Below are 57,671 nucleotides of genomic sequence, written 5' to 3' on the forward strand. Positions count from 1 at the left end.
GGTTGGATATAGAGAAATGAAACCGATCAGCGATGAACAGAAAATGGAGAGTATGATTGCAACTTTAGAGAAAAATGATGCTAAAGTAGAGAAGTGGTCATGGTTAGCGCGAGAAACAAAAACAATTTCTAATATACATACGTTTCAAAAGTTGTTAAACGATGTGAAGGACAAGGCGAATATTCAAAAGTGGGAATTAGAACAATCTCCAGATGGATATAAAGCTACATCCTATAAAAAGTTTTCTTCTTATGAAGAACGAGTAGTAGTAACATGGAGTAAGGAAAATACTAAAGAAAACACTTTCATTATTTTTGAAGTAAGCGGGGCGAAATGGGACCCTAAGTACATTCAGAAAACAAATAAAATTTTTAGTGAAAAACCTATAATTTACACTTGTGTTCAAGGTGTACTGAATGATAAGATTGAAGGTGTTTTGCAAAATAAAACCAATCAGGTTTTGAAAGATCTTTCAGCAAGAGCGATCGAACAGATAGAAGAAAGAGCATTTGTGTCAGTCTCCGCATACAATAAAAAGTGGGATGACGCTCTTTCAACAAATAGAGAGAAAATAAATGTGCAAATAGCAATACGTTCTACAGACAACAAAGATACAATTGTGGTTGGCACACCGATCATAACTTCTGAGTATTGAGTGAATAGATACTGAAAAAAGGACACGGAGGGGAATAATTTGGAAAAGATCATCGTCCGTGGCGGAAAGCGGTTAAACGGCACAGTGCGTGTTGAGGGCGCAAAAAATGCTGTATTACCTATAATCGCTGCAGCCCTATTAGCGAGTGATGGAAAGAATGTACTATCTGAAGTACCAGTTTTGTCTGATGTATACACAATTAATGAGGTATTACGTCATTTAAATGCTGAAGTCGTATTTGAAAATAACCAAGTAACAATCGATGCTTCTAAAGAACTAAACATCGAAGCACCATTTGAATATGTACGTAAAATGCGTGCATCTGTTCAAGTAATGGGACCATTACTTGCGCGTAACGGTCGTGCTCGTATTGCACTTCCTGGTGGATGTGCAATTGGTTCACGTCCAATTGACCAACATTTAAAAGGCTTCGAAGCAATGGGAGCAAAAGTACAGGTTGGTAATGGCTTTGTTGAGGCATACGTTGAGGGAGAACTAAAAGGAGCTAAAATTTATTTAGACTTCCCAAGCGTGGGCGCGACAGAAAACATTATGTCTGCAGCTACATTAGCAAAAGGGACAACAATCCTTGAAAACGCAGCGAAAGAACCAGAAATCGTTGACTTAGCTAACTTCTTAAATGCGATGGGAGCGAAAGTACGCGGAGCTGGAACTGGAACGATTCGTATCGAAGGCGTTGATAAATTATATGGTGGAAACCACTCTATTATTCCTGACCGTATTGAAGCAGGAACATTCATGGTTGCAGCGGCAATTACTGGTGGAGACATCTTAATTGAAAATGCTGTACCTGAACATTTACGCTCAATTACAGCGAAAATGGAAGAAATGGGTGTTAAAGTTATTGAGGAAAATGAAGGTGTACGTGTTATCGGCCCGGATAAGTTAAAAGCGGTTGATATTAAAACTATGCCTCATCCAGGTTTCCCAACAGACATGCAATCACAAATGATGGCATTATTACTACAAGCTGATGGAACAAGTATGATTACAGAAACGGTATTCGAAAACCGCTTTATGCACGTTGAAGAATTCCGTCGTATGAATGCTGATATTAAAATCGAAGGTCGTTCTGTTATTATGAACGGTCCAAACAGCTTACAAGGTGCTGAAGTAGGCGCAACTGATTTACGTGCTGCTGCTGCATTAATCTTAGCTGGTTTAGTATCTGAAGGTTACACTCGTGTAACTGAATTAAAGCATCTTGACCGTGGTTATGTAGATTTCCATAAGAAATTAGCTGCATTAGGTGCAACTATTGAACGTGTAAACGAAAAAGTAGAAGAAGTGAAAGAACAAGAAGTTTCTGATCTTCACGCTTAATTGAAATAGTCTCTACGTCTTTTGACGTAGGGGCTATTTTTTTTTGGGTTATTACTGTTATAGTCAATAAATTCTATACTTATGCACGTACCAGTAAAAATATTTAGAAAATTTTCGTTTTAGCTGGTTCCCCTAAGTATGTTCTAAAAGAAAGAGTTGTTCCATAAGAATGAATGGAGTAAAGCTTTTTCATATTGGGGGAAATAAGATGAAATTTTCAAAGCCGCTTTTCATCACAGTAGCGCTTCTCATAGCGCTCGTTATCATTGTACCTGCTGCTCTTGTTATTCCATTTGCGAAAGCAAAGGTAGGGGAAGAAGCAGCTTCTAAAACTCCTCCAGCGATAGAAAGTATACCAGCTCCAGGGAAAGTGGATACAGCGGTGCAAGTTGCTGTATATCGTGAGAAACAGAAAAAGGTAGATACATTACCTATGGAGGAGTATGTGACCGGTGTAGTAGCTTCTGAGATGAATGCCAGTTTTGAAATAGAGGCGCTAAAGGCGCAGGCATTAGCAGCGAGAACATTTGTGGTGCAGCGTATGCTAAGCGGAGGAAAGAAAAACAATGCGGACGTGACCGATACGGTGAAAGATCAAGTGTACAAAAGTAAAGAGGAATTGAAGAAACAATGGGGTAATAACTACGAAAATAATTTGAAGAAAATCGAAGAAGCCGTTTCAAAAACCGCAGGACAAGTTTTAACGTATGATGGAAAACCGATCTCAGCATCCTTCTTCTCAACGAGTAATGGCCGGACAGAAAATGCGGCTGATTACTGGGGAAATGATTATCCGTACTTAAAGAGCGTAGATAGTCCGTGGGATCAAGCCTCTCCGAAATTTACGAGCGAGCAAACCTTTACAGTAGCTGACTTCCAAAAACGTCTCGGTGTGAAAGTGCTAGCAGATGGGAAAGTTGGTGATATTAAAGGGCGTACAGAAGGAAAACGTGTAAAAGACGTAGCGTTTCAAGGGAAAACATTAACCGGAAGAGATGTACGTGACAAATTAGATTTACGCTCTTCTGACTTCACGTGGAAACAAGATGGAGATAAAATCATTGTTACGACGAAAGGCTTCGGCCACGGCGTTGGCATGAGCCAATACGGAGCAAATGGCATGGCAGCGGAAGGTAAGAAATATACAGATATCGTTGCTCATTATTATAAGGGTGTCGAAATAAAGTCGATGAATGATTATGAAGGAAAGTTAATGGTGAAGAAGTAAGGTGTAGAATAGACCGTCCCAAGAGGTATGTTGGGACGGTCTTCTTTTGTTAGTAGATAGGTTATCCTTGTCGAATCGTTGATATATTAAAAAAATCATCAATGCCCAGCGATGATAGAACTCTGTTTAAGGGGCCCATGGATCGCTGGAAGCTATTATAAGGATGAGCGTACAGAATAATCAATGAAAGTTGGCTGGCTCCATACAGGAGACATCGTCACGGTTGATTCAGAAGGATGTATTAAGATCGCTGATCGTACGAAGGACTTAATTAAAAGTGGAGGCGAATGGATTTCTTCTGTAGATTTAGAAAATGCTTTAATGTTGCACGATAAAGTGTTAGAAGCATCTGTTGTAACGGTGCCGCATGAAAAGTGGCAAGAACGTCCCGTTGCTTGCGTTGTATTAAAAGAGGGACAAGTAGGCGAAAGAGAAGAGTTGTATGCTTTATTAGAAGCAGAATTCCCGAAATGGTGGATGCCAGATGCTATTTTATTTGTAAATGAAATTCCGAAAACATCTGTAGGGAGATTCTTAAAGAGAGCGTTGCGTGATCAGCTCAAGACGTATATGGTAGAGAAAAATTAGAGAAGGAGGCTATCCTTTCATTTGGATAGCCTTCTTTTTATGGCGCTTCATAAAATATCTAAATTTTCCATTAATTGTTTGGTATAATAGGATAAAAAGTATTTGGGGGAGACAGAATGGCGTTATTGGAGTTGAAACAGTTAGGCAAGACGAACCAGTTACCGGTAGTTGAACTGAAGGTTGAGAAGGGACAATGTGTTGTTTTGCAATGTAATAACCATACAGCGAAAATATTGCACCGCATTATTATTGGTGAGGAAGAAGCTTCAACTGGCAACGTGCTATTTGAGGGAGAATCGATTGGAAAGAAAAATTATTACCGCATCGGTTTTTGTTTTTTGAAAGATGAAGCATACGACCGTTTGAAGGTAAAGGAATACTTTAAGTTCTTAATAGGGCTGTATGGATCAAATATGAGCACGGAAGAAGTCGTACAACATGTCGGTCTCTTAGATAAGTTAAACGTTAAAATAGAAAAACTATCATTTTCAGAGAAACGTCGCCTTCATATCGGGCGAGTGATGATTCATAATCCGGATTTAGTTATTTTGGAAGAGCCAGAGCAAAATGTAGATACAGAGAGCACAATTATTATTCGAAAATCAATTATGGCAATGAAAGAGCAAGGAAAAGCGATTTTTATTACGTCATCCTTTCTATCGGACGCCCTTTCGTTAACAGAGGATGTATACATTTTAAATAACGATGGTGTGAAGAAAATAGAAATTGAACAAGAAGAAGTTGAAGAGGTTGATGGAGAAAAAGTTGTTCAAATGATTCCGCAGATGAAACTTGAAAGAATTCCAGCGAAAGTGAACGATAAAATCATTTTACTTGATCCGATGGAAATTCATTTCATTGAAACGCAAAACGGAGTGACACATATTCATGTGCGCGAAGGTGATTTCGTATGTGCATTAACATTAAGTGAACTAGAAGCGAGATTAACAGGATTCGGGTTCTTTAGATGTCATCGCTCGTACCTTGTGAATTTACAAAGAGTACGAGAAGTGATTACGTGGACTCGTAATAGTTTTAGTTTAATTTTGGATGATGAAAGAAAAAGTTCAATTCCACTTTCGAAAGGACGAATGGATGAATTAAAAGGTGTGATTGGGCTATAAAAATTGCTCCAATAAGCTCAAAATACGATTCATTCACCGGTGAAAATACTCCTTTTACCGGTATTTTACTGCGCCTACTCTTTGTTTTTCATATGATTGAGTCAAGAAAAGCGAAACAAACAAACGAAAAGCGCTAAAGCGACTTTCATCTATAAAAGAAAAAACAAAGGGGATGACGAGATGACATTGGCAATTGAAATGAAAGATGTAATGAAAAGTTTCAACGAAAAAACAGCACTCCGAAATGTAAATATTGAAGTGAAGCAAGGAGAAATTTTTGGATTCCTCGGACCGAGTGGATCTGGAAAAACGACAACAGTAAAGATTTTAACTTCTCAATTACTTCATAGTGTTGGAACGGTAAGAGTATTAGGGAAAGATATTACGGGGCCAAGCAGCATCGATTACAAACGAATTGGTATTTTAACAGACAATAGCGGTTTATATGAGAGACTTAGCATTTATGATAACTTACTATTATTTTGTGACTTATACGATTGTAAAAAAGAACGAATCGATGAAGTACTAGCACAAGTGAATCTATTAGATGATAAAAAAACATTAGTAAAGAAACTATCAAAAGGAATGAAGCAGCGCGTCACATTAGCTAGAGCGATTCTTCATAAACCGGATATCCTCTTCTTAGACGAACCAACATCTGCACTCGATCCAGTTAACGTACAAAACATTCATAAAGTCTTAAAAGATTTAAATAAAGAAGGAACGACAATTTTCTTAACGACGCACAACATGGAAGAAGCAGAGACTCTTTGTAACCGCATTGCCTTTCTATGCGGTGGAGAAATTGTAGCGCTTGATACACCGGAGAACCTTCGCTTGCAATACGCGAAAGATCAAATACAAGTCGTATTAAAAGATAAGCAAAAAGAAGTCGTACAAAAAGATGAATTAGGTGCAAAACGTATTTCAGAATGGATGAAAAAAGGCGAATTGCTATCGATTCACTCACATGAACCAACGCTAGGCGATATCTTTATTGAAGTTACTGGGAGGGGATTATAATGACATTTTCAATGAGACGTGTATCAGCTATTTTTAGAAAAGAAGTACAGGACTTTAAGACAAATTCACAAGTTTTGTTAATGGCATCTTTACCAATTATATTTGCATTTATATTTAGCCGATTTGGAGAAGGACAGGCAGGAGTTGGCATTATTACTTTAATGTCCTTTCTATTTGTAGCAGGATTTGTTCAATCAATGGTAATTGCAGAAGAGAAAGAAAAACATACGTTACGTGTGTTAATGCTATCACCGGCTTCTTCTGTTGAAGTTCTTCTTGGTAAAAGTATATTAACAGCATGTTTAACGTTAGGTATTTCCATTGTAAACTTATTCATTCTAGATCAATTAAGTGGAAATCTCTTATTGCTAGCATTTATTTTCTTATGTGGAACAATTCTATTCATTTTAATTGGAACAGTGATTGGATTATTAGCTGAGTCTGTCCCACAAACATCACTAATTGGAATGCCAATATTAATGACGATGTATTTAGCTGTACAATTTGAGCCAATGGTTGAAAATAAAGTAATTAAGACGATGATTAGTTATCTTCCAACATCTCATCTTGAAAAAGCGATTAAAAGCTTAGTGGAGGGTGCTGGGTTTAGTAGTATTAGTGGGCATATGCTAAATGTTGGAGTGTGGCTCGTTATTTCACTTATTGCATGTTTAATCGTATATAAAAAGAAACAATTAGACTAAAAACTGAGCCGAAAGTGCTCAGTTTTTTCTTTTTTCTATCATTTCCTCGGAAATTTTACAATTCTTATACATATTTTTACAGATTTTGTCGAAAAGTAATTAGTTATAGGTTGTATAGGATACGTGAATATTGTTCAAAATGATTGCTGAGGTGATGATGGAATGCGAGGAAGAAATAATAAAAAGTCGCAAAAGGTAGTACATTTATTTCAAAAAAGATGGGTGTTTCCGGCACTATACATTGCATGTGCAGCGGTAATTTTAATGGTTGCGCTATGGTTCCAAGGAGCTAATCCGAAGAAGACTCCGAACCAAGATCAAGCAACACCGTATACACAATCGGAAGATCCAGCAGTACCAGTAACGAAATCTTCAGAAGTAGTGAAAATGCCAGCAGCCGCGAGTGTGGAAGTAGTCGTACAGAAGAAGTTCTATGAAGATGCAGCAACTGAGGCGGAACAAGAAAAAGCACTTGTCTTTTATAACAACACATATTCCCCAAATAAAGGAATCGACATTGCTGCGAAGAATGGAAAAGAGTTCAATGTAGCTGCTGCTTTAAGTGGTACAGTAACGAAAGCTGAAAAAGATTCACTTCTTGGTTATGTTGTAACAGTTGATAGTGGAAATGGTGTAGCAGTTTCTTATCAAAGCTTAGGCAGTGTGAAAGTAGAAAAAGGTGCACGAGTTGCACAAGGTGAAGTATTAGGAAAATCCGGTCTAAGTGCAATGAATAAAGAAGCAGGTTCTCACGTTCACTTTGAAGTACGTAAAGACAATGTGGCTGTGAACCCTGAACGCTACTTAAATAAATCAGTAGCCGAAATTAAAGCTGATGCAGGTGCTGCAAAAGCAACGAATGCTTCTGGTAAAAAAGCTGATGACAAATCTCAAAAAGAAGAAAAGTCAACAAGCACGAAACCAGAAAATAAAACAGAAGACAAGTCTCAAAAAGAAGAAAAATCAACAAGCGGTTCGACTAGTGACAAAAAAGAAGAACCGAAGAAAGAAGAAAAATCAACAAATGGTTCTACAGAATCATCTAACAGTTCTTCTTCACAAGAATAAAAAAGTGGAAAAATCAGTTCTCGCTAGGAGAGCTGATTTTTTTACTTTCACCCCGCATTAACGGGCAGTAAGACCCCTACTTCAAATTTCAGTGAAAGCTAAGCAGTTAGGCCTGGGGTCAACTGCCCGTAAAAGCCCGATTGGTTCAACTAAGAATCAGTGGGAAATGGCGCCCACTGATTAAAGTTTCACTTTATATAAAAATACTCAATTTCGAGAAAAAAGTTGCAATAACAAGGAAAAATGACGAGATTCTCGAATATATATTACAAAAGGGAGGGGATACTGTGTCATTTTTGTTTGTTCTGTCGACTGCTATTATTTTATTGTTTGTTTTATTCACCTTATATTATTATATTGCTGGTAAGAAAGAGGTTCCCCACCATCAGTTATTAGAAGAAGATTTGGAACGAGAAGAATGACGCCTTATATATAAGGTGTCATTTTTTTTCGCCAAAATAGTCACTGTTAACGTATTTCTCACAAAAAAATGTAATTTTTCTTAACTTAGTCCGCAAAAATAGTGAACATGTAGCATATATCAGTAGTGCGGGCAATACAATGGTATAAACCAAAGCAAAGAGAGTGTTTGAGGTGAGAAATCGTGAATCATTTCATTATAAATCCAAGAATGTTTAACGCTTACAAACAGCACTCACACTTACTTCTTAGTCATATGCAGCGAGGCTCATTTCACCCTTCTCACATCCAATTTAGGGAGGCGAGTGGTGTGCACGATTACATCAAAGAGAGAACTATCAAGATTGGTAAGTATATCGTGGAGACAAGAAAGACAGTGCGTGTCATTGCAAAGGAATTTGGGGTATCAAAGAGTACAGTCCATAAAGATTTAACGGAACGTCTACCAGAAATTAATCCAGAGCTCGCAAATGAAGTGAAAGAAATTCTTGATTATCATAAGTCTATTCGTCATTTAAGAGGCGGAGAAGCAACAAAGCAAAAGTATAGAAAAGAAGATGTAGAAAAGCCGGTCCGTCAATAAATATGCGATCGCAAACATTCCGTGTCGATTCGGTAATATTTTTCAGAAGAATTCTTTTTGCGAATATTACGTTTCTGTTAAATTTATGATAAAATCAGAAATTAGGTGTAAAAGAATTCGGGTGTAACCTGATTTTGAATATCGAGGAGGAAAAAACGGGAATGTTTGCGCGAGATATCGGAATTGACCTAGGTACGGCTAACGTATTAATCCATGTTAAAGGTAAGGGTATTGTATTAAATGAGCCATCTGTTGTTGCAATTGATCGTAACACAGGTAAAGTATTAGCAGTAGGTGAAGAAGCAAGAAGTATGGTGGGACGTACGCCTGGTAATATTGTAGCAATTCGTCCACTTAAAGATGGTGTAATCGCAGATTTCGAAATTACAGAAGCAATGTTAAAGTATTTCATTAACAAATTGGACGTAAAGAGCTTCTTTTCAAAACCTCGCATTTTAATTTGTTGTCCAACAAATATCACATCAGTAGAACAAAAAGCAATTCGTGAGGCTGCTGAACGTTCAGGTGGTAAAACAGTATTTTTAGAAGAAGAACCAAAAGTAGCCGCAGTTGGTGCTGGTATGGAAATCTTCCAACCAAGCGGTAACATGGTTGTTGATATTGGTGGAGGTACAACAGATATCGCTGTACTATCTATGGGTGATATTGTTACCTCTTCCTCTATCAAAATGGCTGGCGATAAGTTTGATATGGAGATCTTAAACTACGTTAAACGTAAGTATAAGCTGTTAATTGGAGAACGTACTTCAGAAAATATTAAAATTAAAGTTGGTACAGTATTCCCAGGTGCACGTAGCGAAGAGCTTGAAATTCGCGGACGTGACATGGTAACAGGCTTACCACGTACAATTACAGTATGTTCTGAAGAAATTACAGAAGCACTAAAAGAAGACGCGGCTATCATTGTACAAGCTGCAAAAGGCGTATTAGAGCGCACACCACCAGAACTATCTGCGGACATCATCGACCGCGGTGTTATTCTAACGGGCGGTGGAGCTTTACTACACGGTATCGACATGCTTCTAGCAGAAGAACTAAAAGTACCAGTATTAATTGCTGAAAACCCAATGCACTGCGTTGCGGTTGGTACAGGTATTATGTTAGAGAATATTGATAAATTACCAAAGCGTGCTTTACGGTAAAGTGAAATTTTAATAAGTGGGGGCATCCCCCGCTTATTATTAGCTCGCAAAAGGCGTGGAAGATGAGAAGAACTACGGTTAACACCTTAGTTCTTTTTTGTTTTTGTATTCTTTTATTTTTTTATTTCATTTTGATTTATTGAGAAAATAGAAGAAAAATAAAGAAAAATGAAGAAAACAGGTAAAATATTCATATATATGGTTAAATTTAATATTTCCTTATTTGAAAACGTTTATAATATAATGAGTCGAATACGACATTAAGGCAAATAATGTTTCAATACATATTGCCTTTCCCTAATCTGGGCATACACTCTTTTCTACCTCCGTGTCAGTTGCAAGTATATGCAGCTATTGTAATGGAATAGAGTGTGTGCATTTTTTTTATAAATAGGAAGTGAAATTGCACTTTATAATGACAAACAATAAACAAAATGGGATAATAAACAATATGTCCAAGTGGTAAGACCAATATTACAAAAGGGGCGATTGTTACATGCTAAATATAGAACAAATTAAAGAAATCATTCCTCACCGTTATCCATTTCTACTTGTTGATAAAATATTAGAAGTAGATGAAGGAAAACGAGCGGTTGGAATTAAAAATGTATCCGCAAACGAAGAATTCTTTAACGGACACTTCCCTGACTATGCAGTTATGCCTGGTGTACTTATTGTAGAAGCATTGGCACAAGTTGGAGCAGTTGCGGTATTAAAGAAAGAAGAAAACCGCGGAAGACTTGCTTTCTTCGCAGGTATCGACAATTGTCGTTTCAAAAAACAAGTACGTCCAGGTGATCAACTTCGTCTAGAAGTAGAAATGACACGTGTACGTGGTCCAATCGGAAAAGGAAAAGCAATCGCAACAGTAGATGGTGAAGTTGCATGTGAAGCTGAAATTACATTTGCGATTGGTGATAAAAAAGAATAGATGTGAATTAAAAAAATTCTTCTGCAATAGGCGGAAGAATTTTTTTAATTTATGTATTTTTTGTTCGAAATATTAAAATGCAGATTAATCAGAATTTTTATTGTAAATGAATGGAAGTTCATATATAATGACGCTATAAATATCTTGAAATTAAGATAAATGATAGCGCGATAAAAATAGAGACGCGGTTGTCACATTATGAATGTTATGAGATAGGACAAAGCTTATGATGATTGGTTATGATGAATTGTAGAGGAAAGTGATGGGTAATTTTAACAGTATCAGTAAATGAAAAATGGGCGTAGCATATCGGACATAGAGAGATAAAGGGGAAAGTGTCGCATTTTGAAAAGAGGAGATCATACCATGTTCGGGAGAAAAAAAAGAAAACCATTACGACAATTAATTACACATAAAGAGCCTAAATCACGTGTTGCAGAACAATACCGTAACATTCGTACAAATATTGAATTTACATCTGTAGATAATCATGTTCGTTCTATTATTGTTACTTCGGCAAATCCAGGCGAGGGAAAAACAACGACAATTGCAAACTTAGCAGTTGTTTTTGGACAACAAGGAAAGAAAGTTTTAGTAATCGGAGCTGACTTGCGTAAGCCGACGATTCAAAACTTATTTGCCATCCACAGTTCAAATGGATTAACGAATCTATTATCAGGACAAGCAAAATTGATGCAATGCATTCAAAAAACAGATATAGAGAATGTATACTTAATGGCGTCAGGTCCAATCCCGCCAAACCCAGCTGAACTATTAGGTAGCCAGGGAATGGACGAGCTATTACTAGAAGCATATAACATGTTTGATATTATTTTAATCGACACACCACCCGTTCTTGCGGTTACCGATGCACAACTACTTGCGAACAAATGCGATGGAATCGTACTTGTCGTACGTAGTGAAAAAACAGAAAAAGATAAAATTGTAAAAGCGAAGCAAATATTAGACAAAGCGTCCGGTAAATTACTTGGTGTCGTTTTAAATGATAAAAGAGAAGAAAAGGAACAATATGGATATTATTAGAAAATAATGTATAGAATAATAAACTTTAAAGCTGATAAATAATTTTATCGGCTTTTTGAATTTTTATAAAATCACTTATTGATTTATATAAAAATCATGATATAATGGAAATTTTGGAAATTTGATGGAATGTGTTGTCATATTTAAGATTATTTTGTAAGATTATATATGTTTTTAAATAACAATCGTACATAGATATTACTAAAATAAAAAAATGTAAGATTTATATGTTATAATTTTTCTTATGTGCAAATTTTAGAAAGTTGGAGGAACTTATGGAAGAAACAATTAGTTTGAAAGAGTTATTTCATATTTTAAAAAAACGTTTAGCAATGATCCTCGTAATTGCCTTTGGTGCAGCTATTGTAAGTGCTATCATTAGCTTCTTCTTCATGACACCGATTTATCAATCTTCGACACAAATTCTTGTTAATCAGAAGAAGCAAGAAGGGGCAATGTTTCAAGCTGGAGAGGTTCAAACGAATATTCAATTGACGAATACATATAAAATTATTATGAAAAGCCCTGTCATTTTGGACCAAGTCAATGAAAAGTTAAACTTAAATATGTCAGCGCAGGCTTTAGCAAACCAAATCAATGTTACAAATGAAAAAGACTCACAAGTGATAGCTGTAACGGTGGAGGATAAAAATCCAAAAGTAGCTCGTAATATTGCAAATACGATAGCTGAAGTTTTTAAAGGCGAAGTCGCAAAAATTATGAATGTGGATAACGTAACGGTACTATCAAAGGCTGAAGTTGTCGAAAATCAGTCACCAATTAAACCTCGCCCGATGTCGAATGTAGTGATTGCTTTTGTGGTAGGTTTAATGATTTCAGTTTGTTTGGCATTCTTGCTAGAATATTTAGATAACACTTTGAAAAAAGAAGAAGACATAGAGGATTTATTAGGTTTACCAGTACTAGGTATTGTAGCTCGTATGGATGAAGAAACAACGAACGTGAAATCACATGCTCCATCATCAAGAAAAGTGAGGGGACAAACAATTGGCTCTTAATTTATTTAAAAAGAAAAAAAATCATCGTCAACGTCGTCAATTAATTGCTCATCAACAACCGAAAGCACCTATTTCAGAACAATATCGTAATATTCGAACGAATATCGAATTTGCAGCTGTTGATACGAATTTACATTCGTTAATGGTAACGTCTGCGAACCCAAGTGAAGGGAAAACAACAACAACAGCGAATATGGCTGTTGTGTTCGCCCAACAAGGAAAGAAAGTACTATTAATTGATGCAGATATGCGTAAACCAGCGATGCATCAAATGTTTCAAGTAGATAATATTTTCGGATTGACGAACGTATTAACACATAGTGAACGTTTAGAAAAATGTGTACAAACAACATCAGTTGATAATTTACACTTTTTAGCTTGTGGTCCAATCCCGCCAAATCCAGCGGAATTGTTAGGTTCAAAGTCAATGCAAGAGCTTCTTGCACAAGCATACAGTATGTACGATTTAGTTATTTTCGATTTACCACCAATTTTAGCTGTTACCGATGCGCAAATTATGGCAAATGTATGTGATGCTTCTATTCTTGTTGTTCGTAGTGAATCGACAGAGAAAGAAACAGCAGTAAAAGCAAAAGGGTTGTTAGAATCAGCTAAAGGTAAACTGTTAGGCGTCATTTTAAACGATCGTGAACGTGAACAAGGTCTATATTATTATTATGGCGCAAACTAATAAAGAGAGTGAGATATGAATAGAACATATCTCCTTTTTTCCCTTGAATATGAGATATCCCTCATGTTCAAGGGAAAAAAGATTACTAGAAAAGAGGGATGATGAAAGAATGATTGATTTACATTGTCACATTTTATTTGGTATCGATGACGGTGCACAAACAGTAACAGATAGTTTAGCGATGGCACAACAAGCCGTAGAAGAAGGAATACATACAATTGTCGCAACGCCACATCATCAAAATGGTAAATATGTAAACGAGCGTACTTCTATTATTCATCAAGTGAAGCAATTAAATGATGAATTGCAACAAAATGAAATCCCACTGAAAGTTTTACCAGGGCAAGAGGTCAGGTTATACGGTGATTTATTAGAAGACTATGAAGCTGGTAAAATCGTTACTTTAAATGAAACAAACAAATACATATTCATTGAATTTCCATCTAATCATGTACCTCGTTATGCAGAACAACTATTGTATGAATTACGTGTAAAAGGAATGATCCCAATTATCGTTCATCCCGAACGTAATGCCGAGTTAATCGAGCGGCCAGATAAGTTATATAATCTTGTCAATAAAGGTGCATTAACACAAGTGACGGCAGGAAGCCTTCTAGGTAAATTCGGGAAAAAGATTAAAAAATTCTCGCTACAACTAGTTGAACATAATTTAACGCATATGATTGCATCGGATGCACATAACACAACGTCAAGAGGATTTCATCTAGCAGAAAGCTATGAACTAATAGAGAAAGAATTTGGCGCAAGTGTTATGAATGATTTAAGAGAGAATCCATATTTAATCATTAGCGGGAAAGCAATTTATAAAGAAGATCCAGAACAAATTCGTCGTAAAAAGTTGTTTGGCATCTTTTAAATAAAGAACAGGTGATGTCTCCTAACCGTTATCAACGGAGGCACTCGGTCGTGCTGTGGGTAGAAATTATATTTCAACCTACCTTAGACGCTTGTCGTCGGGAGTATGACGTGAGGATGGGTTAGATGCCCATAATTTATTTGTAATAGAAACTCTACCTATAGGGTTATAAATATGACTCTATAGGTAGGGTTTTTGTTATTGTTACATATAAATAAAAGGATTTAGGGGGACTACAAGTGAAAAAAGTAAGAAAAGCGATTATCCCAGCGGCTGGTCTTGGAACAAGGTTTTTACCAGCGACGAAAGCGATGCCGAAAGAAATGTTGCCGATTGTCGATAAACCGACAATTCAATACATAATAGAAGAAGCGATAGAATCAGGAATTGAAGATATTATTATTGTTACTGGAAAAGGAAAGCGTGCAATTGAAGATCACTTTGATCATTCCTTTGAATTAGAACAAACTTTACTTGAAAAAGGAAAATTAGAAGTACTTGAAAAAGTACAAGCTTCTTCAAGAATTAATATTCATTACATAAGACAAAAAGAACCGAAAGGGCTTGGCCATGCAGTGTGGTGTGCGCGTAAATTTATTGGAAACGAGCCGTTTGCGGTATTACTTGGTGATGATATTGTACAAGCTGAAACACCATGTTTACGTCAATTAATGGATCAATATGAAGGTACACAGTCGTCAGTTATTGGTGTACAAACAGTACCTGAAAATGAAACACATCGTTACGGTATTATCGATCCAGTTGAACAAAATGACCGTCGTTATCAAGTACGTCAATTTGTTGAAAAGCCAGCACAAGGTACAGCACCATCAAATTTAGCAATTATGGGTCGTTACGTATTAACGCCGGAAATCTTTATGTTCCTTGAGAATCAACAGACAGGTGCTGGTGGAGAAATTCAATTAACAGATGCCATTCAACGGTTAAATGAAATTCAGCGTGTGTTCGCATATGATTTCGAAGGTACTCGTTATGATGTTGGAGAGAAGTTTGGGTTTATTAAGACGACGATTGAGATGGCGCTCCAGCATGAAGAATTAAAAGATGAATTGATGAAATATATGAACGAACTTGTTAGAAAAGAAAAAATACATGTATAAGGTGAGGTGAAAGGGCATTGGCCTTAACAAAAGTGTCAAGTGGAACTGCAAAAAAACAAGGATTACTTGCTGCTGAGGAGATAAATCAAAACGTATTATATTTATTTATAAAGCGTTTAATGGATATGTTTGGTGCATTATGCGGTATTGTTTTGCTATTACCTGTTTTTATTATTGTTATTATATTAATTAAGTTGGAAGATCCAAAAGGTCCTGTGTTTTTTAAGCAAATTCGTATTGGAAAAGATGGAGAGGAATTCGGAATGTATAAATTCCGTTCAATGGTAGCAGATGCGGAGGAGCGTTTAAAAGATTTATTGCAACATAATGAAGTAACGGGGGCCATGTTTAAAATGAAAGATGACCCACGCGTGACAAAAATCGGGAAGTTTATTCGTAAAACAAGTATTGATGAATTACCACAATTATTAAATGTATTAAAAGGGGATATGAGTCTAGTTGGGCCGCGTCCACCGCTTCCAAGAGAAGTAAAGGAATATACTCCCTATGATAAACAAAGATTACTGGTGACTCCAGGGTGTACAGGATTGTGGCAAGTGACGGAAAGAAATAGTGTTGGATTTTCTGAAATGGTAGAATTGGATTTAGAATATATACGAAATAGAAATGTTTTCTATGATATAAAGATTATATTAAAAACAGTAAAGGTATTATTAGGATCAAATAATGCATTTTAAAAAGGAGTTTAGAAAATCATGAAAAAAGATTCTAGAATTTATGTAGCAGGTCACCGTGGATTAGTTGGTTCGGCTATTTTACGTAAGTTAGAAGAACAAGGGTATACAAATTTAGTATATAAAACAAGTAAAGAATTAGATTTACGTGATCCAAAACAAGTAGAAGAGTTTTTCCAGGTAGAGAAGGTTGATTATGTATTTTTAGCAGCAGCTAAAGTAGGTGGGATTGTTGCAAATAATCAATATCCAGCGGACTTCATTCGTGATAATTTAATGATTCAAACGAATGTCATTGATTCAGCATATCGCTCTGGCGTAGAAAAATTACTATTTTTAGGTAGCACATGTATTTATCCGAAATTAGCTCCACAACCGTTAAAAGAAGAATATTTATTAACAGGTGAATTAGAACCAACAAATGAGCCGTATGCACTTGCAAAAATTGCGGGTATTAAAATGTGTGAATCATATAATCGCCAATACGGTACAAAGTATATTTCAGCAATGCCAACAAACTTATATGGTGAAAATGATAACTTTGACTTACATACATCACACGTATTACCAGCTTTAATTCGTAAGTTCCACGAGGCAAAAGAAAATAATGCTGAGTTTGTAGAGGTTTGGGGAACAGGTACTCCGTTACGTGAGTTCTTATACTCTGATGATTTAGCAGATGCTTGTGTATATTTAATGAATAACTACGAAGGTAATGAAATTGTAAATATCGGTGTAGGTGAAGATTTATCAATTAAAGAACTTGCTGAAAAAGTAAAAGCTACAGTAGGTTTTACTGGGGAGCTTCGTTTTGATACTTCTAAACCAGATGGTACTCCACGTAAGTTAGTAGATGTGACTAAGATTAATGCATTGGGATGGAAGGCAACAACTTCTTTAGATGAAGGTTTAAAGAAAGCATATGACTGGTTTCTACAGACAGAAAAAGAATTAGTAAGAAAATAATAATAAAAGATTAATAGAGATAACTGGAGGATATTATGAAAAAAGCACTTATTACAGGCGTAACAGGACAAGATGGATCATATTTAGCAGAGTTTTTATTAGAAAAAGGATATGAAGTACACGGTATTATTCGTCGTAGTTCTTCTTATAATCTAGATCGTATTGAGAGCCTAGTAAATGAAGAAATTGAAGGCTTAAATAATCAAGAAAATTTCCATCTACATTATGGTGATATTACAGATACATCTAATGTAATTCGCTTAATTAGTGAAATTCGTCCAGATGAAATTTATAATTTAGGTGCACAATCACATGTGAAAGTATCATTTGACGTACCTGAGTATACGGCAGATGTAGATGGAGTAGGAACACTACGTATTTTAGAAGCAGTTCGTATTTTAGGCCTAACTGAAACAACTCGTATTTATCAGGCATCAACATCTGAGTTATACGGTAAAGTACAAGAAGTACCACAAAAAGAAACAACGCCGTTTTATCCACGTTCTCCGTATGGTGTAGCAAAAATTTACGGTTTCTGGATTACAAAGAACTACCGTGAATCTTATAATATGTTCGCAGTAAATGGAATTTTATTTAACCATGAATCAGAACGTCGTGGTGAAACATTCGTAACACGTAAAATCACACTTGCAGCAGCACGTATTGCACAAGAAAAACAAGAAACATTATATTTAGGAAACTTAGATTCTCTTCGTGACTGGGGCTATGCGAAAGACTATGTAGAATGTATGTGGTTAATCCTTCAGCATGATAAGCCAGAAGACTTTGTTATCGCAACGGGTGAAATGCATACAGTGCGTGAATTCACTGCATTAGCATTCAAACATGTAGGCATTGAGCTTGAATGGGTAGGAGAAGGTGTAGAAGAAAAAGGTATCGATAAAGCAACAGGTAAAGTACTTGTAGCAGTAGATCCTAAATTCTTCCGTCCAGCTGAAGTTGAACAATTATTAGGAGACCCAACAAAAGCAAAAACATTATTAGGTTGGAATCCAACTAAGACTTCATTTGAAGAACTTGTTCGTATTATGGTAGAAGAGGATATGAAGAAAGTGAAGAAGGAAGATAAGTTGAAGAAGATGTTTGACTAATAATAAATTTAAAAGTAATTTTATGTGTGGAGCTTATAAGCACTGAATTATAATATGCTTTTACTAATAATATAATCTTATTGAGTGATCATTAAAGGCATTCTCAATAAAATCATATTAGTCTTTTTTGGTATACTTAGGGATTAGTAGCATCTAATCCTAACATACGTAGTGAAAAGATCGATGAAAATGCATTTCTTCAATTTGTATTGTTAATTAACATAAACCTACCTACTCTAGCAGATTGGTTAGTAATGGGTATTAACTTGTAAAAGGTTAGAGGAATTTCAAGAGGTGTATTATGGTATTTTGGTATAAATTTTTAGTTTTGATGCTAATAGCAATATTTATAGGATGTTTTATAAGGTTAAAAAATAATGGTTATGTGTATACTCCTATATTTGCTTTTGTTATTGGTATAGCTTATTTTATATTGTTTCCATTTTCTGTATTGACTTTTATTGAAAAATTTTCATTAAATCCCTTGTCAGGTGCAACGGGTTATTGGGCTTCTGTAGATTTAAATAATTCTTATTTTATGTATCCTTTTTTTATTATTTGGGTTTCGTTATTGTTATGCGGTGTATCTATTTTATTATTTACTCCAAAATTATCTTTAGATAAAAAGCAACATTTTGTAATAGATGAAAAATCGTATAAAAAAATCGTTTTTATAATAATAGCCTCTATGGCCTGGTTGACAATGGATTGGACTCTTAAGTTTATTCAGTTTGGTGGAATTTCTGAGTATTTAAATTTACATTGGTATATGAGAAATGATATTTTATTTAATGAGTATGGTTCGTTATTTGTGTATCTAACTAAATTCACTCAAGCAAATATGGTCATATTTACAGGTATGTCGGTTTTATATACATTAATATTATTTTCAAAAGAGATGAATAAAAGGGGAAAGGTATTTTTATCTATCGTCATTTTCTTGTTTCATATTTTAATAATATTCCTGACTGGAAATAGAATATATTTTGCTATATTTTTACTTTTAACTTTTTCTGGTTTTATTATTTTTAATTATAGAAAACAGATAGTTATAAGTGTTAGTTTATTACCAGTTTTGTTAATTATTTTTAGTGCTTGGTCATACACTAGGTCAATGTTACATGATTTAGATACTGCTCTTCAAAATTACTTTGCTAGTTTTAGTGATTTAAGTGATTCATTTGTTAGTATGCTTTTTGATATAACTGAGGGTGCGAATGTATTAGTTGCATTTCATATTATCAATGATTATGGAAATATATATGAATATCTACATGGTGCAACATATTCAAGGGTACTAACTTCATTTATTCCTGATTTATCTAATAAAATCGATTCTTTTACTGTAATAATAGGGAGTAATTATATGCCGGGAACAAATGTAAGTTTAAACTCAACTATTATTGGAGAATTATATGCTAACTTTGGCTTGTTATTAATATTAATACTACCAATATTAGCCGTATTTTTAATTTTGTTAAGTCAAAGACTTAACATGAGAGTAGCTCCCATAGTTACTTGTGTAATTGGAGTACTTATTTGTTGGCTTGTTCGTTCGGTCTTTTCAGATAATTTCTTACTGTCAATTATCACCGTATTTATTATAATCTTTGAACTGATGTTATATGATGCCCTTGTTAAAATATCTAATTCAGGAAAAACGAAGTGAATTTAATTCCACTAAAGATCCGTAAAAATCTTCAGTGGAATTAAATTTTTTTTATGCATAGAGTCCTCTGCTTTATATTAGTTCAATAATACAGGAGATTTAATCTATCTATTAAGGATGTAAGGATTCATGGAGAAAACAAAAATTATTTTACAAAATAAGAGCCACCCAGTATGGGTTTTTATACAACAATTTGCTGTTAGAGGTTTATTAGGAATTAAATTTTTATTAATTGCAAGATTATTGGAACCTAAAGAAATAGGTATTATTTCAATAGCTTTAATTAGTTTAACATTAGCTGAAGCTCTTACAGAAATAGGAATCATGCAAGCTGTTGTTCAAAGTAAAAATAAAATAGATCACCATTATGTAATTTGGACATTGCAATGTTCAAGAGGCTTTTTTATTACCTTAGTATTGCTTGTATGTAATAGTTTTTTAGTGAATTTATTTGGGGAGCCAGAAGCAAGAAATATTTTAATATTAGTTGCCTTTGTACCACTTGTGAAAAATTTAATGAGTGCAAAATATTATTCTGAAATTAGAGTGAAGAATTTCAGAGCAATATCTATTGTCTTTGGCCTCTCTAGTATTATTGATTTGACAATGTCTTTAGTGCTAGTATCTATGTTCAAAGATCCTATTTTTGCGATACTTTCTTTATTAGTGGCAGAGTTAATTAAGTCTATTTTGACTCATGTAATATTTGGGTGGACTATTAAATTTGATTTTAGATTTTATTTAATTAAAGATATTATGGCATATGGAAGATGGATTTGGGGAAATAGTATTTCATCTTTTGTTGTTAATCAATTTGATAAAATAGTAGCCTCAACTTTTTTAGGAACAAAGTTATTAGGGCTGTATCAAATGAGTCAAAAAATGACTCAGTTAGCGGTAGCTGATATTTCTTTTGCAGCTGGTCAGTACCTTTTCCCGCAATTTTCCTCGATTTATAGAGCTAATGGAAATAGCAAAGAATTAAAAAAATATTATTCAGATATGATGCTTTTAATGTTCAGTTTTGCTTTTATGTTATCGGGTTTTGTGATAATTTACGCTGAGCAAGTAATAAATATTGTATTTGGCGATGGATGGGAAGAAATGCTGAATTTAATCCAATTTATGATGGTAGGATCCAGTTTAGCAGCCATAATGAATATTTCTGTAGTATACAATAGAGCAATAGGGAAACCCAAAAAAGTCACCTTAGTTTCATATGTGCAGTTGGGTATCTTTGTGGTATCATGTTTGATTTTAGTCCGATTTTTGAGTGCGTTTGGTTTAGTTATTAGTAGCATTTTTTCTTATATAGTTGGTTTAATGTTATTAAATATGTCATTTAAAAATAAATTTGCATATATTTACAAAACGCTTCGAAGCAATCTATCGCTAATAGTGTTTGTTACTATTATTATATGCTTAATGTTAGCTTTAAAAGAAAGTATTTTGCCAAATTGGAGTTTTGCTATAAGTATAGCGTTATTTTTTATTGGATTACTCGTTATGGGATTAAAATTTAAAAAATTGGGGGATACGAAGTGAATATTGGTCTTCAAATTAAGAGTACTATAGTTAAAATGCGAAGAAGTTTTTATAAATATAATGGAGATAAATTGAATAAAGAGGAAGCTAACGCCTTCATATCTAAAGCATTGTTGCAAGATAATCCTAGCATGATTACAAGGTTAGGATCTGTTGAATTAGAATGCCTTAATGAGTACATTAAGGGTGGAAAATTTTCTGATTCAACACTGAAAAAAATGCGGAATAATGCAGGTTTTTTCCCAAGTCACCCCGATAACTTGAAGAAATTCGGGGAATTATATACGGAATGCCTTCAGGATTCTGACTTAATTGGTATTTGGTATAATAAGGGCGAAGATAAAATTATTAATAATTTTGGTAAAGAATCTAAGGTTTGTGAATTAAGAAATTTGGAACCATACTATCACTTAAACCCATGGTCTCAAAGCTTAAAGGGGAAGAATGTACTTGTAATAAATCCTTTTGTAAGTACTATAGCATATCAATATGAAAATAATAGGGGAAATATTTTTGAGAACCTTAGTACATTACCTGAATTTAATTTATTTACGCTGAAGGCAGTTCAAAGTATTTCAGGGAATACGGATGGATTTAAAGATTGGTTTGAAGCCCTAGAGTATATGAAAGCGGAGATTAGTTCATATAAATACGATGTTGCTATTATAGGGGCGGGCGCATACGGTTTACCTCTAGCAGCTCATGTGAAAAATGAGGGGAAGGTAGCTATTCATTTAGGTGGTGCTACTCAAATATTATTTGGAGTGAAGGGGAAAAGGTGGGATAATCATCCGGTTATCTCTGGATTGTATAATGAGTATTGGACTAGGCCTGAGGAAGGCGAAAGACCTAAGAATTTTAATAATGTTGAGAATGGGTGTTATTGGTAATAATTCGTATATAAGTAAAAGTTTTTTTGCCAAACATACATGTTTATCTAATAACTTTTGTTAGTCAATAGAAAGTAGTATTTAAGGAGTGTAGTTAATTTTGAATTCTTATGAATCAGCAATAGTTCTTTTTGTTTTTAATCGTCCAGAACATACGCGCGAGGTATTAGAGGGATTAAAAAGAAATAATATAAAAAAACTTTATGTTTTTTGTGATGGAGCAAGGAACCGAGAAGAATTTCAATATGTAGAGCAGGTACAAAATCTAATTAATGATATTGATTGGTGTGAAACTGAAGTAGATTTTAATGATGAGAATACGGGGCTTGCAAGGTCAGTAATAAAAGGTGTCAGTCGTGTTTTCTCAAAAGGATATGATAGTGTTATTGTATTAGAGGATGATTGTGTACCAAAGGAAAATTTTGTGGAATTTATGGAATATACCTTAAAAGCATATAAAGATAATGAAAAAGTAATGCATGTATCAGGTTTTGGTTTACCGATAAAACAATATACTGAGCCGGATGTGTTTTTAACACCATATCCATGTTCATGGGGATGGGGAACCTGGAAGACAGTTTGGGAAGAGTGTGATTTCGAATTATATGAAGAGTATGAAAACCTTCTTAATGATAAAGAATTAAAAAAGAAGTTTAATTATGCAGGTGAGGGATTTTCAAAATTCCTAAGCTATCATATGCAAGGGAAGGTAAATTCATGGTTGATACGATGGTATTATCACATTTTCTCTAGGGATGGATTATGCGTTTGGAATTATAAATCTCTAATTGAAAATAATGGATTTGATGGAAGTGGTGAACATCAGGTAAAGCGAGATAGATTTAATCAAAAGAATAATGATAAGGGAGATCAAAAAACATTTAAGTTAGAAGATGAATTAGTAGTGAACCAAGATTTAATTCGAGAATTTAGAAGGTTCTTTATAGGGAGTAGTTTGTTAGAGAAAATTAAAACACTTGTCTATATGAAAACAGGATTATTAATAGAGAGGAAGAGAAGGTGGTAGAATGGGGTTAATTTCCGCTATCTTAAATAAAAACAAGATTCCTAGTAAGAATAAGAAAATTTCTTTACTTGCCTTTATAGATAATAAATGTGAGATTTCATCAAATATAGCTATTACTAGACTTTGTAAATTGAGGAATGTAAAGTTGGATAGTTACTCCTACATGGGAACTAATTGTAATATATCTAATTGTTCAATTGGTAGGTACTGTTCTATTGGTCCTTCTGTCAAAATAGGATTAGGTAAACATCCTATTGATATGGTTTCAACATCGCCCATATTTTACAATCCGAATAATATTTTAAATATCAATATTTCAGGGGAATCTAGGTATATCGAGCATGAAGAGACAATTATAAAAAATGATGTTTGGATAGGAGCAAATTCTATTATATTAGATGGAATTACTATTGGAAATGGAGCTATTGTTGCAGCTGGAGCTGTTGTCACTAAAGACGTCCCTGATTATGCTATTGTTGCAGGGGTACCAGCTAGGGTTATAAAATATAGATTTAATGCAGAAACAATAAAAGAATTATTGTCTAGCTTATGGTGGGAAAAAAAACCAGAAGATTTGGAGAGCAATGTCTTATTGTTTAACAACGTATCGGAGTTTATAAAGAGGCTTAAAAATGAATAAAAATATAGTTCAATTAAATAAATATAATCAAGATTGGTATTCTAGGGGAAGAAATAGCTTTTTTGTTTTATTATGGTGGTTTGTCCAAGGGACAATATTTCGCTTTACACTACATAATATGTATGGTTGGCGTAATTTTTTATTGCGCCTATTTGGAGCAGACATTGGGAAGAATGTAAAGATTCGTAGTTCAGCAAAATTTACTTACCCATGGAAGGTGAAAATTGGTGATTATTCTTGGGTTGGCGATGATGTTAAATTTTATTCTTTAGATGAAATTAGTATAGGAGCGCACTGTGTTATTTCGCAAGGGGTATATTTGTGTACAGGTAGCCATAATATTAAGGATCCTTATTTTGGATTAGTTATAAAGCCTATTACTGTTCGAGATGGGGCTTGGATTGCAAGTGATGTGTTTGTATATCCGGGTATAAAAATAAATGAAATGGGTGTGGCGGCAGCAAGAAGTATTATTATTAAAGATATTCCAGCTAATGAAGTTCATGCTGGTTTTCCAGCTAAGTTTATAAAAAAAAGATTTGAGGAAGAGGAATTAATGTGAAGAAGAAAAAAATTGCCTTCGTAATAAATTATTTCTATCCAGATTTTGCATCCACGGGTCAATTGATGACAGAACTTTGTTTAGATTTGCAAAATGATTTTGACATAACAGTTATTGCCGCTCAGCCCAATTATGCTGGAGAAAAAGTTAGTTCAAAAAAAATATTTGAGGAAGACCGTCTAGAGAATATGAAAATCGTTCGAATCAGATTGCCAGAAGTTGATAAAACTTCTAAATTCAGTCGAATGAAATACATATTCTCTTATTTTGCATTAGCAAACATAGCCCTTTTAAAAGAAAAAGGTGTCGATATTATTTACACCATCTCACAGCCTCCAGTTTTAGGTGGGCTAATTGGGACAATTGGTAAATTTCTAAAAAGAGCAAAACATGTATATAATGTGCAGGATTTCAACCCAGAGCAAGCGGCGGCAGTGAGCTATACGAATAAGCAGTCAGTATTTAAAATCGCTAAAAAGATAGATATGCTAAATTGCAGATATTCAGATTGTGTTATTGTCGTTGGTAATGATATGAGTGAAACGCTAAAGCAACGTTTTAATGGAAAAAAAATACCGAAACACACAGTTATTAATAATTGGACGAATGAACAGGAAATTATTCCATTAGATAAATCAAATGAACATATTCAGCAGTTTTTAACAGACAATGGATTAGAAGATAAGTTTATTATTATGTATTCTGGAAATATAGGACTATATTATGATTTGGAAAATATTATCCATGTTACGAATCATTTTAAAGTATATAAGGATATTGCATTTGTATTTATTGGTGAGGGTGCTGTAAAAAAGGATATGAAAAGTTTTGTTGAGGATAGCGACATTCAGAATGTATTCTTCTTACCATATCAGCCTAAGGAGTTTATTAAGTATTCATTAAACGTTGCAGATGTTCATTTGGTTGTAAATCAAAAAGGAATTAAGGGTGTTTCAGTTCCAAGTAAAATTTACGGTGTTATGGCTGCAGGGAAACCTATATTAGGTGTGTTGGAACAAGGCAGTGAGGCACAAATGCTTATTGAAAAAAGTAAATCAGGGATTGTAGTAGAACCACAGGATTATAAAGGTATTATTCGTACAATAGAACAATTTTATCGTATGGAGGAGAGCAGCGTAAAAGAAATGGGATTAAACGGTCGCAAGTATTTGGATGAGAACTTAAAACGTGAAATTTCTATTAATAAATACCGAAATCTATTAAAACAGTTATGAAAATCTTAATAATAAATGGTGAAGGGAACGCTTAAATTATGAAAATTGCAGTAGTTGGTACAGGCTATGTTGGCTTAGTTACAGGAGTTGCATTATCTCATATAGGGCATGATGTTACATGTGTTGATATTGATGAAAAAAAGGTAAAACGTATGGGAGAAGGAATTTCCCCTATATATGAGCCAGGGTTAGAAGAGCTTATGCTTCAAAATATTGAAGAAAATAGGCTCTATTTTACGACAAGCCATCAAGAAGGATTCGAGAATGCGGAAGTAGTTTATATTGCGGTTGGTACACCAGAAAGAGAAGATGGATCAGCAAATTTATCCTATATTGAACAGGTTGCAAAAGATATTGCTAAAAATGCACAGCGTGACATCATTGTTGTAACTAAGAGTACAGTTCCTGTTGGAACGAATCATTATATAAAACAAATTATTTCAGAGAATCTTAATGAAAATATTAAAATTGAAGTTGTTTCTAATCCAGAATTTTTAAGAGAAGGTTCTTCTGTATACGATACATTTAATGGAGATCGTATTGTAGTTGGTTCTGATAGCATAGAAGCAGCAAACGTTATTGAAGAGATTAATAAGCCATTTGGAATTCCGGTTTATAAGACAGATATTCGTAGTGCAGAAATGATTAAATATGCGTCTAATGCATTTTTAGCAACTAAAATTAGCTTTATAAATGAAATTGCAAATATTTGTGAGAAAACTGGAGCGAATATTGAAGATGTTGCTTATGGAATGGGACTAGATCAACGTATTGGTTCGATGTTCTTAAAAGCTGGAATCGGTTACGGTGGCTCATGCTTCCCGAAAGATACGAAAGCCTTAACAAAAATTGCATCTAATGTAGATCTAGATTTCACACTTCTAAAAGCTGTTGTAGAAGTTAATAACAAACAACAACATAAGCTAGTTAAGGCCGCTCAATCAAAATTGGGAACATTACGTGATAAAAAAGTTGCCATACTTGGGTTAGCTTTTAAACCTAACACAGATGATATGCGTGAGGCTGCATCTGTAGCTATTATTAAGGAATTGCTTGGTGAGGGTGCACAAGTAACGGCATATGATCCCGTTGCAATTGAAAATGCTAAAAAATTACTTCCAGGAACGGTAGAATTCACCAATGATTTACAAAAATCATTACTAGATAAAGATTTAGCCTTTATTGTAACAGAGTGGCAACAAGTAAAAGAATTAGATCTGGGGTCATTTGCCAAACTTATGAGAAGACCAGTTGTATTAGATGGACGTAATTGCTTCGATTTAAAAGAAGTAGAAAAGTATGAAATAGATTATTATTCAATTGGACGTAATGGTGTAAAGAATATAGAGCAATTAGTGTGAGTGATGCTACCAGTATGAGATTTCTTTTAGGGAAGGGAGCAAGTCTATAGTGAAATTAATTCTTTTATCGGGTGGCTCTGGAAAACGCCTATGGCCACTATCAAATGACACTCGTTCGAAGCAATTTCTAAAAGTTTTAGAAAATGAAGAGGGTATGCGTCAATCAATGGTACAACGCGTCTGGGGACAATTAAAATCGGTTGGTTTAAATAAATCGGCAGTTATTGCTACATCAAAGACGCAAACAGAGATGATTCATAATCAGTTAGGAATGAACGTTCCGTTAATTGTTGAACCGGAGCGTAGAGACACATTTCCGGCAATTGCTCTTGCTAGTGCTTTTCTATTTTCTGAACAACATACTAATTTAGATGAAACGGTTATTGTATTACCAGTAGATCCATATGTTGAAGATAGTTTTTTTGAAAGAGTAAAAGATTTAGAGCTAGCGTTGCAAAATTCAGATGCTGATTTAGCGCTTATGGGAGTCGAGCCCACGTATCCATCTTCTAAGTATGGTTATATTGTACCAACTGAAGAAGTTACTGCATGTGAACATTTTAATGTATCGCGTTTTACAGAAAAACCTAGTGAAGAAAAGGCCATAACATTAATTGAACAAAAGGCTTTATGGAACTGTGGCGTATTTGCCTTCAAGCTACGTTATCTTATTAATATTTTGGAGGAAAAGAATCTTCCAATTTTATACCATGAGTTATCTAAGCATTATAGTGATTTACCCAAAATTAGTTTTGATTATGAAGTGGTAGAAAAGGCAAATCATATTGTTGCCTTACCTTACAGTGGGTATTGGAAAGACCTAGGAACATGGAACACATTAACGGAAGAAATGGCTACAACCCAAATTGGTAAAGGTGTAATTAGTGAGGACTCTCAAAATACACATGTAGTCAATGAATTAGAGGTTCCAGTAACAGTTGTCGGGCTTTCTGATGTTGTTGTTGCAGCGAGTCCAGATGGTATTTTAGTCTCGGATAAGGCTTCTAGTCCAAAAATTAAAGATTTAATTGGTTCATTTAATCAACCACCGATGTATGAAGAGCGCATTTGGGGATGGTCGAAAGTGCTAGATTACGCAAAATATGAAAATGAAGAAATGGTAACAAAAAGAATTTGTATAGAAGAAAATCAAAATTCTACTTATCATTACCATAATCTGCGGAATGAAGTATGGACAATTATTCGCGGTGAAGGAGAACTTATTTTAGAAGATTATATTCGCCGTGTAAAAGCCGGTGATATTGTACATATTCCAGCCGGTAAAAAGCATGCAATTCGTGCATTGAGTGAATTAGAATTTATTGAAGTACAAACGGGGAAAGAAGTAGTGGATACAGATTTCGTTCGCTTGTATACAAAATGGAACGATATTTTAAAACATTATTATCAATCACAAGCACAAGTAATTATGTAACAGCTAGTATATTCTAGCTGTTATTTTTTGAGGATAAATTTATGAAAACATTTGTTTTTTATGTTTCAGAATATGGATTTGGACACGCGACAAGGTGTGTTGCACTTATTAGAGAAATGTTGAGTGTAAGAAAAAATATACAGATTATTGTTTGTAACTCATTTGCTTTACAATTTCTTCGCATATCATTAACTGGGTATGGAGATAGAGTTATCTTTCATGATGTGGAGACTGATGTTGGCTTTATTCTAAAAGAGCATTCGTTAAATTTAGATAAAGAAAAATTGGAACAGTCGTATGAGGAGTTTTGTGCAAAGTTACCTAAGAAGATTAATAATGAAATTGATTTTTTAAGTACTTTTTCTGTGGATTGTATTATTTCTGATATTTCACCCATTGCTTTTGAAATAGCAGATAAGTTGGAAGTGCCATCTATAGGTATTTCTAATTTCACGTGGTATACAGCTTATAAAAATATTATTCCAGATAATTTGCTTCAAGTATTTAAAAATATGTATAAGAAAATGGATTATTTTTATACGTTAGCAGGAAGCAACGAAGAAAATTTAGCAAGGTTAAATACATCTTCATTTCATTTTTATAGTAGAATAATTAATCCCTTAGAAGTAAAGAAACTAAGGAAGAATTTAAATCCGACAGGTGAAAAACAAGTTATATTTATACCATTAGGAATGAAAATTGATATAGGAGATATAACTACATTTCCACTTTGGGATGATGAAAGATATGTTTTTATCGTGTCTCATAATATGAAAATTGAGCATAATAATGTGCACAAAATCCCAAGGAATTATACGGAATCTCAAAACCTTGTAGCAGCAGCTGATTGTATTATTTCAAAGGCAGGTTGGGGTACTGTTAGTGAAGCGATTCTTCAAAATAAACCGTTATTAATTATTGATAGAAAAGGCATGAGTGAGGACCAAAACACGATCCGATTTTTAAAAGATAATAACTTATGTAACTTAATTACTTGGGAAGAGTTGCAGAGTATAGATATTGGAAGATACATGGATACCAGGAATCCTATATATCAAAATGAGATTCATACTGTTGTATCTCATATTTTTGAATCTGTTATATCGTAATTTTTAGTAGGAAAGAAGGTTTTATACAAGAATGAAATCACCGTTATTTTTACAACCTATTCTTCAAGAGAGAATTTGGGGAGGTAAATCACTACAGAAATTTGGCTATGATTTATCCTGTGAATCAATTGGGGAATGCTGGGGGATTTCAGCTCATCCGAATGGAATGAGTGTTGTGAGAGAGGGACCATATGAAGGGAAAACTCTTGAACAATTATGGAGAGATGAGAAGAACTTGTTTGGATTATGCCCGTCAGATAAATTTCCATTATTAACAAAAATATTAGATGCTAATAAAGATTTATCTGTACAAGTACATCCAAATGATGAATTTGCAAAGGTATATGAAAATGGAGAGTTTGGAAAAACAGAATGTTGGTACATTATTGATTGTAAAGAAGATGCTCAATTAGTATATGGCCATAATGCTTATACAAAATCTGAATTTGAAGGGATGGTTAACGATGGGAACTGGGATGATTTACTTCGTAAAGTTTCTATTAAACCAGGCGATTTCTTTTATGTACCAAGTGGAACGATTCATGCTTTATGCGAGGGGACAGTAGTATTAGAAACACAACAAAGTTCGGATACTACGTATAGAGTATATGATTATGATCGAATAGGTGCGGATGGTAAGAAAAGAGAATTGCATTTAGATAAAGCTGTTCAGGTGGCAAGTATTCCACATAAAGATTATCAAATTCAGCCAGAAATTATTGAGAGAAATGGTGCGTTAATTACAACTTATGTGCACGAAGAATATTTTTCAGTATATAAATGGGCAATTGAAGAGGAAGCATCATTTCAAAAAAGGGGAATCTTTCAATTAGTGAGTCTAATTGAAGGAGAGGGTATATTGGTTACTATTGATGGTGAGTTTTCTATTAAAAAGGGTGATCACTTTATTTTACCAATAACAATTGAAAACTTTATTATAAAAGGAAACATTACTGCTATTGTATCTCATTTGTAGAATGATAAATTCTCTTTTATTTTTAGTCAGTCTTAAGGTAATATAATGAGGTAGTGAAAAATTATTGTGTTATTTATAAATATTGATAAAGAAGGTAAAAAATATGAAAAAGAAAATTTTATTTTGGATTTTAGGTATAATAGGTTTTCTGATAATTGCTGGAGGGGCATATGCATACTATGTCTATTCTAATGTTTCTAACACATTAAATGCCGTGCATAAACCATTAGATCGTGATAAGTCTGAAAAACGTGATAAGAAAGTAGATATTGCAGATAATAAGCCAATATCTATTTTATTAATGGGTGTGGATCAAAGAGCTGAGGAGACGGGGCGTTCTGATTCACTTATGTTATTTACGCTAAATCCAAAAACAAAATCTATGAAAATTACGAGTATCCCACGTGATTCCTACACAGAAATCATAGGAAAGGGTAAAAAAGATAAGATTAACCATGCGTATGCTTTCGGTGGTATTGACATGTCTGTTAAAACGGTAGAGAATTTTCTAAATGTACCAGTAGACCATTATATTGAAGTAAATATGGCTGGATTTAAAGACATTGTAGATGCTGTTGGTGGGGTAGATGTGAATAATGATTTAGACTTTACATCAGTAGGTGTGCATTTTGAAAAAGGAAATTTACATCTAGATGGTGAAAAGGCTTTAAAGTATACTCGTATGCGTTACGAAGACCCACGAGGTGACTTTGGCCGCCAAATGCGACAACGTCAAGTTATCCAAGCTGTAATTAAAAAGGGTGCAAGTGTATCTTCCCTTGCAAGTTATGGTGATGTATTAAAAGCAATTGAGAAAAATGTTAAAACAAGTTTAACGCAAGATCAAATGTTTGATATTCAAAAGAACTATAAAGATTGCATGCAGAACAGTGAAGAAATCCAAATCCCAGGTGACGGTCACAAAGCCGCTGATGGTATTTGGTACTACTATGTTCCAGATGCAGCGAAACAAGATATTACGAATAAGTTAAGAGCGCATCTTGAAGTGACTAAGTAATAGGTAATAACCCAACTCCTTTGGTAGGAGTTGGGTTTATTTTTGCGTGAATATATATTAGTATTATATATTGTGAGATTAATAGATGAGGTGAATCGATGAATAAGAAAGCAGTACTTGTCCTAGTTATTTTTGTATTGTTTGTCGCTTCGGTTGTGAGCGGTAAATTATACTGGAATAAGAAGGTTGCGAATGCAACAGGACAGACGAGTGAAGTAACGAAAACGAAGTCTGAAGTGAAAGATAGCGGAGCGAAGAAATCAGAGAAAAAACAAGATGCAAAGTCATCTTTTAATGAAGCATATGCGAAGAATTTACCAGATGCAGTGAAAGAGAAGTTAAAGAAAGCTGCTGAGGATAAAAAGGCAGTAAATCTTGTAGTTGTTGGTGATGAAGCTTCTTCATCTGAAAAAGATGCTTGGGCAGCTAAGTTAACGGCTAATTTAGAGACTGCTTATGGTAAAGGTTTATGGAATGTGACGGTAAAGGAATATAAGGGTGAAAGCACAGAAGAGTTAATCGCAAATAAGCGTGATAAAGAGATTGCGAAAGATAATCCAGATGTGATTTTATTCGAACCACCATTTATTACTGACAATGGTAAAACTGGTAATGGAAATTCTGTTGTGAGTACGCAGAAATTTGTTCAAGCACTTTCTACTAGTGCAAAGGGTGCTACGATTATGATTCAACCACCAAACCCAGTGTATGGTGCGAAGAATTATCCGAAGGCGATTGATGCATTAAAACAATTTGCGACGCAAAATGGTTATACATATGTAGATCATTGGGGAGCATGGCCTGATGCATCAACGAAGGCTATCCTGCCATACTTAACAGAAGAATTCGGTTTCCCAAGTGCTAAAGGGCATGAAGTTTGGGCACAATATGTAACGGATTATTTCGTTGCTAAGTAATAAAGGTACACAAAAGGTATACGAGCAATCGTATACCTTTTATAATAAGAGAGTGAGTAAGAAATCCTAATATATGTAGGAGGAAGACAATGAATTCAATTCTAATCTGCGGCGGAGCTGGTTATATCGGTTCTCACGCTGTGAAAAAATTAGTAGACGAAGGTTTATCTGTAGTAGTAGTAGATAACTTACAAACGGGTCATGAGGATGCAATTACGGAAGGTGCGAAGTTTTATAATGGAGACCTTCGTGATAAAGCATTTTTAAGAGATGTTTTTAAACAAGAGAGTATTGAGGCGGTTATGCATTTCGCAGCTGATTCTTTAGTTGGAGTTAGTATGGAGAAGCCTCTTCAATATTATAATAACAATGTGTATGGTGCACTTTGCTTATTAGAGGTAATGGATGAGTTTAAGGTAGATAAGTTTATTTTCTCTTCTACTGCGGCGACGTATGGTGAGGTGGATGTAGACCTTATTACTGAGGAAACGATGACAAATCCAACGAATACGTATGGAGAGACGAAGTTAGCAATCGAGAAGATGCTTCATTGGTATAGCCAAGCTTCTAATTTACGTTATAAGATTTTCAGATACTTTAACGTGGCTGGTGCAACTCCAAATGGTATTATTGGGGAAGATCACCGTCCAGAGACGCATTTAATTCCTCTTGTATTGCAAGTGGCGTTAGGTCAACGTGAGAAGATTATGATGTTTGGTGAGGATTATAATACACCAGATGGTACTTGTATCCGTGATTATATTCATGTTGAAGATTTAGTGGCAGCTCACTTCTTAGGGCTTAAAGACCTACAGAACGGCGGAGAGAGTGATTTCTATAACTTAGGAAATGGTAATGGTTTCAGTGTAAAAGAAATCGTTGATGCAGTTCGTGAAGTTACAAATCATGAAATTCCAGCTGAGGTAGCACCGCGCCGTGCGGGAGATCCAGCACGTTTAGTTGCTTCTTCTCAGAAAGCGAAAGAGAAGTTAGGATGGGATCCTAAGTATGTAAATGTGAAGACAATCATTGAGCATGCTTGGAATTGGCATCAGAAGCAACCTAATGGGTATGAAAAGTAATAATTTTTTAAACCTCAAAAAGTAGTTTCGACTACTTTTTGAGGTTTTTTGTTTATGTAAAAATGAATAAATTTCAAACAATAGAATCTTACAATTCATGAACCTGCCGATATGTTATGATAAATGCACGAAGTTAGTAACATATTGGGTACAAAGGATAGAAGAAACAGGTGAAGCAGATGAATAAAAGACAACAGGAAATTTTACAAGTTTTATTATCTGAGTCTAATGAGTATTTGTTAGTGCAGGAGCTTGCTGATAGGATAGGTTGTTCGGAGAAGACGATTCGTAATGACTTTAAGGTGATTGAGAGATATTTAGAGAAGTATTCAGATGCACTTCTTATTCGGAAACCGGGTTTAGGTGTCTGTTTAGAAATTAAGGATTATGATAAAGGGGTTCTGTTCAATAGGTTGTATGCTGTAAGGCAAGATATAAGCTATGCATCAGACGAGGAGAGAGTGTTGCAAATTGCGTATAGTTTGTTGATGAATGTTAAGCCGGTTACGGTGCAGGAACTTGCTGAGCAGTATTTCGTTAATAGAGCTATAGTTAAGAAAGATTTAGATAGAATTGAAAATTGGCTTGAGGATCTGGGATTAGAGTTAATTTTAAAGCAGAGGGTAGGCTTAACGGTAGAAGGCGATGAGAGAAATAAGAGGAAAGCATTAGCTAAACTATCAGATTTAATTCATAATCAGGAGTTAATGAATCAATTTATTAAAAAGCAGTTTTTGTATCATGAAATTGAATTTGTAATGGCTGAATTGAAAGCGTTACAAAAAAGATATGCGACATTTTTTACAGATGATACGTTAGAAAATCTTTTATTACATACGTTAATCATGGTGCGGAGGATGAAGTTAAAACAACCCATTTCGATGTCTACAGATGATTTGAACATTGTACGAGAGACGAGAGAATATGGGTGGACATTAGATTTTTTAACAAGGTTAGAGTTTGTATTTACGGTTCATTTTACGGAAGAAGAGATAGCTTATTTAGCTATTCATATTTTAGGTGGGAAAATTCGCTATCAAGATGAATGGGGAAGAAATAAGTTAAATGTGAGTAGTCCTGTGCTTTCACAAGTTGTATCGCATTTAATAGATCGTATGTCTAGGTTAAATGAAATCGATTTCGAGAAGGATCCATTTTTAGTAGAAGGATTACAGGTGCATTTGTACACGACGTTAAATCGTTTGCAATATAATCTTTCTGTCTCGAATCCGATGCTTCATGAAATTAAGCGAATGTATCCGTATATGTTTGATATGCTAATTCATGAGCTGGATGATATTAATAAATCGTTAAGTTTACAAATCCCTGAGGAAGAAGCGGCATATCTTACTCTACATTTTCAGGCGGCAATGGAGCGTTTGAATGATAAAAAGGTATCAAAAAATGTGATTATTGTTTGTCATATGGGGATAGGGATGTCGCAATTATTACGGACAAAAATTGAAAGGAAATTCCGGCATGTCCATGTAATGGATTGTATCGCAAAGTCCGATTTGGAAGAATACTTAATGAAAAATAAAAAGGTAGAGCTTATTATTTCTACGATAGATCTTCCACAGTTAAAGATTCCTCATTTTGTTGTATCTCCTTTATTAGAGCGGAGTGAAGAAAGTAAGTTAGAGGATTTTATGAAGAAATTAGATGAACTACCATCTAACGGAAATAAGGACTTTGTTTTATTGAATTATACAACTCCTTTTTTAGTTTTTTTACAACAGGAAATAGAGCATCGTTACGAGTTAATTGAAAGATTGGCGAGATCTCTTTATGAAAAGGGATATGTAGAGAAAGAGTATATTGAAAGTGCGATTGCTAGAGATAGAATGTCAGCAACGACAATTGGTGCAGGAGTCGCCATTCCGCACGGAAGTCCTAAGTTAATTAAACAATCCGCAATTGCAGTGGCTACGCTTAAGGAGCCGCTAGACTGGGGAGTAGAGAAAGTATCGCTTGTATTTATGTTAGCAGTTAAGAGTGATGGTAAGGAAGTTACGAAACAGTTATTTCATGAGTTGTCTTTTATAAGTGAACAGCCTGTTTTTGTTCAGAAGCTTATAAAGGAAAAGAATATAATGAAGTTTTTATCTTATTTAAGGTATGAATAGGTAAGGCGAGAAGCCTTACTTTTTTGTTTTTTCCGGAGGTTACGGTAAAAAAGAAAACTTTTATGAGGTGAATATTGATATATAGTATTTGTAGGCGCTTACATAAGGGTTGAGGAGGATTAAAATGAAGGTACTAGCGATTACATCGTGTCCGAATGGGATTGCCCATACGTATATGGCTGCAGAAAATTTACAAAAAGCAGCGGATAAATTAGGGATTCAAATGAAAGTTGAAACACAAGGTGGTATAGGTGTTGAAAATGAACTTACTGAGCAGGAGATTCGTGAAGCAGATGGCATTATTATAGCGGCAGATCGTGCTGTAAATAAAGATAGATTCATAGGTAAAAAGCTATTAGTTGTAGGAGTTAAAGATGGTATTCGTAAACCAGAGGAGCTAATTCAAAAAGTAGTAGATGGTAATGTTCCTGTTTATCATTCAGATGTGAAAAAAACGGGAAATGATTCGCAAGGAAAAAAACAAAATCCTATATACCGTCATTTAATGAATGGTGTATCATTCATGGTTCCTTTCATTGTTGTAGGGGGATTATTAATCGCAATTGCATTAACACTTGGCGGCGAAAAGACTCCTGGTGGTTTAGTAATACCAGAAGGTTCTTTTTGGAAAACAATTGAGCAAATAGGTGGAGCTTCATTTGCATTTATGGTTCCAATTTTAGCTGGTTATATTGCGTATAGTATAGCTGATAAACCTGGACTTGTTCCTGGTATGATCGGCGGATATATTGCAGCAACAGGAAGTTTTTATGGTAGTGAGAGTGGAGCAGGTTTCCTAGGCGGTATTATCGCAGGTTTCTTAGCTGGTTATGTAGCTTTAGGGATTAAAAAGTTAAAAGTGCCAAAAGCGCTTCAACCAATTATGCCGATTATTATTATACCGGTATTTACATCACTTATTGTTGGTTTAGCATTTGTATTTATTATCGGTGCTCCTGTAGCACAAGTATTTGAATCATTAACAGCTTGGTTAGCTGGTATGCAAGGTTCAAGTTCAATTCTTTTAGCGTTAATCTTAGGTGCAATGATTTCATTCGATATGGGTGGTCCAGTAAATAAAGTAGCATTCTTATTTGGTTCCGCAATGATTGGAGAAGGAAATTATGAAATTATGGGACCGATTGCAGCAGCAATTTGTATTCCGCCAATCGGGATGGGACTTGCTACGTTTATAGGAAAGAGAAAGTTTCAAGAAGCTGAAAAGGAAATGGGGAAAGCCTCATTTACGATGGGCTTATTCGGTATTACAGAAGGAGCTATTCCTTTTGCAGCGCAGGATCCATTACGTGTTATTCCAAGTATTATGGCTGGTTCTATGACAGGTGCAGTTATTGCAATGATTGGTAACGTAGGAGATAGAGTAGCACATGGTGGACCGATTGTTGCGGTACTAGGAGCGATAGATAACGTATTTATGTTCTTTGTTGCCATTATTGTAGGTTCTCTTGTTACAGCAGTTATTGTAAATGTATTAAAGAAAGATATTTCAAAAGTTGAAGAAGTACAGGAATTAAAAGAAATGAAAGAAGTGTCAGCAACAAAGGAAGTAACGGAAGTTCAAGAGCAAGTAATAGAAAAGAAAGATGAAAAGATTGAAATTCAGAAATTAACAGATATAACGAGCCTGGAGTTAATAGATATTAATTTAGCAGGAGAGACACGTGACGATATTATTGATGAAATGATCGGGAAATTAAATGCTGTCGGTGCTTTACATTCTGATTCGGAGTTTAAGCAAGCTATTATGAGTCGCGAAGCAGAGAGTAGTACAGGTATTGGAATGAATATTGCGATTCCTCATGGGAAGTCGGATGCAGTAAAAAAACCGAGTGTTGTATTTGGGATTAAACAATCGGGTGTAGATTGGAAAAGTTTAGACGGAACGGATGCAAAGTTAGTATTTATGATTGCAGTTCCAAAAGAGAGTGAAGGAAATGAACACTTGAAGATTCTTCAAATGCTTTCACGAAAACTTATGGATGATAGTTATAGAGAGAGATTAATATCTGTCCAAACGAAAGAGGAAGCACATAAATTATTAGGTGAAATCGTATAAAATGGAGGATTTTAATCATGACAGAGCCGTTATTTTTTGCACCCATTTTTAAAGAAAGAATTTGGGGTGGTACGAAATTAACTTCTTTCGGATATGAAATACCATCAGAACAAACGGGAGAATGTTGGGCTTTTGCTGCACATCAGAACGGACAAAGTGTAGTTAAGAGCGGAAAGTATGAAGGATTATCTTTAGGACAATTGTGGAATAATCATCGAGAGTTATTTGGAAATATGGAGGGGGATTGCTTCCCTCTTCTTACAAAAATTTTAGATGCAAATCGTGACTTATCTGTTCAAGTGCATCCGAATGATGAATATGCACGTATAAATGAAAATGGTGAACTAGGAAAGACTGAATGCTGGTATGTCATCGATTGCAAAGAAGGTGCTGAGATTATTTATGGGCATCATGCAAAAACAAAGGATGAACTAGTAAATTTGGTTGAACAAGAAGAGTGGGACAAGCTATTACAACGTGTAAAAGTGAAACCGGGTGATTTCTTCTTTGTTCCAAGCGGAACGGTTCATGCAATTGGTGAAGGTATTTTAATATTAGAAACGCAACAAAACTCTGATACTACTTATCGATTATATGATTATAATAGAAGAGATTCAGAGGGGGAATTGCGTGAACTTCATCTTGAGAAAAGTATGGAAGTAATAGAAACACCATTTGTTTCAAAACAACAAGTTGTACAATATGAAGAAATAGAAGATTTACATGTAACAAAACTTATTGAGTGCTCTTATTTTTCAGTGAGAAAATGGGAGTTAGACGGGATGGTTAACTTAACACAAAATAGTCCATTTCTTCTCTTAAGTGTAATAGATGGAGAAGGAGAGTTAATACATGGAACTGAAAAGTATCAATTTGAACAAGGGGATCACCTCATATTACCAAGCGATTTTGGGGAATATAGAGTTGTAGGACGTGCTGAATTTATTATTGCGAGCGTGTAAGCGAAAAATATAAGTGGAGAGAGTATCGTCGACAAAATATGTTCGACAATACCCTCTCTTTTTTTATAGGATTTTTGCTATACTAAACTGTACTATAATACGGGATGGAAGGAGGAGAATAATGAAAATACTTGTAGTTGATGATGAATCGAGTATTCGTAATTTGATTCGGATGCAGTTGGAGATGGAAGGATATGAAGTGTTGACTGCTGCTGATGGAAGAGAAGCTTTAGAGAAATGGAATGAAGTGCCGGATGTATTGATTTTGGATGTTATGCTTCCAGATACAGATGGGTATGAGTTGCTTCGTTTGTTCCGTGAGAAGGATAGGGATATTCCAGTGCTGATGTTAACTGCGAAGAGTCAGATGAATGATAAATTGCTTGGCTTGCAGCTTGGTGCAGATGATTATGTGACGAAGCCGTTTAATTATGCGGAGCTTATTCTTCGGGTTAAGAATATGACGCGGCGTGTGAAGAAGAGAGAGGTAACGGTAAGTCATGAAGTGATTGGGGCGGGGGAGATAACGATCTGTCCTAAGGAAAGAAAAGTGCATGTTAGTGGACAAGAAATTCAGCTAACGTACCGAGAGTTTAATTTATGTCAGTTGTTTGTTTCCAATCCGCAGCGTGTATTTATGAGAGATGAGTTACTTGAGAAAGTATGGGGATTTGAGTATATCGGAAATACGAGAGCGGTTGATATTATGGTGCAAAGACTGCGGAAGAAGCTAGGGAATAGCGGGGAATATATTAAGACAATTTATGGCGTCGGCTATAAACTGGATTGTTAAGTGGTGATGGTATGTCTTTAAAGAGAAATATGGTGTTTGGAATAGTGGGATTGTTAATCCCGATTTTTGTTCTTTTGTACGCAGTTGTTTATATTACGTTAGAAAAGAATATGTATCACAACGCGGCAAATTCTTTAGAAAAGTTAAGTGTAGAAGCACAAATTTATACGATGAATTATTTAGAGAAGGAAGCAGAGGTTGAGACGCTCGGTCCGAATTCACTTTTAATTGCTTCGTATTTAGCGAAGCGTATGGATGTCCGTGTACAGATGATCGGGAAGAATGGGGATGTTGTGGCGGATACGCAAAAGGGGGCAATTCTTCACCGGAATATTGATATTGCGAGTTCTTTGAAGGGGAAGAAATCTTATGTTTTTGAAGAGGGAGACCCAGCTCCAATTCTTTTGTTTTCAAGCCCAGTGTATTATGGAAACGATGTCATCGGAAGTGTTCGTTTCATAAATGAGTTAACGGGTGAGAAGGAAGTTTTAACAAATGTTGGTTGGACGTTCTTAATGACGTCTCTTTGTCTCGTAGCTGCGGGTATTTTCTTTGCAATTCGTTTGGCAAAGTCTCTTCATAAGCCGATTGATCAGTTAAGACAAATGGCAAAGCGGCTTGCGAATGGGGATTATAAAAGCAAGATTGAGCTAAATGAATATGTGGAAATTGCTCAGCTTTCAGCATCTTTTAATGCGATGGCTGATGGAATTGAATTGCATATTAAGCAATTGAAAGAGGAGAAAGAGAAGCAGAAAGATTTCTTAGACCGTATTACGCATGAGCTAAAAACACCGCTAACGGCGATTATTGGCTATGTGGATTTAATTCCGAAGTTAAAGGCGAAGGAAGATGTACAGGAGAGCCTTCGTTATGTAGCTGTAGAGAGTGAGCGTTTATTATCACTTGTGGAGGAATTACTTAAGTCTTCAAAGTACGGGACGAGTACGTTTGAAGTGTCACCTACAGTTGTGAATATAAAGGAATTAGCAGAAGAAGCAGTTTCAATTGTGAAACCTCGCCTGCAGAAATTTGAGATTGAAGTGATAAATGAGTTAACAGATGTACATGTTGTTGCAGATTTCGATAAGACGAAACAAATCTTCTTAAACGTGCTTGATAATGCGATAAAATATAGCGATGCTACGCAAATTCGTATGAATGTAATTGTAAATGAACGTGAGGTGAAGGTTTTTGTTCATGATGATGGCATTGGTATAGATGAAGGTGTGCTTGCAGAGTGGAATGAATCGCCAGAAGGGAAGGTACTGCCTTCTAGTTACGGGAATGGTTACGGTTTGTATATTTGTCAGGAAATTATGAATAAGCAGGGCGGAAGTATGCGAATTGAGAGTAGTGAAGAGGTTGGTACTACAATATTTATTACATTCTTGCTTCCGAGACGGATGGAAGACATAAAAAACTTGAAAGCGGTTAAATGATACATTTATGAAACAATTATGCGGTATTTTCGAAACAACGTTTTTTTATCTTGGAGGTAGGCAGAAATGAAAAGGCTATCATTTCAAATTCTTATGTTTGTCCTTTGTATAATCGTTTCTCTTATTTTGTTTTATGTGATGGAGAAGCAAATATACAATCGGATCACAATAGTGAATGACAAACAAACTGTTTTACAAAGGGTGAATGAATCCCTGCCTACTGAAATGAAGGTTAGGCATGAAAAGTGGGGAGAGATTGTTATAACGGATGAAGTTCGTTTACACACGATTGTTTCATTCTTTGACCGAATTCAAATAGAACCGAGAGAAGCTAAGAATCAAGAACAAGTATTTACTGGAGAAGTAACGTACTTGAATGGACATAAACGTACTTTTGCAGTAGGTGACTTGTTCCAGTACGGGGCTGATATGTACGGAAAGAATGGTACGGACCCAATGATTTCAGCATTTCAAACGTATTTGTTAAGCCTGTATTACACACCAGAACGTATTAGTGATTTTTTTGCGTCAGCACAGGATGTTATAGTACGCCAAGGTGATGTAGAACGTGCGATGAATCTTACGCACATACTTGATTCGATTCGGTATGCAAAGCAAATTACAGATTACGGAGAAATACAGAAATTATTACAATCACAGAATGAACCAATTGCTTATATTACCGCTTATAAAACAGGGAAGCGTATAAAGAATGAGCGAGAAGACATTCTTACTATTTCTGTATATCCATCGTACTTTGTTGTGCAATATCTCGGTGATAATAACGGGAATGTCATGTATATGAAAAGCTCCCTCGCAAATGTATTTGTAAAGGAGAATGTGTCATGAGAAAGATAGCCTTTTTCTTCTTTTTGCTAGTAATTGGAGGAGCGATGTCTAGTTGCTCTCGAGATACAACCTCTATTAAATATAATAAAAGTGGTCTCCCTATTTTGGATGATCGTCATCTTGTTGCGTATGTAGCGGCACGTGAGGAAGTGGGTGAAGCTTTGCTTTCATCATTTTGTAAACCACGCGGCTGTACGTATGAATTTATTCGTCTTTCGACAGAAGAGCTTCTTCGGAGGGTAGAAGAGGAAGCTGGAAATCCGAAAGCGGATATTATTATTGGCGGTACGGTAGACGCGCATCAAATGATGAAGCAAAAAAATCTATCTATTCCTGTTACGAGTCAGCATGCGAACCGTATTTCAAAAACTGTTAAAGATAAAGACGGTTATTGGTACGGTTATGAAGTGGAGAAACTGGCAATTGCGATCAATAAAGAGCGGTGGAATGAAGAAATAGCACCGCTCGGACTTCCTTATCCATCAAGGTGGCAAGATTTATTAAATCCAGTATATAAGGAAAAGATTGTGATGCCAGATCCAAATGTATCAGGAACAGCATATACGTTTTTTCAATCACTTATTGATACGGTAGGTGAAGAGGAAGCGAAGGAATATGTGAAGAATCTCGCAGGACAAGTTGGTGAAGTAACGGTGAATGGTTATATACCAGTGGAGCTTGTTGCGAGCGGTGAGTATATGATAGGTATCAATTTCATGGGAGACCAGAGAATGCTTCAAAAACAAGGCTTTCCAATTGTAAGTATTGTACCTGAGCAAACAGGGTTATCTGTTAATGCGATTTCGAAACTAAAACGTGCACCGAATGGTATTATTGCGGATTTATTTATTGATTATTGTTTATCAGAAGAAGCGGGTCACATTTTAGAAAAGGTTTCGTTTGGCGTACCAACGATGTTTGCGAAGAACGAGAAAGAAATTGAAGGACAGCCGGTTAGAAGAACAAACAAAAATATATCAAATAGCGGAATAATCGAGATATGGAATAGACAGCGTCTCTCTCAGAAGTGAGAAAAGGAGACGAAAATATATGTTTAAATGGCTTAAGCCAGCGCCTGCAATTGAGAGATTGCCAGCGGATATGATTGATCGAGTATATAAATTATTACGTATTCGTGTGTTAATCGGGATTTCAGTTGGGTACGCTGCTTATTATTTAGTTCGTAGTAACTTTAATTTATCTACTACATATTTAGTAGATGAGTTCGGATTTAGCACGACACAAATTGGATTATTAGGCGCAGTAATGGCTGTTGTTTACGGACTTAGTAAATTCTTTATGGGTAATTTATCGGATAAAGCATTTGCTCAACGATTTATTGCAGTAGGTTTATTTTTATCTGGGCTTGTTAATATTTGTTTCGGTTATGCATCTTCCTTTGGGATGATTTTAACATTACTTGTTCTAAACGGTATTGTACAAGGTATGGGAGCACCACCTTGTAGTATCGTTATGACGAAATGGTTTTCAAAGAAAGAACGTGGCACGAAAACAGGTCTTTGGAATATTTCACATAACGTTGGTGCACTACTTGTTCCACCATTCATTGGAATTGGTGTAGGTATTTTCGGTGAAAGCCATTGGCAAGGCGGCGTATTTATTTTCCCAGCGATAATCGCTATGGTAATTGCAGTTCTAGTATGGATTAATGCGAAGGATACGCCAGAATCTGAAGGTCTTCCGCCAATTGATGAATATCGTAATGACTATGAAGATCTTGAAAAAGCAGATAATGCTAATAAGATGTCACCAAAAGAAATTTTAATGAAATATGTAGTGAAAAATAAATTTGTTTGGTTTTTATGTATTGCGAATGCATTTGTTTACTTAATTCGTTTCGGTGTTATTAACTGGGTACCAATTTACTTAACAACAGTGAAAGGTTTTACAAAAACAGAAGCGCATTTTGCGTATTCAATATTTGAAACAGCAGCGATTCCAAGTTCTTTAATTGTCGGCCTTTTAAGCGATAAATTATTCAAAGGAAAACGTATGCCATTATGTGTTATGAGTATGGCTGGGGTTGTTGTTGGAACAATCGTCTATTGGCAGGCAACTAATATTATTGTTGTGAGTGTTGCAGTTTCTATTATCGGTTGTTTAATTTATGTACCACAGTTCTTAATTGGTTTAAGTGCGATGGAATTAGTACCGAAATTTGCAGTAGGTACAACAGTTGGTATGTGTGGTCTGTTCGGTTATGTTGGAGGAAGCTTCATAGCAAACGCAGCAATTGGTATTATTGTTGATCGTTCTGGCTGGGATGGTTGCTTCATGTTACTGTTAGCAGGTGGTGTATTAGCAACGATATTCTTACTGATTGTTCAAGTGGGACATGAGAGAAAAGCTTCTAAAGTAGCATAATATTTTGTCTAAAAAGCTATCCAGTTGTTATATTGGATGGCTTTTCTTATATTCATATAATCTTTCCTTAAATCTATCTTAAAAGACAAGATGTCATATTTCTAATCATTGGAATTTTTGTTACAATATAAATGGATGTGTAAAACTTTGTAAAAAGAATGTAATAATATGTAATTTATTTTCAGAAAGTTTTATACAATTTTTATATTAAACTATTAAGTTATAAAGGGAGCGAGAAAATGATACCAAATACGGTTCGTACTCCAAACAAGAAGAAGAAGTGGATTATTATCGGGGTTATTGCACTAATTGTTATTGTAGCAGCAGTTAATATTTTTATTATGCAAGGTAAGAAGAAGGGCGCATCAACAACGGCTGATGCTGTAAGCTTTGAAAAAGTAACGGAGCGAAAGCTTAATAATACGAAGTTAATTTCTGGTCAGGTGAAGCCTGGGAATATTGAAAGTTTTTATGCAGATCCAACTAAAGGAAAAGTGAAAGATATTGAGGTAAAAGAAGGACAAGAGGTAGAGAAAGGTGCGAAGTTATTCTCTTATGATAATGAAGAGATTAATTTGCAAATGAAGCAAGCTGAGCTTGATCAGAAGATGGCGGATATGCGTTATGATCAAGGGAAGAAGAAGATTGATTCACTGAAGAAAGAAATTAAGAAAGTGAAAGATAGCGGAGCTGGGAAAGAAGTAACGGATCCGATGGAAGAGCAAGTAAGTGAGTTAGAGATGGCGCAAAAGACAACAGATCTTGAGAAAGAAAAAGGGAAGTTGCAAAAAGAGGAGTTAAGTAAAAAGCAGAAAGAGCTTACGATTTATAGTAATTTTGCTGGTGTCGTTCAAAAGTTAGATAAAGATGCGGCGCAAAGTTCATCTCAAGCGTTAGGTGGTCAAGGGAAAGCATTTTTACAAGTGGCGTCTAAAGATCCATTCCAAGTTCAAGGGACGTTAACTGAGCTTCAAAAGTCACAAATTCAAAAGGATCAAACATTTACTGTAACTGCGAAAGCAAATAATAAGAAGAAGTGGACAGGTAAGATTACAGAGGTAAGTGAATTCCCAACGAGTGCAGAGATGGCTCAAGCTGGTGGTATCGGTGAAGCGACTCAAAATATGTCCCAATATACATATAAGGCAAGTCTTGATAGTCAAGATGGTTTATCTCCAGGTTATCACGTTTCTCTGCAAGTAAATTTAGAGAATAAGACGATGATTGCTGTTCCAACTAAGAGCATTGTGGAAAAAGACGATGATGCATTTGTTTATGTTGAAGATAAAGGAAAGCTTCGTAAACAAAATGTGAAAAAAGGTTCTACTGATGGAGACTGGACAGAAATTACTGAAGGCGTAACAGTGGGGCAAAAGGTGGTTAAAAATCCTTCCGACGATGTGTATGACGGAATGGAAGTGAAAGAGAAATGATTACGTTAAATAATATTGCTAAAACGTATTATCAAGGAAAATTGGCAGTGCCGATTTTGCACGGTATTAGTTTAACGATTCAGGGCGGTGAATTCGTTTCTATTATGGGACCGTCTGGTTCTGGTAAATCAACGCTTATGAATATTATCGGTTGTTTAGATCGTCCAACAGAAGGCGAATATATGCTGAATGATGTGAATATCTTAACAGCAGACGAGTCAAAGCTTGCTTTAATTCGTAATGAATATATTGGCTTTGTGTTTCAGCACTTTAATTTGCTGCCGCGTCTTTCAGCAGTAGAAAATGTTGAACTTCCGCTCGTATACGGTGGTGTGAAGAAAGCAGAGCGTCGCCAAAGGGCTCTAGAAGCGCTTGGTAAAGTCGGTTTGTCAGATAGGGTTCACCATTTGCCGAATGAATTATCAGGTGGACAGAAGCAGCGTGTAGCGATTGCAAGATCGATTGCGAATAATCCAACGTTCATTATGGCCGATGAGCCAACTGGTGCGCTTGATACGAAGTCTGGTGAGCAAGTTATGAATATTTTCACGAAGCTAAATGCAGAAGGTACAACGATTGTTATGGTTACGCATGAAGAGGAAGTAGCAGCGTATTCTTCCCGCCGCATCGTACTGCGAGATGGGAAAATTACAGAAGATAGAAGGTGTGCGGTATGAGTTTACTAGATAGTATAAAAATTGCCCTATCTTCTATTTTAGCTCATAAACTGCGTTCAGCTCTTACGATGCTCGGTATTATTATTGGGGTAGGTTCGATTATTACTGTCGTTGCAATTGGGCAAGGCGGGGAAGCGATGCTGAAGTCGAAATTCGCGGGTTCTGGTGGTAATAATCTTATGCCAATTCAATTTAAAGCAGATATTAATGATGAGTTTGCTATGGGCGGATTTCAAATACCGAAGTTAACGGAAGAGGATATTTTGGAAGTAAAACAAGTGAAAGATGTTTCACACGTTATTACGACAAACCAGAATTCAGAGGTGCTTGATGTAAATGATAAAAAAGCAAATCTGAATGTTATTGGGCTTGATAATGAATATTTTGCGGTTAACAAAGTAAAGGTTGTAAAGGGACGTACTTTAAGTGAATCAGATATTACTCATGCAAATAATGTTGTGATGGTTAGTACAAAGACAGAGGAAACATTATTTAAGGATGTAAACCCAGTTGGACAAATTATTGAGATGAAGGGACAGCCAATGCAAATTATTGGTGTGTATAAATCTGATAATGAGTTTATGGGATTTGAAATGGAAGAAGCGTTAATCCCTCTTACGTTATGGCCTGTTTTATACGGAACAGATGATATTCAAAATATCGCAATTCAAGCTAAAAATGTAGATGACTTAGAAGCAGCAGGAAAAAAAGCTGTTGATGTATTAAATAGTCGTAAGCCAAGTGAAATTCCAGGTAAATATGAACTGGTTAATTTAAAAGAATTCCAAGAAAATGTTTCTAAAGTAACTGGTATTATGACGATGATCATCGGCGGTATTGCAGGTATTTCATTAGTCGTTGGTGGTATCGGTGTTATGAATATTATGCTCGTATCTGTAACGGAGCGTACACGCGAAATTGGGATACGTAAAGCACTTGGGGCGACACGTAGTAAAATTTTATTACAGTTTTTAATTGAAGCAGTTATGTTAACGCTTCTAGGTGGTTTAATTGGAATTGGTCTTGGATATGGCGGGGCCTATATCGTTTCCACATTTGCGAAATGGCCACCACTCGTTTCATGGGAAGTTGTCGTTGGAGGCGTACTGTTCTCTATGACACTTGGTATTATTTTCGGATTAATTCCAGCGAATAAAGCTGCGAAATTAGATCCAATTGAAGCATTACGTTATGAGTAATTACTAGTGTAGTAGAACTACACATTACCGTTCTAGTGGGCGGTTCGTAGCCTCTATGTGAGGAAGTGAACCGCCCGTTAGAACGGGTTATATAAATAGAAGGAGGCGTTATAATGGAAGCTAATGTGAATACGCAAAAAGCTGGTGGCGAGAAGCCATCATTGTTCGGAATGATTACTTCTCCTGGTTTACAGTTTGAGAGAATGAAGACGACTGAGAAAGTTTGGGGCATGTTCTTCATAGTAGCGCTATTACAAGGGCTTGTAGGTGGCTTAAATTCGTATATTACGTATACATCACCTGAGATGATTGAAATGCAAAAGAAATTAGGAGGCGAATTTGCAAAGCAGGGTTCGCTTGTATCAGATGTAATTTCTGGTACGATATGGGGAATAGTAGGTGTTATGATTGCAACACTTGTTATTGCAGCTATTTATAAGGTGTTTATGATGTTCTATGGGAATGATACTTCTTATAAAAAAATAGTAATGATTATTGTATACGCGGATATTATTGTTATTATTGGTGGACTTATTAATGGTGTTATAGCTTTAATTTTAGGTGCTGGACCAACTGCGTATACAAGTTTAGGACCACTATTCGATCAGGGTTCACTTGCATATGGAATTGGTAATACAGTTGAATTGTTCTATTTATGGAATTTAGTTTTAATTTGGTTAGGATTACAAGTTACAGCAGGATTAAGTAAAGTGAAAGCAGCTATTCCAATTATTGTTTTATTCATTATTAAAGCGGGATTCCTAGCTGCGATTGTTGTATTGATTGCAAAGTTCTTACCTGGTTTGCCTGTATAATAATATGATTGAATTAAAGGGTGACTCTTCAGAGGAGTCACCTTTTTTATTTTTACCCTTATTTCAAATACGAACAGCAGAATTTCAAATTCTACTTCGTGTAATTTCAAATTTCAGCGATACTATTTAAAATTACTCACAGTGAAATCACTTCTTTATTTTTATATTGTGGAGGTACCGGCGGAATAACAAAGAGGTATACCTTTTAGAAACGGGTACTGTGTGAAGCCAGCGACTTTTACAGAGACAGTTGTTTTGTATGAAGGTATGATTGTGAATCAAATAAAGAAGTTAGGTATTTACCAAGATCATGAAGAGTATTATCAATGTGGTTTAATTGGTCTTTGGTATGCGTATGAAAGATTTGATGCGGAGAAAGGAAGTTTCCCATCATATGCAGTTGTAACGGTGCGTGGTTATATATTAGAAAGATTGAAGAAAGAGTTTGCGGTGCAAGAAAAGTGTGTATGTGTAGGAGAGTATGAGGATATCTTCCATTTTGAAGATATTGAAATGAAAGCGAAAGATTTTATGAGTGTATTAGATGAGAAGGAGAAGTATATTATTTTTGAACGTTTTTTTGTAGGGAAGACGATGGGGGAGATCGCTAGCGAGATGGGTGTATCGGCAAGCACTTGAGAAAATGCGAAATAGCTTAAGAGGGTAAATATTATCATAAGAATGGAAGGCAAGGGATATTGCTTTCCATTCTACTTATTATGTTAAGGTAGTAAGTTTAATAAGAGGTTTTTAAATTGTAGTGAATCTTGCATGTTCATACGTGATAATACGTATCCAGCTTTTAATAATTGTTGTTTTAACCTATGGGGACTGATATGTATTGTTGTAGTGGTGCCGTTTGAAAAATGAATATTAGCTTTTTTACTCTTTTTGAAAAATTCTATGTCATCTATATGGTTATAAAACAGCCATATACAGTTTGGAGAAGAAGGAGATTCTGTCGGGAAAGCACAAATATATTCTCGATGATTAATTGGAATTGGGACATTTTGTTTGAAATGAAAGTTTGTTTGAACTGCTTTCCGTCTGCCTTGATAAGTAGAGTGAACATTAGTTAGACAAGATTGTTTGATGAGCTGGAGAGCAGTTTGACAGGAGTAAAGATGGTTCCCGCTACTTTCGATTATTTTTGTTCGATAATAAGGGTGCTTGTAAGGCTCTAACATCATTGTAGAATTAGAAATAATAATATCATTTTCATTGTTCATAACTTCGAGTCCTCCCCTATGAAATGTCGTTACACATATCATTATATACGAATTAAGTAAAATAATTATTAATCTTTTGTTTTGTATTGTAAATTTTGGTTATTTGTTTACAATCAATAGATGTTAGTCTTTCTAATTTGCATCGCTTGTACATATATATGAAAATAGAAAAGAGTAGGCGGTGAGATAGTATGAAGAAAAAGTATATTATTATGGCTCTAGTTGTTGTTCTTCTAGTATATTTAGCAAATAGTAATCCGAGTAAAGGTGAATATACGGATTGGGCAGCAAAGCAGTTTATGAAACGTAATGATGTAAGTAAGAAGCTAGACGAAGTTCAAAAGGAAAATGAAGAGGGTCTCCTTGGCGATTTAGCATCGGCTGGTAAGAAGTTGGCGAAAAAATATGTTGAGCCACAAGTTGGATTATTAATCGAGAATTATACAAAGCGAAGTGATTATATTTTCTTCTCAACATATACGACCGAGTTTGATATAGGCGGAGAACACTATAAATATGTATGCGTCGGTTTTTCAAAAATCTTTATTCCGATTGAAATGCCGAAGAAAAAAGACGAATCTGCAAAATGATGCAGATTCGTCTTTTTGTTTATCTCCACTGATTTAGATGTTAATGGGAACTTCAGATACGTTCCTTTCTACAAGACGGGCTCCTTTTTTTCGAGTAGTATCATTAATTGACGAAAATACAGATGAGGCAAGGATCGTATCCATTACTTGATTTACGACTTGTGCATCGACGGGTGTGATAGGTTTCTCGATAGAAAAAACAACTGTTTTTCCATCTTCTTTCGCGAAAATTAATTCTAGTACTTGCATATGTTATTTCCTCCTTTTTTATCCGGTTAGGCAGGGCCGATTGGTGTTGTTTCATAATCAGCGGGGGATGAACACCTCACTGATTAAAGTTTCACCTTATAGGTTAGAAAGATCCGATGTGCTAACAAGTTGTATAGCGTGAAGCGGTGATGCTTGTACAGAAGCAAGAGCACGTGCTACGTTTTGTACTTGCTCTAAGTTTGCGTTTGTTTTCACACGCTTAAATTGTTTGTTCTTGAAAACTGTTTTTCCGTTCTTATCTAATCCACTGTTTAAGACAAGACGTAAAGTTAAATCCATTACGATTGTTTCGACTGCCATGTTTATCACCCCCTTTCACTTTATAAATAGGGCGTGAATGTCATGTTTTGGCGTGAAATTTATTCTTTTTTTTGGTACGCTTAAAAGACTAAGAGAGGGGTTTCGGAAGAATGAATCGTAAATGGTTATTTTGGATTCCTGTTTTACTATGGATGGGGTTGATTTTCTATTCCTCGGCACAACCATATAAAAAGCAGGATATGCGTTCGGATATTGAACAATATGTAAATGTTGAGTTTGTGAAAGAGCATTTCTCATGGGTATCTATCGATTATGGCGGTGGTACACCTGTTAGCATTGCGAATAAAGGTGTAGGCGGATTTATTGAGTTTTTCCTTCGTAAAGGTGCTCATTTTATGGTGTTCTTTATGCTAGGTTCATTGACGTATTATGCTTTTCATCGATCGGGTTATTCGAGAAAAAGGTGTTTCCTATACGCTCTTCTATTCGTTGCGGGATATGCAACATTTGATGAAATTCATCAATGGACTACGGGAGATCGTACACCGATGTGGCAAGATTCATTGCTGGATACATGCGGCGGATTAACAGGAATTATAATAAGCAATTGGTTTTGGAATAGAAAAAGGAGCTAATCTTTTGAGATTAGCTCCTTTTGTTTATACACCAAGCAATTCTTTTAGTTCATCTGTAGATAGTTCGGTCATCCAACTATCGGTTGTAATGACGGCGTTGTTTAATGATTGTTTTCTTTCTAACATTTCATCAATTTTTTCTTCGAGTGTCCCCGTTGTAATAAGCTTATGAACGTGAACGAAGCGTTTTTGACCAATACGATATGCGCGGTCTGTTGCTTGGTTTTCTACAGCTGGATTCCACCAACGGTCGTAGTGAATGACATGGTTGGCAGCGGTTAAGTTTAAGCCAGTTCCACCTGCTTTTAACGATAAGATGAAAATGTCATACGTTCCGTTTTGGAACTGCTCGATCATTTTGTCACGTTCTTTCTTCGGTACACTACCGTTTAAGAAGAGGACGCGCTGGCCGAAATGTTCTTCTAACACATTTTTTAGCATGTTCCCCATACCGATATATTGTGTGAAGATTAAACAACTTTCATTTTGATCTTTTATATTTTCAATGAGTTCCATTAGCGTGCTCGTTTTCATGGAACGTTCGATGATGTCTTTTGGTTCTGTTTCTTTTAAATAAAGAGCAGGGTGATTACAAATTTGTTTGAGCTTGTTCAGCATAAGTAATATAAATCCGCGTCTTTCAATCCCGCTTAATCCTTCTACATTTTGCAATGTATCTTGAACAAGTTGTTCATATAAGGAAGCTTGTTCACCAGTAAGTGGGCAGTAAGCTTTCTGCTCTTGTTTATCTGGTAAGTTTAATGCGACGGTTTGATCTTTCTTCGTTCGTCGCAGTAAAAATGGTGAGATAAAACGTTGAACTTGTTGGATTTTTCCTTCGTCACGGTCTTTTTCAATCGGTGAGACGAAGCGGCGCTGGAATTGTCCTAAGCTGCCGAGATATCCATGATTAATGAAGTCGAAAATAGACCAAAGCTCGGCAAGTCGGTTTTCCATCGGTGTACCGGTTAAAGCGATTTTGTGATTTGCTGGCAAGTTTCGTACTGCTTTCGACTGTTTCGTATGTGGGTTTTTAATATTTTGTGCTTCATCCAAAATAACAGCATCCCAGCATAACGTACTAAGTTCTTCTTCATCAAGTTGAGCTAATGCATAAGATGTTAATACAACATCTGCTGATTGAAGGAAGTCTTTAAATGATTCGCCTTTCGCTCGGTTACTTCCATAATGTAACTGAACACGTAATTTTGGTGCGAAACGCTCAAATTCTTTTTGCCAATTTCCAAGAACAGATGTCGGTGCCACGATTAAGGCAGGGCCTGTTTGGAGATTGTTCTCTTTTATATATAGTAAGTAAGTGATCGTTTGAATACTTTTTCCAAGTCCCATGTCATCAGCTAATAATGCTCCGAATCCAAGCTTTCTTAAATATAATAACCACTCAATGCCATGTTGTTGATACGGACGGAGTGTTGCGTTTAGTGCAGAAGGGACATCTACTTTTGGAATATCCCCAATGTGCAATAGTTTTTGGAATAGCTCTTCATAATATCCATCTAGTTCGATTTCAATATCGGTAAATGGACTATCTTCTTCTACAATTTCTGCCTCAGCAGTGTTTGATAAATGTTGCTGAAGGACATCTTTCATTTCGAGTCCATATTTATCGGCACGATTCATGAGCTTTCGCACTTCTTCAATAAAGGCTGGATCCAGTCTCATCCATTGACCATTTATATTGAATAATCGTTTGTTTTGCTCAACGAGTTCGAAAAATTCGCTTTCTGATAAATCAATGCCGTTCGTTGAAATGCGCCAATCAAAATTAACGAGCGTATTCATGCCGAAGAAAGATTGCGTTTGCGTAGCATTTTGCTTCAGCTGTACACGTAACTTTGGTTTTGTTGCTTTTAAATTTTGCCACCATGATGGTAGTAAAATCGTAATACCTGCGGCGAGTAATTCGTTACTTGCTTCCGTTAAGAAGTTCCATGCTTCTGTTTCAAAGAGTTCACTTCGGAACGTTTCGTCTTCTTTTAACCACGGTACGAGCTTACTGAATCCTTCTTGTGTTTCAAGAATACGTTCTTCATAATCGTGCCATCGTTTTGGCAAAGAATCGATACTCTCATATACATATATGCGATGAGCCCCGCGCTTTGGTGTAACAATTGTCTCAAGCTTCCACATTTCAAATTCTTCTTGTGGCTCTTGTAGCCGTAGTCCGATTGTAAAGGGAAGATCATCTTCGATGTAACCAATTTTTCGAAGCCAATCTTCTTCATGTAGTGCTGCATCCAATTGCCTTTTCGTAAAGTCGTAATGTTCATAAAGTCTCTTGGCATCTTCCCATCCATCATTTGAACGGTTATCTTGTAATATGCTTTCATTTACCGCGGCCGAGAAAAGAGATGCCAATGTTTCCTCTTCTATTGGGGTATTTTGCACTTTCCAAGATGGTTGCTGAGACCAACGCTCCATATCAGGTACGAAGCTACCGCCGATGAAGGAATCCCATAATTCGTTCGCATCTTCCGTAAGTGCTGTAATAGGACCGTTCATTTGGATATGGGCAAAAGAGTTCATCGGTTTATTAGCGATGTATTCAAATGCTTGTGCGTTTGTTAGGATAACACCTTGTTTTCCTTCAAAGGTCGCTTCTTTTAGAAACGTGCCGTAGAAGGAAGTGGAGTGCCATGTAAATGCATTTCGTTTCCAACTTGTTACGGATAATGGAGTACCGCTGTCATCTTCTCCCCAAAGGAACCAACCTTGACTAACGTGCTGGAGCCTAATTGTTACTTCAGTTTGATTGATCATCGATTAATTTTCCTTTCCGTAATTCCTCTTGTAGTGCACGCAGACGTGAATGTAAGTTTGCGATGTGAATAATGAAAGCATCCCATTCATCAGTGCGCTTTAATCGTTTATACAATGTACGTAATTTCTTTAAATAACGAACTGCACGTCTATATGATTTGCGGTTTCGCTCTTCAATGGCCTCTACGGCAGCAAGGTGATAAAGAGGAAGGGCTGCTTCTGGTGCTTCTTTTTCAATATCTTTCAGCGGCTCTTTCAAAAGTTCAATTGCTTCAAACCCATGTAGGAGCTGAAGTTCAGCCCATGTACGATATTGCTTTTTCGCGAGTACGTATTGCTCATAGTTTGCGAAACTATATGGTAATAGCTCTTGCAAAATCATTTCGAGTCCGGCTTGTTCATTTGTATGGGTTGCATACGTTTCGTACATGATGACAAATAAGCGGACGATATCTTTTATGAAAACCGTATTTTCATGCTCATGTATCGTTTTCTTCACTTGTTTATACGTAAAGGAAAGCCAGTTTTTCGCACGATCCCATTGCATTGTATTTAATAGCTCTTCTAACCAATAGAAGTACAGACTTACAACAGAAGCAGGTTGTTTCTTGAGTAAGTCCATTGCTAATAGGTCTTCGTCATTTAAAAAGAGTAGATGAGAAGATGCTAATGCTTTGGAGAGTGGATTGATTTTCGTATCGATTCGCTTTTCTTCTTCTTGCAGTTTCTCTTTATTGTGTAAGAGTTCACTCCATATGTGACGATAAATAAAAAATCTTTCTTGCGTATAGGCGTCGGTGGAGAAGAATACTTCGTGAACGAGACGAGCTGTTTCTTGCAAAATTGCTTTAGACTCTGAAGGAATCGCTTCTGATTGTAAGTCCCGAACGATGGATTCCACTTTATCTACAAATAAGCGAACGACGTTAACAGGCTGGTGATAAGAATACGTTTTATTTGCTTCGAAGTCCTGAATTTCTTCTAATAATTTTTGAAAGCAATAAAGCGCTGCATGTAGCCTGAACAACTCATGTATCACAACGATACGTGGAGCTTTCCGCTCGAGTTTCGTATAGAAGTCTGTAAAAATACTCATAAGAAAATACATTTGTTTATAAGTAAGCCGAGCTTGTTCTTTCTTAAATGATTCATATTCGTTGTCAAAATACGATTGCCAACTTTTATAATCCGTTTCTTCAAAAGCTGATGATTGCAACACTTGTCTTGCAGTTCGAATAGGAGGAAGGGAAGGTTTCGTATTATTTTTAAATAAAGTTAATACATCTCCTACTTGCCCAAAACTAGACGCTGCAGATAGTAACACAGCGAGCATATGCTCACATTGCGTTGGTGCAAAGCAATCACAATAGCTTTCAGCAACGTTACGAATTGGGATATGGACGCTATATACGCTGCCTTCAGCATCTACAGTTCCTGATAGCGTATAACCATCAAAGTCAACGTTGTAGACAACACCACTACGATATAGGTGCCGAGCTGTAGCGACATGTTCCTGATCAGCTGTTTGCTGTGGATCTAGTCCTTGAACGAACTCATTCGCAATCATCATAATTTCATCTTTCGTAATTGAGTGTTGCAGCATAATATTCCTCCGTACACATATTTCTTTCCTCTACCATTATAAACAAAAAATGCTCAAAACAGAAAAAATGAAATTTAGATTACACAAATTGAAAATCATGGTAATATATATAATGTTATTTTTGTATATTACTATATGTATATAGGAGGAGAGATAGTTTGTCAGATTTACAGACGAAGTTAGGTAGTGGAATGAATAAGTTACAAGAAGGAATTGAGCAAGGGAAGATGAAGCTGCAAGTTGCACAAGAGATTGCTCAATTGAAAAAGGGAATGCAAGTGCAAATGCAGAGAAAGGCAGAAGTTCTATTAGAGGTTGGACAAAAAGTGTATGTTCAATTAAGAGGGCACGGAGTAAATGAATCAAGTTTAAAAGAAATGATTGCTCCAGTCCAAGAATTTGATGTGGCTATTTATCAAGCGAGAAAACGCATCATTGAATTGCAAAAGCAGCAAGGCGAGAAAGCTACATGTGAATGTGGTGGACCTTTATCGATAAATGATAAGTTTTGTGGTTCATGCGGAAATCCTAACCCGATGTTAGTGGTAGAAAATGATGGTGAAACGGCAAATTGTATTTCGTGTGATGAGCATATTGATAAAAACTCTACATACTGTCCAGTTTGTGGAATTGAGCAAAGTGGGGAGTGAATAAGATGTATTGTCGCACGTGCGGAAAGCAACATGGTGAGGAAGTAAATTATTGCCCAATTGAAGGTAGTATGGAGATTGCGGGAGCTACGGATGTAGTAACGTTAGAACAAGATACTGCGAAATATTGTAAAGGTTGCGGCAGTGAAAATGCTCAGCAAAATTTATATTGTCAAAAGTGTGGGCATTCTTTATTTGTTGTGAAGAAAAAAGAACAAACTGTAAAATTACCTGTGATGGACGGCGCTCCTAAAGTTGAATTTACAGCAGATAAGGCTTCGTTACAAACAGGTGTTATTGGTGGAGCTATTGCAAGTATTCTTATGTTAATTGCTGGATGGATTGGTAGTGTATTATTTGCATCTATGTTAAGTGAGATGTTTAGTACATTTGCGAAAGAGTTAAAAATGCTATCAAGCTTTTATACGAGTGCGACTTCTACGCTGCTAAGTTATCATTTACTTGGTTTTACAGCTAGTGCCGATAGTGGAATGGTATTATCTTTATCTTGGCATACTCCATTTACATTATTATTGATCATTCCATTTATTATTTTCGCTGGAACAGGAATTTGGTTAGGAAAGCAGGGCGCTGCAAAAACGATTAAAGATCAAATTTTTATGGCAGCAATAGTTGGTATTATTTATGGCGTCTTTTTATTCATCATAAGTTTTATCGCATCACAATCTTTTGCAATTCCATTCACAGATGGAGGTAAGATTACGGTTGGTTTTTCAGCATTTAAGAGCTTATTGAGTGGTTTTGTATGCGGAACATTATTTACTTTATTAGGATTTATTGCTCATACAAGCAAAAACAATATGGCAGCAGCATTCCAAGAATTAATGCCATATGGAGCATCTATTTATTATGGAATTTCATCTATGATAAAAGGGTTTTTAGCGACAGCGGTAGTAATGTGCATTTTAGCTGTAGTGCTAGTAAGTAACATAGACAGTGCTGCGCCGTTACAAGAAGAGAAAGAATCTAAAACACAAGGTGTATTATTAGCGCTAGAATTAGCACCTCAAGTATGGAGTATGGCTCATTTTTCTCCGTTAGAAGTGTCAAG

54 protein-coding genes and 2 pseudogenes (2 of these 56 cut by a window edge) are annotated in these 57,671 nt (G+C 35.6%); 51 read left to right on the forward strand and 5 right to left on the reverse strand.

The window, feature by feature from the left end; all coding sequences use genetic code 11:
• The 47 genes and pseudogenes from AABL52_RS01095 to AABL52_RS01325 form a co-directional block, all read left to right on the forward strand.
• Positions 1-655, forward strand: the 3' portion of a protein-coding gene (locus AABL52_RS01095) for a YwmB family TATA-box binding protein (protein WP_371399484.1). 50 nt of this gene lie to the left of the window's left edge; the window shows 655 of its 705 coding nt (coding positions 51-705); its start codon lies off the left edge, out of view; its stop codon occupies positions 653-655.
• A 39-nt stretch (positions 656-694) separates the two neighbouring features.
• Positions 695-1,999, forward strand: a complete 1,305-nt coding sequence (gene murA / locus AABL52_RS01100) for a UDP-N-acetylglucosamine 1-carboxyvinyltransferase (RefSeq protein WP_000411269.1) — start codon at positions 695-697, stop codon at positions 1,997-1,999.
• A gap of 208 nt (positions 2,000-2,207) precedes the next feature.
• On the forward strand, positions 2,208-3,227 hold the full coding sequence (spoIID, locus tag AABL52_RS01105; protein ID WP_000672645.1) for a stage II sporulation protein D: 1,020 nt from the start codon (positions 2,208-2,210) through the stop codon (positions 3,225-3,227).
• Between the two features lie 111 nt (positions 3,228-3,338).
• A pseudogene (locus tag AABL52_RS01110) lies at positions 3,339-3,815 on the forward strand (AMP-binding enzyme); the annotation flags it as partial.
• Between the two features lie 116 nt (positions 3,816-3,931).
• Positions 3,932-4,939 (forward strand): LytTR family transcriptional regulator DNA-binding domain-containing protein, encoded by a 1,008-nt coding sequence (locus tag AABL52_RS01115; RefSeq protein ID WP_098258932.1) that lies wholly within the window; start codon positions 3,932-3,934, stop codon positions 4,937-4,939.
• Positions 4,940-5,119: 180 nt separating this feature from the next.
• A complete protein-coding gene (locus AABL52_RS01120; protein WP_064470674.1) occupies positions 5,120-5,962 on the forward strand; it encodes an ABC transporter ATP-binding protein in 843 nt (280 codons plus the stop codon).
• Entirely contained in the window at positions 5,962-6,666 is a 705-nt protein-coding gene (locus tag AABL52_RS01125) for an ABC transporter permease (RefSeq protein ID WP_000144456.1), read from the forward strand. Before AABL52_RS01120 ends, AABL52_RS01125 begins: the two co-directional genes overlap by 1 nt.
• A gap of 162 nt (positions 6,667-6,828) precedes the next feature.
• Positions 6,829-7,734, forward strand: a complete 906-nt coding sequence (locus tag AABL52_RS01130) for a M23 family metallopeptidase (RefSeq protein WP_001214935.1) — start codon at positions 6,829-6,831, stop codon at positions 7,732-7,734.
• A gap of 287 nt (positions 7,735-8,021) precedes the next feature.
• Positions 8,022-8,156 carry a hypothetical protein gene (locus AABL52_RS01135; protein WP_000008900.1) on the forward strand — a complete coding sequence of 45 codons (135 nt, stop codon included), beginning with the start codon at positions 8,022-8,024 and terminating at the stop codon, positions 8,154-8,156.
• 308 nt (positions 8,157-8,464) lie between these two features.
• Positions 8,465-8,737, forward strand: coding sequence for a sporulation transcriptional regulator SpoIIID (spoIIID, locus tag AABL52_RS01140; protein ID WP_000544012.1), 273 nt, complete (start codon positions 8,465-8,467; stop codon positions 8,735-8,737).
• A gap of 161 nt (positions 8,738-8,898) precedes the next feature.
• Positions 8,899-9,900, forward strand: a complete 1,002-nt coding sequence (locus AABL52_RS01145) for a rod shape-determining protein (RefSeq protein WP_000457989.1) — start codon at positions 8,899-8,901, stop codon at positions 9,898-9,900.
• A gap of 496 nt (positions 9,901-10,396) precedes the next feature.
• Complete coding sequence (gene fabZ / locus AABL52_RS01150) at positions 10,397-10,831, forward strand: 3-hydroxyacyl-ACP dehydratase FabZ (protein WP_000931959.1); 435 nt, start codon at positions 10,397-10,399, stop codon at positions 10,829-10,831.
• A gap of 366 nt (positions 10,832-11,197) precedes the next feature.
• The gene (locus AABL52_RS01155; RefSeq protein WP_341518766.1) at positions 11,198-11,875 is read left to right on the forward strand and encodes a CpsD/CapB family tyrosine-protein kinase; all 678 of its coding nucleotides are present in this window, start codon (positions 11,198-11,200) and stop codon (positions 11,873-11,875) included.
• Positions 11,876-12,150: 275 nt separating this feature from the next.
• Positions 12,151-12,894 (forward strand): YveK family protein, encoded by a 744-nt coding sequence (locus AABL52_RS01160; RefSeq protein ID WP_000393139.1) that lies wholly within the window; start codon positions 12,151-12,153, stop codon positions 12,892-12,894.
• Positions 12,884-13,585, forward strand: a complete 702-nt coding sequence (locus tag AABL52_RS01165) for a CpsD/CapB family tyrosine-protein kinase (protein WP_341518767.1) — start codon at positions 12,884-12,886, stop codon at positions 13,583-13,585. The genes AABL52_RS01160 and AABL52_RS01165 overlap by 11 nt, the downstream gene beginning before the upstream one ends.
• Before the next feature lie 109 nt (positions 13,586-13,694).
• A complete protein-coding gene (locus AABL52_RS01170; protein WP_341518768.1) occupies positions 13,695-14,462 on the forward strand; it encodes a tyrosine-protein phosphatase in 768 nt (255 codons plus the stop codon).
• A 239-nt stretch (positions 14,463-14,701) separates the two neighbouring features.
• Positions 14,702-15,583: a UTP--glucose-1-phosphate uridylyltransferase BpsC gene (bpsC, locus tag AABL52_RS01175; RefSeq protein WP_341518769.1), complete on the forward strand. Its 882-nt coding sequence runs from the start codon at positions 14,702-14,704 to the stop codon at positions 15,581-15,583.
• A gap of 17 nt (positions 15,584-15,600) precedes the next feature.
• Entirely contained in the window at positions 15,601-16,281 is a 681-nt protein-coding gene (locus AABL52_RS01180) for a sugar transferase (RefSeq protein ID WP_341518770.1), read from the forward strand.
• Between the two features lie 18 nt (positions 16,282-16,299).
• Complete coding sequence (fcl, locus tag AABL52_RS01185) at positions 16,300-17,244, forward strand: GDP-L-fucose synthase (protein WP_341518771.1); 945 nt, start codon at positions 16,300-16,302, stop codon at positions 17,242-17,244.
• A gap of 35 nt (positions 17,245-17,279) precedes the next feature.
• Positions 17,280-18,356: a GDP-mannose 4,6-dehydratase gene (gene gmd, locus AABL52_RS01190; protein ID WP_341518772.1), complete on the forward strand. Its 1,077-nt coding sequence runs from the start codon at positions 17,280-17,282 to the stop codon at positions 18,354-18,356.
• 301 nt (positions 18,357-18,657) lie between these two features.
• A complete protein-coding gene (locus AABL52_RS01195; protein WP_341518773.1) occupies positions 18,658-20,025 on the forward strand; it encodes an O-antigen polymerase in 1,368 nt (455 codons plus the stop codon).
• Positions 20,026-20,154: 129 nt separating this feature from the next.
• A complete protein-coding gene (locus AABL52_RS01200) occupies positions 20,155-21,570 on the forward strand; it encodes an oligosaccharide flippase family protein (RefSeq protein WP_341518774.1) in 1,416 nt (471 codons plus the stop codon).
• The gene (locus tag AABL52_RS01205; RefSeq protein WP_341518775.1) at positions 21,567-22,460 is read left to right on the forward strand and encodes a hypothetical protein; all 894 of its coding nucleotides are present in this window, start codon (positions 21,567-21,569) and stop codon (positions 22,458-22,460) included. Before AABL52_RS01200 ends, AABL52_RS01205 begins: the two co-directional genes overlap by 4 nt.
• A gap of 100 nt (positions 22,461-22,560) precedes the next feature.
• On the forward strand, positions 22,561-23,487 hold the full coding sequence (locus tag AABL52_RS01210) for a glycosyltransferase (RefSeq protein WP_001089761.1): 927 nt from the start codon (positions 22,561-22,563) through the stop codon (positions 23,485-23,487).
• Between the two features lies 1 nt (position 23,488).
• The gene (locus tag AABL52_RS01215) at positions 23,489-24,127 is read left to right on the forward strand and encodes a CatB-related O-acetyltransferase (RefSeq protein WP_341518776.1); all 639 of its coding nucleotides are present in this window, start codon (positions 23,489-23,491) and stop codon (positions 24,125-24,127) included.
• Positions 24,120-24,689 carry a putative colanic acid biosynthesis acetyltransferase gene (locus AABL52_RS01220; RefSeq protein WP_341518777.1) on the forward strand — a complete coding sequence of 190 codons (570 nt, stop codon included), beginning with the start codon at positions 24,120-24,122 and terminating at the stop codon, positions 24,687-24,689. Before AABL52_RS01215 ends, AABL52_RS01220 begins: the two co-directional genes overlap by 8 nt.
• On the forward strand, positions 24,686-25,924 hold the full coding sequence (locus AABL52_RS01225; protein WP_341518778.1) for a glycosyltransferase family 4 protein: 1,239 nt from the start codon (positions 24,686-24,688) through the stop codon (positions 25,922-25,924). The genes AABL52_RS01220 and AABL52_RS01225 overlap by 4 nt, the downstream gene beginning before the upstream one ends.
• A gap of 38 nt (positions 25,925-25,962) precedes the next feature.
• Complete coding sequence (locus AABL52_RS01230; RefSeq protein WP_341518779.1) at positions 25,963-27,285, forward strand: UDP-glucose dehydrogenase family protein; 1,323 nt, start codon at positions 25,963-25,965, stop codon at positions 27,283-27,285.
• Positions 27,286-27,334: 49 nt separating this feature from the next.
• Positions 27,335-28,720 (forward strand): sugar phosphate nucleotidyltransferase, encoded by a 1,386-nt coding sequence (locus tag AABL52_RS01235; protein ID WP_341518780.1) that lies wholly within the window; start codon positions 27,335-27,337, stop codon positions 28,718-28,720.
• A gap of 41 nt (positions 28,721-28,761) precedes the next feature.
• Complete coding sequence (locus tag AABL52_RS01240; protein WP_341518781.1) at positions 28,762-29,829, forward strand: glycosyltransferase family protein; 1,068 nt, start codon at positions 28,762-28,764, stop codon at positions 29,827-29,829.
• Positions 29,830-29,860: 31 nt separating this feature from the next.
• Positions 29,861-30,805 (forward strand): mannose-6-phosphate isomerase, class I, encoded by a 945-nt coding sequence (gene manA / locus AABL52_RS01245; RefSeq protein ID WP_341518782.1) that lies wholly within the window; start codon positions 29,861-29,863, stop codon positions 30,803-30,805.
• Positions 30,806-30,908: 103 nt separating this feature from the next.
• Positions 30,909-31,823: a LytR family transcriptional regulator gene (locus tag AABL52_RS01250; protein WP_341518783.1), complete on the forward strand. Its 915-nt coding sequence runs from the start codon at positions 30,909-30,911 to the stop codon at positions 31,821-31,823.
• Positions 31,824-31,921: 98 nt separating this feature from the next.
• Positions 31,922-32,740, forward strand: a complete 819-nt coding sequence (locus AABL52_RS01255; RefSeq protein WP_341518784.1) for an SGNH/GDSL hydrolase family protein — start codon at positions 31,922-31,924, stop codon at positions 32,738-32,740.
• 89 nt (positions 32,741-32,829) lie between these two features.
• Positions 32,830-33,822 (forward strand): UDP-glucose 4-epimerase GalE, encoded by a 993-nt coding sequence (gene galE / locus AABL52_RS01260; RefSeq protein WP_341518785.1) that lies wholly within the window; start codon positions 32,830-32,832, stop codon positions 33,820-33,822.
• A gap of 179 nt (positions 33,823-34,001) precedes the next feature.
• Positions 34,002-35,948, forward strand: coding sequence for a BglG family transcription antiterminator (locus AABL52_RS01265; protein ID WP_341518786.1), 1,947 nt, complete (start codon positions 34,002-34,004; stop codon positions 35,946-35,948).
• Positions 35,949-36,072: 124 nt separating this feature from the next.
• The gene (locus tag AABL52_RS01270; protein WP_341518787.1) at positions 36,073-38,025 is read left to right on the forward strand and encodes a PTS fructose transporter subunit IIABC; all 1,953 of its coding nucleotides are present in this window, start codon (positions 36,073-36,075) and stop codon (positions 38,023-38,025) included.
• Between the two features lie 17 nt (positions 38,026-38,042).
• Positions 38,043-38,987 carry a mannose-6-phosphate isomerase, class I gene (gene manA / locus AABL52_RS01275; protein ID WP_000138683.1) on the forward strand — a complete coding sequence of 315 codons (945 nt, stop codon included), beginning with the start codon at positions 38,043-38,045 and terminating at the stop codon, positions 38,985-38,987.
• A 121-nt stretch (positions 38,988-39,108) separates the two neighbouring features.
• The gene (locus tag AABL52_RS01280; protein WP_098258907.1) at positions 39,109-39,780 is read left to right on the forward strand and encodes a response regulator transcription factor; all 672 of its coding nucleotides are present in this window, start codon (positions 39,109-39,111) and stop codon (positions 39,778-39,780) included.
• An 11-nt stretch (positions 39,781-39,791) separates the two neighbouring features.
• The gene (locus tag AABL52_RS01285; protein WP_341518788.1) at positions 39,792-41,222 is read left to right on the forward strand and encodes a HAMP domain-containing sensor histidine kinase; all 1,431 of its coding nucleotides are present in this window, start codon (positions 39,792-39,794) and stop codon (positions 41,220-41,222) included.
• A 66-nt stretch (positions 41,223-41,288) separates the two neighbouring features.
• Complete coding sequence (locus tag AABL52_RS01290) at positions 41,289-42,071, forward strand: DUF3919 family protein (RefSeq protein ID WP_088064840.1); 783 nt, start codon at positions 41,289-41,291, stop codon at positions 42,069-42,071.
• Positions 42,068-43,102 (forward strand): ABC transporter substrate-binding protein, encoded by a 1,035-nt coding sequence (locus AABL52_RS01295; RefSeq protein WP_341518789.1) that lies wholly within the window; start codon positions 42,068-42,070, stop codon positions 43,100-43,102. The genes AABL52_RS01290 and AABL52_RS01295 overlap by 4 nt, the downstream gene beginning before the upstream one ends.
• 19 nt (positions 43,103-43,121) lie before the next feature.
• On the forward strand, positions 43,122-44,456 hold the full coding sequence (locus tag AABL52_RS01300; protein WP_064460103.1) for an MFS transporter: 1,335 nt from the start codon (positions 43,122-43,124) through the stop codon (positions 44,454-44,456).
• Between the two features lie 239 nt (positions 44,457-44,695).
• Positions 44,696-45,889, forward strand: coding sequence for an efflux RND transporter periplasmic adaptor subunit (locus AABL52_RS01305; RefSeq protein WP_341518790.1), 1,194 nt, complete (start codon positions 44,696-44,698; stop codon positions 45,887-45,889).
• A complete protein-coding gene (locus tag AABL52_RS01310) occupies positions 45,886-46,566 on the forward strand; it encodes an ABC transporter ATP-binding protein (protein WP_001971472.1) in 681 nt (226 codons plus the stop codon). The genes AABL52_RS01305 and AABL52_RS01310 overlap by 4 nt, the downstream gene beginning before the upstream one ends.
• The gene (locus AABL52_RS01315) at positions 46,563-47,765 is read left to right on the forward strand and encodes an ABC transporter permease (RefSeq protein ID WP_064460100.1); all 1,203 of its coding nucleotides are present in this window, start codon (positions 46,563-46,565) and stop codon (positions 47,763-47,765) included. The genes AABL52_RS01310 and AABL52_RS01315 overlap by 4 nt, the downstream gene beginning before the upstream one ends.
• A 113-nt stretch (positions 47,766-47,878) precedes the next feature.
• Entirely contained in the window at positions 47,879-48,580 is a 702-nt protein-coding gene (locus AABL52_RS01320; RefSeq protein WP_097844716.1) for a Yip1 family protein, read from the forward strand.
• A 222-nt stretch (positions 48,581-48,802) separates the two neighbouring features.
• Positions 48,803-49,247, forward strand: a pseudogene (locus tag AABL52_RS01325) (sigma-70 family RNA polymerase sigma factor).
• Between the two features lie 55 nt (positions 49,248-49,302).
• On the opposite strand, the gene AABL52_RS01330 reads toward AABL52_RS01325, so the two are convergent.
• Positions 49,303-49,809, reverse strand: a complete 507-nt coding sequence (locus AABL52_RS01330) for a competence protein ComK (RefSeq protein WP_341518791.1) — start codon at positions 49,807-49,809, stop codon at positions 49,303-49,305.
• A gap of 191 nt (positions 49,810-50,000) precedes the next feature.
• Between AABL52_RS01330 and AABL52_RS01335 the strand changes: the two genes are divergently transcribed.
• Positions 50,001-50,399, forward strand: coding sequence for a DUF4359 domain-containing protein (locus AABL52_RS01335; RefSeq protein WP_000731404.1), 399 nt, complete (start codon positions 50,001-50,003; stop codon positions 50,397-50,399).
• Between the two features lie 33 nt (positions 50,400-50,432).
• Here AABL52_RS01335 and AABL52_RS01340 read toward each other — a convergent pair whose 3' ends face one another.
• A complete protein-coding gene (locus tag AABL52_RS01340) occupies positions 50,433-50,648 on the reverse strand; it encodes a DUF2922 domain-containing protein (RefSeq protein ID WP_001197598.1) in 216 nt (71 codons plus the stop codon).
• A gap of 96 nt (positions 50,649-50,744) precedes the next feature.
• Positions 50,745-50,969, reverse strand: coding sequence for a DUF1659 domain-containing protein (locus AABL52_RS01345; RefSeq protein WP_073517148.1), 225 nt, complete (start codon positions 50,967-50,969; stop codon positions 50,745-50,747).
• Between the two features lie 110 nt (positions 50,970-51,079).
• Here AABL52_RS01345 and AABL52_RS01350 point away from each other — a divergent pair, with 110 nt between their 5' ends.
• Positions 51,080-51,565 (forward strand): VanZ family protein, encoded by a 486-nt coding sequence (locus AABL52_RS01350; RefSeq protein ID WP_001080718.1) that lies wholly within the window; start codon positions 51,080-51,082, stop codon positions 51,563-51,565.
• 24 nt (positions 51,566-51,589) lie between these two features.
• Here AABL52_RS01350 and AABL52_RS01355 read toward each other — a convergent pair whose 3' ends face one another.
• On the reverse strand, positions 51,590-54,346 hold the full coding sequence (locus AABL52_RS01355) for a DEAD/DEAH box helicase (RefSeq protein WP_341518792.1): 2,757 nt from the start codon (positions 54,344-54,346) through the stop codon (positions 51,590-51,592).
• The gene (locus tag AABL52_RS01360) at positions 54,330-55,949 is read right to left on the reverse strand and encodes an SWIM zinc finger family protein (protein ID WP_341518793.1); all 1,620 of its coding nucleotides are present in this window, start codon (positions 55,947-55,949) and stop codon (positions 54,330-54,332) included. The genes AABL52_RS01355 and AABL52_RS01360 overlap by 17 nt, the downstream gene beginning before the upstream one ends.
• Positions 55,950-56,107: 158 nt before the next feature.
• On the opposite strand from AABL52_RS01360, the gene AABL52_RS01365 reads away from it, so the two are divergent.
• Both AABL52_RS01365 and AABL52_RS01370 read left to right on the forward strand, forming a co-directional pair.
• A complete protein-coding gene (locus AABL52_RS01365; RefSeq protein WP_341518794.1) occupies positions 56,108-56,599 on the forward strand; it encodes a zinc ribbon domain-containing protein in 492 nt (163 codons plus the stop codon).
• A gap of 5 nt (positions 56,600-56,604) precedes the next feature.
• On the forward strand, positions 56,605-57,671 hold the 5' portion of the coding sequence (locus AABL52_RS01370) for a zinc ribbon domain-containing protein (RefSeq protein ID WP_341518795.1). Its footprint extends 484 nt past the window's final position; only the first 1,067 of its 1,551 coding nucleotides appear in the window; its start codon is at positions 56,605-56,607; its stop codon lies beyond the right edge, outside the window.

Source organism: Bacillus paramobilis, from assembly GCF_038096195.1.
Taxonomy (GTDB): Bacteria; Bacillota; Bacilli; order Bacillales; family Bacillaceae_G; genus Bacillus_A; species Bacillus_A mobilis.

Excerpts from the sequence above, each read along its gene's own strand:
- AABL52_RS01345 (WP_073517148.1), bottom strand. The coding sequence starts at position 50,969 with ATGGCAGTCGAAACAATCGTAATGGATTTAACTTTACGTCTTGTCTTA.
- AABL52_RS01270 (WP_341518787.1), top strand. The coding sequence starts at position 36,073 with ATGAAGGTACTAGCGATTACATCGTGTCCGAATGGGATTGCCCATACG.
- AABL52_RS01120 (WP_064470674.1), top strand. The coding sequence starts at position 5,120 with ATGACATTGGCAATTGAAATGAAAGATGTAATGAAAAGTTTCAACGAA.
- AABL52_RS01350 (WP_001080718.1), top strand. The coding sequence starts at position 51,080 with ATGAATCGTAAATGGTTATTTTGGATTCCTGTTTTACTATGGATGGGG.
- AABL52_RS01285 (WP_341518788.1), top strand. The coding sequence starts at position 39,792 with ATGTCTTTAAAGAGAAATATGGTGTTTGGAATAGTGGGATTGTTAATC.
- fabZ (WP_000931959.1), top strand. The coding sequence starts at position 10,397 with ATGCTAAATATAGAACAAATTAAAGAAATCATTCCTCACCGTTATCCA.
- AABL52_RS01195 (WP_341518773.1), top strand. The coding sequence starts at position 18,658 with ATGGTATTTTGGTATAAATTTTTAGTTTTGATGCTAATAGCAATATTT.
- AABL52_RS01315 (WP_064460100.1), top strand. The coding sequence starts at position 46,563 with ATGAGTTTACTAGATAGTATAAAAATTGCCCTATCTTCTATTTTAGCT.
- AABL52_RS01240 (WP_341518781.1), top strand. The coding sequence starts at position 28,762 with ATGAAAACATTTGTTTTTTATGTTTCAGAATATGGATTTGGACACGCG.
- AABL52_RS01255 (WP_341518784.1), top strand. The coding sequence starts at position 31,922 with ATGAATAAGAAAGCAGTACTTGTCCTAGTTATTTTTGTATTGTTTGTC.
- AABL52_RS01170 (WP_341518768.1), top strand. The coding sequence starts at position 13,695 with ATGATTGATTTACATTGTCACATTTTATTTGGTATCGATGACGGTGCA.
- AABL52_RS01265 (WP_341518786.1), top strand. The coding sequence starts at position 34,002 with ATGAATAAAAGACAACAGGAAATTTTACAAGTTTTATTATCTGAGTCT.
- manA (WP_000138683.1), top strand. The coding sequence starts at position 38,043 with ATGACAGAGCCGTTATTTTTTGCACCCATTTTTAAAGAAAGAATTTGG.
- AABL52_RS01155 (WP_341518766.1), top strand. The coding sequence starts at position 11,198 with ATGTTCGGGAGAAAAAAAAGAAAACCATTACGACAATTAATTACACAT.
- AABL52_RS01310 (WP_001971472.1), top strand. The coding sequence starts at position 45,886 with ATGATTACGTTAAATAATATTGCTAAAACGTATTATCAAGGAAAATTG.
- AABL52_RS01320 (WP_097844716.1), top strand. The coding sequence starts at position 47,879 with ATGGAAGCTAATGTGAATACGCAAAAAGCTGGTGGCGAGAAGCCATCA.
- AABL52_RS01305 (WP_341518790.1), top strand. The coding sequence starts at position 44,696 with ATGATACCAAATACGGTTCGTACTCCAAACAAGAAGAAGAAGTGGATT.
- AABL52_RS01300 (WP_064460103.1), top strand. The coding sequence starts at position 43,122 with ATGTTTAAATGGCTTAAGCCAGCGCCTGCAATTGAGAGATTGCCAGCG.
- AABL52_RS01340 (WP_001197598.1), bottom strand. The coding sequence starts at position 50,648 with ATGCAAGTACTAGAATTAATTTTCGCGAAAGAAGATGGAAAAACAGTT.
- AABL52_RS01355 (WP_341518792.1), bottom strand. The coding sequence starts at position 54,346 with ATGATCAATCAAACTGAAGTAACAATTAGGCTCCAGCACGTTAGTCAA.
- spoIID (WP_000672645.1), top strand. The coding sequence starts at position 2,208 with ATGAAATTTTCAAAGCCGCTTTTCATCACAGTAGCGCTTCTCATAGCG.
- AABL52_RS01295 (WP_341518789.1), top strand. The coding sequence starts at position 42,068 with ATGAGAAAGATAGCCTTTTTCTTCTTTTTGCTAGTAATTGGAGGAGCG.
- AABL52_RS01335 (WP_000731404.1), top strand. The coding sequence starts at position 50,001 with ATGAAGAAAAAGTATATTATTATGGCTCTAGTTGTTGTTCTTCTAGTA.
- AABL52_RS01250 (WP_341518783.1), top strand. The coding sequence starts at position 30,909 with ATGAAAAAGAAAATTTTATTTTGGATTTTAGGTATAATAGGTTTTCTG.
- AABL52_RS01145 (WP_000457989.1), top strand. The coding sequence starts at position 8,899 with ATGTTTGCGCGAGATATCGGAATTGACCTAGGTACGGCTAACGTATTA.
- AABL52_RS01130 (WP_001214935.1), top strand. The coding sequence starts at position 6,829 with ATGCGAGGAAGAAATAATAAAAAGTCGCAAAAGGTAGTACATTTATTT.
- AABL52_RS01160 (WP_000393139.1), top strand. The coding sequence starts at position 12,151 with ATGGAAGAAACAATTAGTTTGAAAGAGTTATTTCATATTTTAAAAAAA.
- galE (WP_341518785.1), top strand. The coding sequence starts at position 32,830 with ATGAATTCAATTCTAATCTGCGGCGGAGCTGGTTATATCGGTTCTCAC.
- AABL52_RS01220 (WP_341518777.1), top strand. The coding sequence starts at position 24,120 with ATGAATAAAAATATAGTTCAATTAAATAAATATAATCAAGATTGGTAT.
- AABL52_RS01215 (WP_341518776.1), top strand. The coding sequence starts at position 23,489 with ATGGGGTTAATTTCCGCTATCTTAAATAAAAACAAGATTCCTAGTAAG.
- AABL52_RS01115 (WP_098258932.1), top strand. The coding sequence starts at position 3,932 with ATGGCGTTATTGGAGTTGAAACAGTTAGGCAAGACGAACCAGTTACCG.
- AABL52_RS01200 (WP_341518774.1), top strand. The coding sequence starts at position 20,155 with ATGGAGAAAACAAAAATTATTTTACAAAATAAGAGCCACCCAGTATGG.
- gmd (WP_341518772.1), top strand. The coding sequence starts at position 17,280 with ATGAAAAAAGCACTTATTACAGGCGTAACAGGACAAGATGGATCATAT.
- manA (WP_341518782.1), top strand. The coding sequence starts at position 29,861 with ATGAAATCACCGTTATTTTTACAACCTATTCTTCAAGAGAGAATTTGG.
- AABL52_RS01360 (WP_341518793.1), bottom strand. The coding sequence starts at position 55,949 with ATGCTGCAACACTCAATTACGAAAGATGAAATTATGATGATTGCGAAT.
- fcl (WP_341518771.1), top strand. The coding sequence starts at position 16,300 with ATGAAAAAAGATTCTAGAATTTATGTAGCAGGTCACCGTGGATTAGTT.
- AABL52_RS01230 (WP_341518779.1), top strand. The coding sequence starts at position 25,963 with ATGAAAATTGCAGTAGTTGGTACAGGCTATGTTGGCTTAGTTACAGGA.
- AABL52_RS01280 (WP_098258907.1), top strand. The coding sequence starts at position 39,109 with ATGAAAATACTTGTAGTTGATGATGAATCGAGTATTCGTAATTTGATT.
- AABL52_RS01330 (WP_341518791.1), bottom strand. The coding sequence starts at position 49,809 with ATGAACAATGAAAATGATATTATTATTTCTAATTCTACAATGATGTTA.
- AABL52_RS01125 (WP_000144456.1), top strand. The coding sequence starts at position 5,962 with ATGACATTTTCAATGAGACGTGTATCAGCTATTTTTAGAAAAGAAGTA.
- AABL52_RS01290 (WP_088064840.1), top strand. The coding sequence starts at position 41,289 with ATGAAAAGGCTATCATTTCAAATTCTTATGTTTGTCCTTTGTATAATC.